Below are 57,671 nucleotides of genomic sequence, written 5' to 3' on the forward strand. Positions count from 1 at the left end.
TTGTTGGGAATTTTTTACACGCACCGAATGTCGATGCAGTGCTGCAGTTACGATCGTTGTGGAAACTAATAAGGAAGCAGCTTCCGGAAGCAGAGCTACATATTTACGGTGCGTATCCTACACAACAAATACAAGAATGTCACAAGCCCACAATGGGACTTTTTGTAAAGGGCTATGTGGAAGATGCAGAAATCCCCGTTAAAGAGGCAAGAGTGGTGTTGGCACCCATTCGATTTGGTGCTGGAATTAAAGGTAAGTTAACCGAAGCAATGCGCATGTTAACGCCTAGTGTTACTACTAAAATTGGAGCAGAAGGTATGCATGATGGACTACCTTGGAATGGAGTGGTGGTAGATTCTGAACTCGACTTTGTAACCGCGGCAGTTGATTTGTATCGAAATCGAGAAGCATGGGAGCAGGCTAGGGAGCACGGTATTCAATTGATTAATAAGCACTACGAACAGGAACTGCTGAGTGCGCGTTTATTGGCGCAGATAGAACAGCGACTCGACAACTTAAGTCAAGATAGACGGGCGAATTTTATCGGGTCCATGTTACAGTACAAAACGCTACAAGCTACTAAGTACATGAGTAAATGGATTACCGAGAAAAATCGGAACTGAGATCAAAATTAAAGAGAATCCCTTTTGAATACGAGTATTCAAAAGGGATTTTTTATTATTCTATTTTAATATCAATAGAGGTTCTGCGTTGCCATCCAGTTACGTCAACGACGGAAATTTGGCAGTGGTAATCACCACTGTCAATGTTGGAGGGTATACTTAGCTCTTGTTGAATTTCATAGCTTTTTGGCGCCCCATCTATGTTGTAGTTTTGCATAAAAATAAAAGGGGTAATCGGAGTCTTTACCGGTGACAAGGTGCATTGAGCGCCTTGGTCATCATGTGTGTGATGATCAAAGTTATGATGAATGTCAATGGCATAGGTAGCGAGACCTATATTGTCAGAGGTCTGTACTTTTACCGTGTATTTTTGTCCTTTTTTAAGTACAGTACACGATTTAGGGAAGCCCTCTTGGTAATTTACCGAGATGGTTGGTTTTTCCTTATCTGGCGCTTCCGATTCGCTGCTACAACTCGCAAGTATCATAAGCAGGAATAGAGCGGAAAGTTTTGAACGTAGTTTCATTGGATACTGAGATTATTCAATTACAAAAGGAACAGAGAGTTTTACCGGACTGTTGCTTCCCGTTTCTTTTACTAAGATGTTTAACCAATAATTTCCTTTTGGAGAATCTTTCAATAGATCCATGTGATAGTGGATATGTGGATTTTTAACCCCGTCGTAAAGGTTCTTTGGAATTACCTTGGTCATGCTATTCCACTTTCCTACAGCAACGCTTTGTCCCGTTCTCCATTCTTTGAAATAGAGTTGTAAGGTGATGTCACTAACGGTAGCAGGATCTGAAAGGTACTCGAATTCTATGTGTAATTCATCAGATCCGAAAGTTACTTTTTGATCTTTACCTACTTCTAATTCTTTGAATTTTTTAACGATGTTTAGGTCTTTAGTAATTACGGCCTTTGTTCCGTCTTCATGCATCACAGTAATTTTAAACTTGTACACTCCGGCAGCAGGCTTAAATTTAGGTTGGTATTTGTTGGTTTCATCAAAGTACACGTGATAGTGAATGTGTGGATTTAATTGACCCGCGTAATTGGCAGTCGGTACTAAGTGATCTTTTAATTCCCAAGCAACTTCTCCACTTCCTACACTCGGTACATTACTAGGCTGCACATTGAAGTAGATTTTGGTTACTTTACTGGTTCCTTTGTATTCAAATTCAGTATGCACGTCTATGTTTGACTGTGGAAGAATAAAGTTGGAGTTACCTAATTCCATGTCTTTAAAACGTTCGCTATGAATGTTTTCTTCAAAGCTAGGGGTAGGTTGCTCATCATCACTACAAGAAACGATAAGCGTACTTATAAAAAGTAAAAAGAGAGGTTTTAAAATGGTTTTCATAATTTAAATATTAAGTTAAAATGATTGAATGATTCGAATGGAGTAATTTCTTCCCGGCTCAGGTACTTCGATGAGACGGTAAAAACTAGTGTGATTAAAGACTTTGGCGTCAAACACATTGTTGACATTGAGTTGGACCCGAGTGGGGTGCTTTTTTGAAAATATTTTAAGTGCTGCACTGGCTCCTAAATGAACCAGTTGGTATCCAGGTGTCGGCTTTTCTGGAGGTACAATTTCGTTCTGATCAGCGGTAAAGACAGTGTTGGCAAACAGCGTTAATCGCTGTTGAGTAGCGAAATGCTGCGGTTGATATTGTATTCCCAACCTCGCTGTAAATGGAGGTGTAAACGGCAGTGAAAAGTTCTTCTTAGGGCCGTTGAGCTGTCGTGCTTTTACGTATTCGGCACTGGCGTTTACTGTGAGTGAAGGATGAATGTCATAGCGCACAGTAAACTCTCCTCCATAGCGGAATACACTACTTTGCGTATACTGGTAGCGCTGCAACGTTTCGTAATAACTAGTTGTAGGCGTCAGATAGATGAAATTGTCAAAATAGGTGAGAAACGGACTTAGTTCCCAACGTAGTTTAGAGGTTTTCCATTGGATGTTAGCGTCTAACTGATACGAACTTTCTGGACGGAGTTGAAGATTTCCTACTTCAAATCGATACATGTGGTAATTCACTCCATTTGAAGCCAATTCATGTGCCAGGGGAATTCTAAAACTCTTTCCTAGTTGCAGGTTAATTTTCCATGAGCGAATGTGGTATTGTGCCCCTAAAGCTGCACTGAAGCTGCTAAAGTTTAGTGTTTTGTCGTCGGAACGCTTTCGGTAACTCACTCCTGAATTTCCGTTTCCTAATGGAGAAGGGAACCATTCTCTGTAGGCTTCCGTTTTAACTCTTCCGTAGTCATAGCGAATTCCACCGTCAAATTGCCAGGTTTTTGAAGGTTTGTAAACGTCAAATAAATAGGCGCCGAGTACCGTTCGTTGGTAATTGGGAATAAGAAAGCCCCAGCCTCCAATTTGATTGTCTTGATATTCACCATCGATTCCATAGGTGATGCGGTGGCCTGCGATGTTGTGAAACTTGTGTTTAAAAGTAGCGTTGTAAGTGTTTTTTTTGAATTTTCGTTCCAAGGAATTAGGAGGTGTAGGCATATACCCATGTGGTACGGGCTCTGAATGTTCTTCCCGATCATTGCGCTGAAAACCAAGATTGATTTCAAGAGTGCTGTTGTCGAAGAAAAAACTATTTTGGTGATTGATTTTAAAGTGATTTACCTTGTGGAAAGGCAAGGATATATCATTGTTGCTCTTGTCGTAGTCAATTTTTGAGGTTCTTACTTCTAGCCCGTGTGCGTTCGCGAAAAAACCATTTTTTTCATTGACGTTACTCAAGGTGGTTATCGAATTAAAAGAGTCACTGCTATACCCGAGTACTGCGATTGCATTATGACTAAAGCCCGCGGTATTCCGAAGTTGTTGTCGATACAGGTTAAAGACGTAATTATCGTAGTTAATTTTATCGGTAGGAACGCGATAATCTCTGTAGTCCTGATGCGTAATTCTGGTCTTAAAAAACCACTTGGTATAGCGTTGAGTAATTCCTGCTGAGATCCCGAGTAGGTGATTGTTACTCTGGTAGTTTAATTGTAAATCGTTTTTTCGTTCTCCGACAGCCGGGATTTTGTTGTTTTTGACCTGAATTACTCCAGCGATGGCATCAGATCCAAAAGATAAGGAGGCAGCTCCTTTTACAACTTCAATCTGATCAACAGCGTATTGATCCATTTCTAAACCGTGATCAGCCCCCCACTGTTGCGCTTCGTGTTTGATTCCGTTTTCCGAAACTACCAACCTGTTAAACCCCAGTCCACGAATGCTGGGTTTCGCCTGTGTTGCTCCGATGGTCATCACATTCACGCCAGCGATGGATGCGAGTGACTGTGCCAGTGAATTACCTCTGTTTCGAGCCATAAACGCGCTGTCTACACGGATAGTTGTCGCTCCGATACGCTGTGACAATTTAGAGGTTCTTTTATTGATTTGAACTTCGTCCAAAACGTTCCTAATGGGCGTGAGTAACAGCGTTTGTGTAGCGTGTTTAAACTGATAGGCAGGGTAGTGTAAAGTTTGATAGTTTAGATGGCTAATGCTGATGTTGCATTGGCTGCCTAAGCTCGCGTTAACCTGACAATATCCTCGGTTGTCTGTCGTAGTGAGCTTTGCGTTAATCCGCACGTGTGCGTTGGCAACTGGCTGTTCAGATACCTGATCAAGAATGCGGAGCGCTATGGATGAGTCGCTTTGTGAATACAGGCTAAGTGCGCATATCCAACAAGCAAAGAACAATGCTTTTGAATTCATTGGGGTTTAATTTTAAGTGGTAACAAATGGGTTTGTCCTCAGTTATACGACCGCTCGCTGAGTAGCATACAGTGAAGGCCTTAAACGTTAAGGTGTGGTGTGTTAAATACGAGGAGGAGCTCGTAGACTTTTGTATTCGTTAGAAAAGTGATCCCATTGCGTGTTTGTATAGGTATCAACAGCCGTGGTCATCACATAATCTCGTGGCTCCAAACTGTAATTTGGCAGCGTTAGCTGACTGGGAAAGGTGGCGAAATCACAAAGCTCACAAGGAAGATCTCCATGTTCACTTTTAAAGGAACGCTTTTGTGTTAGCTCTGGGCCTTCCTGATGGCAGTCGGTGTGCAAAACTTTGGTAACTGCAGGAATCGTCCATACAATCAGTAGTAGGATACTGGCAAGTATGGTTCGTTTTTTTATAGCTAAATACATCCTGTAGTCTTGTTAATGCAATCAGGTTGCAAAAGTATAAAGCTAGGATAGAATAGCTATGTTAAAAAGTGTTAACGTTTTCTAAAAAAATGGAGCTTATTAAAAAGCCCCCTCACAACTCAAAGTGCAAGGGGGCGTGTTTTATTATTGGGCTTCGATAAGTCCCGCTCTTTTGAGTAGGGCATCAGAGTTCGGTTCTTGACCTCTGAATCGTTTATAGAGTTCCATAGGTTTTTCCGTACCTCCTTTAGAAAGTACGTTGTCTTTAAACTTGGTGGCGACTTCGCGATTGAAAATTCCGACTTCCTTAAAATATTCAAAGGCATCGGCGTCCAATACTTCCGCCCATTTATACGAGTAGTACCCGGCTGAATAGCCTCCTTGGAAGATATGTGAAAAAGCGGTACTCATACAGTTTTCCGCTACGGATGGGTACAGTTGCGTACTTGAAAAGGCTTGGGTTTCAAAAGCTTTGACGTCCTCAATACTTTCGGGGTTTTGATGACCGTGCCAGTTCATGTCTAATAGTCCAAAACTCAATTGACGCAGTGTTTGCATTCCTTCGTGGAAGTTGGCCGATTTTTTGATCTTCGCAACGTATTCCATTGGGATGGCTTCGCCTGTTTCATAGTGTTTTGCGAATAAGGCAAGTGCCTCCTCTTCATAGCACCAATTTTCGAGTACTTGTGAGGGAAGTTCAACAAAATCCCACGAAACAGAAGTTCCCGATAAGCTTTTGTACGTGGTGTTTGCGAGAATTCCGTGCAGGGCGTGACCGAATTCGTGAAACAGGGTGGTAACCTCATTAAAAGTCAGTAAGGAAGGCTTGGTAGCCGTTGGCTTGGTAAAATTACAAACGATCGATATATGAGGTCTTTCATTGACTCCTGCGATAATTTGTTGTGATTTATACGAAGTCATCCAAGCTCCGTTTCTCTTTCCTGGTCTTGGATGAAAATCGGCATACAGATAGGCGACAAAGTTTTCTTGTTCGTCCAATACCTTATAAGCTGTTACTTCTTCGTGGTAGGTGTCGATATCTTCGGTAACTTCAAAACGTAATTGATACAGTTTCCCAGCGATGTCAAAAGCTCCTTGTAGTACATTTTCTAACTTAAAATAGGGTTTTAATAACTCCTGATCGAGGCTGTACAATTCTTTTTTAAGTTTTTCACCGTAGTAAGCACCGTCCCATTTTTCGAGTTGTGTGATACCGTCTAATTTTTGAGCATAGTCAGAGAGGTGGTCAAATTCACGTTGGGCAGCAGGCTTGGCCTTAACCAAAAGATCGTTTAGAAAGCTCAAAACTTTTTCTGGAGTTTCGGCCATTCTGTCTTCCAATACAAAATGGGCGTGGGTTTTATAACCTAATAAGTTCGCTCTTTGATGACGTAGTTTAACGATGTTAAGAACGGTTTCTTCATTGTTGTTCTCATTGGACTGGAATCCTTTTCTCCCAAAGGCAAGTGCCATTTTTTTTCGTAAGTCACGGTTGGCTGCGTAGGTCATAAACGGCACGTAGCTCGGGTAGTCAAGTGTAAATACCCAACCGTCTAACTCGCGTTGTTGCGCGAGCATTTTAGCTGCTTCTTTGGTCCCTTCTGGCAAGCCTTCTAAGTCTTTTTCGTCCGTTATGTGTAAGGAGAAAGCATTGGTTTCGGCAAGTACGTGTTCTCCGAATTCTAAACTTAATTTGGCCAACTGTGCATCAATATTTCTCAGGGTTGTTTTTGCCGACTCTTCTAAATTAGCACCGTTTCTCGTAAAGCTTTTGTATTGCTTTTCAAGGAGCATTGCTTGTTCAGTATTGAGGTTTAGTTGCTCTTTTTGATCGTAAACACTGCGTATTCTAGAGAACAAGGCAGCATTTAAGGTGATGTCGTTTTTAAATTCGCTCAACCAAGGAGAAATTTCCCTGGCAATTGACTGAATTTCTTCATTGGTCTCGGCAGAGTTTAGATTGAAGAATATCGATGTAATTCGGTCGAGTTGTTCTCCTGCATTGTCAAGGGCAACCACAGTATTTTCAAAGGTAGGTGTATCACTTGCCTTGCTAATCGCTTCAATTTCCTCGAGTGCTTGGTCAATGGCTTCTTTAATAGCGGGTTTATAGTTAGCTACTTCTATTTTTTGAAAAGGAGCAGCATTAAATTTCTCTAAAAGTGGATTCATAAATCAATCTTATTTTAACTAGATAAACCTCATAAAGTGACTTTATGAGGTTTTATAATATTTTGTGTTCCTAAGGTACTTATTTTTTTACTCTCTCGGAAGCTTTTTCTACCTTGAGTTTTAAGCCTTCTTTGTAGGCGATGATTTTATCGAGTACACATTTGTCAGAAGCACCGATGATTTGCGCTGCCAGGATACCTGCATTTTTAGCACCGTCTAAAGCGACAGTGGCTACAGGGACTCCTCCAGGCATTTGTAGTATAGAGAGTACCGAATCCCAACCGTCAATTGAGTTTCTGCTCTTTACAGGGACGCCAATTACAGGTAGCGGACTCATACTGGCCACCATTCCCGGTAGGTGAGCCGCCCCACCTGCACCAGCTACAATAACTTGGACCCCACGTTGGTGAGCCTGTGTGGCATAGCTTACTAATTTTTCAGGTGTTCTGTGTGCTGATACGATATCTACTTCAACAGGAATGTCAAAGCTTTCTAAAATATCAATTGCGTCTTGCATTACGGGAAGATCAGAGTCGCTTCCCATGATAATTCCAACCATAAGTATATATTTTGTCTGTACTTGTTCGTTCCGTGCAAAAGGAACAACAGTTACGATTATTTATTTGCTGATTACCTTAATTGTTTCCTTTACTTCCTGTGCTATTTTACGGGCTTCATTCACATCTTCATGAACGATGGTTACATGGCCCATTTTACGAAAGGGCTTGGTGTGTTTTTTACCGTAAATATGTGGGCTTACGCCATCGATTTCAAGTATCGATTCCAGGTTTTCGTAATAGACGTCACCGCTATGTCCTTCAGCGCCTACTAAGTTTACCATGATACCGGCAAGTTTGCTATCGGTTTTCCCCAAAGGAAGATCAAGGATACTTCTCAAATGCTGTTCAAATTGACTCGTATAACTCGCTTCAATAGAATAATGGCCTGAATTGTGCGTGCGTGGTGCTACTTCATTCACCAATATTTCGTCGTTTTCTGTTTGGAACATTTCAACGGCTAAGAGTCCGACAAAGTCAAAGGCATTCGCTACTTGTAAGGCTATGTTACGCGCCTTTTCAGCCACCTTAGTGTCAATGCGAGCCGGACAAATTACGTATTCAACCTGATTGGCTTCTGGGTGAAATTCCATTTCAACGACAGGGTAGGTAGTAAGAGCTCCTGACGCATTGCGTGCTACTATGACCGCGAGTTCGTTTTTAAAAGGAACCAAGTTTTCGGCAATACATGCATCGGGTGTAAGGTTGTTTAAATCACTGGCCTGACGAATTATTTTTACACCATTTCCATCATAGCCAAAACGCGCGGCTTTCCAAACAAAAGGTAAGGTAACTTCAGCGTTTTCAACGGCAGTTTGCAACGCCTGTAGGGTGTCAAAACGTTTAAATGGAGCTGTCGGGATGTCGTTTTTTTCGTAAAAGCTTTTTTGATCGGCCTTGCTCTGAATAATGCGAAGATTTTCTGGTTTCGGATAAATAGGCAATCCTTCAGCTGCCAAGGCATCTAAGGCATCGATGTTGACATTTTCTATTTCGATGGTCAGCAAGTCTACCTGTTTTCCAAATTGGTATACCGTGTCGTAGTCTAACAGGTCACCACAGTGAAACTCATTACATATTTTCGCACAGGGTGCTGCTTCATTCGGATCGAGTATGGCGGTATAGATGTCTAGTTTTTTGGTTTCGCTCAATAACATCCTTCCCAATTGTCCGCCGCCAAGTACGCCCAATTTGAAAGATGAAGAAAAATAATTTTTCACGATGTATGTGTTAGTGTGTTGTTGTGCTGCAAAAATAACAATCTAATTAAATACTAAACTGATTTAATTGGTTATTTGTAAAGAACTTCCATTTTGAACAACATTATACACACGTGCACCTCCATCACAGTTTGAGGTTCCAGAGATCAAGCTACCGTTTAACATACTGTATTTACTTTTATCACAACTGCATTCCAATACGGGTGGGCTAATGGTCATTGGTGTATTACAATCTTTGTTAGGACACTGTCGGTCAAGAGCTATATAAGGGCTAAAAGAGCCTCCCGTCCCTTTGTTGAAAAGGACAATACCGTTGAGTCCTCCAGCTACTTGTGCTGTTCCATTGGGGGTGAGTAAGCCGTTAAGTTGTGGTGTGTTCAGGTCAACTTGTATGGGTTGAATGGAGTTTCGAAAACAACTGTTAACAGCTGGACTACTGCTGCATGCAGTGAGTAAAAATAAAATAAATACGTAAAAAATGTTTTTCATTCGTGTAAGGTTCAATAGGAATAGAACGTTACGAATTTACGAAAATTTTGTACATTTGTAAGACAATCTCATCGCTGACCGCATGAGATTTTTAAATTTATTGAAGTTATGAGCAACGTATCTTATTATACAGAAGAAGGATTAAAAAAGCTAAAAGATGAATTGTTTCATTTAGAGCAAGTTGAAAGACCTAGAGTGTCTCAAGAAATTGCTGATGCTCGTGATAAAGGAGATCTTAGTGAAAATGCAGAGTACCATGCTGCTAAAGAAGAACAGTCGCTTTTAGAAACCAAAATAGCAAAATTAAAAAACGTCGTGGCTAGCGCTCGTATCATTGATGAAAGTCAATTAGATACTTCAAAAGTCTTGATCCACTCAATCGTTAAAATAAAGAATACTCAAAACGGGATGGCCTTTACCTATACTTTGGTCGCAGATAGTGAAAGTGATGTTCGAAACGGAAAACTTTCAGTAAACTCGCCTATTGGAAAAGGACTTTTAGGAAAGAAAGTGGGAGAATTGGCAGAAATTAAAGTGCCAAATGGGATTATGAATTTCGAAATTGTCGATATCTCTCGTTAAGCAATATTGTGAGTAAAAGTATTCGAACTCCAACAGCATTGGAATTCGAATACTTTTTTACCTTTATACCAAAAACTACCAATTATGGCCAGCATATTTTCAAAGATCATCGCAGGAGAATTGCCTTCTTATAAAATTGCAGAAAACGAAGAATTCTTCGCTTTCTTAGATATCAATCCCAACGCGAAAGGACACGCTTTGGTAATCCCTAAACGCGAAGAGAATAAATTATTTGATTTGTCACAATCTGAGTACGACGGGTTGATGCGCTTTTCATACCAAGTGGCCAAAGCACTGGAAAAAACGGTGCCCTGTGAACGTATCGGGATGAGTGTGATCGGGTTAGAAGTACCTCATGTTCACGTGCATTTGATTCCGATAAATACCATGGATGATATGCGTTTTGTAAACAAAGTAAGCTTGACAGCTGATGAGTTTACGTCCTTGGCAGCAGCCATTGCAGCGAATATGGAATAGTATTCGCAGGCGATTGCCCTTAGCTTTGAGCAGGGGCTTTAAGTTGTCTCGATGTGTTTTAAATAATCGTCTAAAAGATATCGAATCCGAAAAAGAGCGAAGTACCTGTTCAGTGGTACGATGTAAATTGTATACTTGCTAGTCTGATGAGTTGGCTACTTATGTCAGTGTTTTCGATAGCTGTATTTCAAAAGTAGTGCCTTTGCCAATTTCTGATTTGAGCACGGCAATCTTACCTTTGTGATAATCGTTAATTATGCGCTTTGAGAGCGATAGGCCTAAGCCCCAACCTCTTTTTTTGGTGGTAAATCCCGGTTTAAATACCTGTTTAAATTGCGATTTAGGAATCCCTTTACCAGTATCTGTTACCCGGATTTTAAGGAATTTCGCCTTGTCGTCTATCTCGAGTTTTAGTTCACCTTTACCTTGCATGGCATCGATAGCGTTTTTAAGTAAATTCTCAATCACCCAACCAAAGAGTTCTTTATTTAAAGGCAACTCCGTAGCATCAGTATTTGAGCTAAACTCAAAGTGCAATTGCTTGGAACTTCTCGAAGCTAGGTAGTTGAAAACATTGCGGCTAATAGCCACTACGTCTTGTGGCAATAGTTCGGGCAAGGAACCTATTTTCGAAAATCTGTTTGCAATAATATTTAATCTGTTGACGTCTTTTTCTATTTCATCTACATAACTCGGATCAATATCTTCTGTCCGCAATATCGCAATCCATCCGAGTAAAGAAGATAGCGGTGTTCCAATTTGATGAGCGGTTTCCTTGGCCATCCCCGTCCATAATTTGTTTTGTTCTGCTATTTTTCCAGACTTAAAAACCATATAAATGATACTTAAGAAGAGTCCTAAAATTAGCAATAGGGCAAGAGGGTAGTATTTTAGCTTGTATAGCAAATCAGAATTCCGATAATACACGTATTGTTTAGGAGTATTTTTATAGCTAATTTCAATGGGAGTATTTTGGGCTCTCATGAGCTCTAATTGCTCTTGAAGGTAGCCATTTCGAAGTACTTTAAGGCTGTCGAGATTTTGACTTTCAATGATATTTCCGTCAACATCGGTTAAGATAAGCGGAATGTTTTGGATGCTTTCAATAACTTTACCTTCTACATTAAACTCATCATTCAAATTTTCGTTAGCGTCGAATTCTTTTAGAGCCGTGGCAAACAACTCCATTTTTAATCGTTCTTCTTCTTTAAATTTTTGGAAAAAAATATAGGTATTCCACAGGATAAAGGAAACGATTAGCACGGAAATAAAAATGGCGATACGCTTTAGCCAAAAGGTGTTTTGAAAAAAACTCATAGGTCAAATATAAACTATTCTAAACTATAACAGGTTATGTAATTCTGTAGTATATTTACAGTAAAATAAAATTAGAAATGTTATCTATAAATCCCAATGATATTCCAGTAGGTAAACTACACAGTTACCTCTTAGGTGCCATAGCGCCAAGACCCATCGCTTTTGCGAGTACTATCGATGAGGAGGGGAGACCTAATTTATCACCATTTAGTTTTTTTAATGTATTTGGAGCCAATCCTCCAATCATGATTTTTTCGCCAGCGAGAAGCGTACGTGCCAATACCACTAAACACACATTGGACAATGCAGAAGCGACCAAAGAAGTCGTAATTAATGTTGTCAACTACGACATAGTGCAGCAGATGTCATTGAGCAGTACGATGTACCCGAAAGGAACGAATGAATTTGAAAAGGCGGGATTAACAATGCTAGCTTCTGAAAAAGTAGCTCCCTTTCGCGTTGCAGAATCGCCAGTACAATTTGAATGTATCGTAAAAGAGGTCATTCATACCGGAACTGAGGGAGGTGCCGGAAACCTAATCGTTTGTGAAGTGGTGAAAATGCATATCAATGAAGAGGTGTTGGCAGCAGATGGAAGTATAGATCAACATAAAATAGATTTAGTTGCCCGAGCTGGTGGAAGTTATTACACCAGAGCTAAAGATGGTTTTTTTGAAATTCCTAAACCGATAGCAACCTTAGGTATCGGTGTCGATCAAATTCCAGAACCTATACGGTTTAGTAAGGTGTTGACGGGGAATAACCTCGGGATGTTGGGGAACGTTGAGCAATTACCTTCTGAGGTGGCTGTTGATAACTTTAAGCAAGAACATCCAGAATTTGTGGGGCTCACTGAGGAAAAAAAACATACTTTTGCACAAGAGTATTTAGAAAATAATGATGTAGAAAGTGCTTGGAAAGTACTTTTAATTAAATAGCATAGTAATGGAAGTAATAGGTAAAATTAAATTGATTCACGCAACGCAAACTTTTGGAAGCAACGGATTCCGTAAGCGTGAGATGGTCGTGACTACAGATGAGCAATATCCTCAAATGATTTTGATTGAATTTATTCAAGATAAATGTGATATTTTAGATAGCTACCAAGTAGGACAAGATGTTAAGGTATCTATCAATTTACGTGGAAGAGAGTGGATCAATCCACAAGGGGAAGCAAAGTACTTCAACTCTATCCAAGGTTGGAGAATTGAGAACTTAGCGCAAGCAGCAGCTCAAAATATTCCTCCTGCAGACAGCTTTGCTCCAGCTCCTGATTTATCAGATAATGAGCCAGACGATTTACCTTTCTAATACGTTAGGAAAGAAAAATATAGAGAAAGAGCGGGTTTCCGCTCTTTTTTTTTGCATAATTTATGATTTATAACGGAAAATTGCATTTTTTTTAACGGAAAACCCGTTTTTAAAATCGAGAATGCGTAGTACCTTTGTACCATCATCACTCAGTATGTACTGAGAGAGGAATTTAAGGGGAAAACAAACCTTCTAGCCAGGTCTAGAAGGTTTTTTAAAAAAATCATTATATGAGTATAGTTAGAAGGGTACTGATATAAAAAAACACCTTAATCGCTTGCGTTCGATTAAGGTGTTTACTTTTTATTGAAAGTGTCAGTTTTTTTGTTAGCTAACCATACTAAATATTGCCCATGCATAAATAGCAAATCTCAAAAAGCGGAACAAGCCAAAAACAACGACTCCTTTAAATGGATATTTAATCATTCCCGCCGTCATACAACTTATAGAGAAAGGTAGGGGCAATAAGGCACCTACTAAAATCAAGAAACCACCCCACTTGCTCGTGTTTTTAAGGTGTTTCGCCATTTTTACTTCGAGGTACTGTTTTACAGCATTAATTTTTAAGGCTGCTCGCCCTATAAAATACGATATAATTCCTCCTGAGTAAGAAAGTGTTGCTAAGAGTGATAAATTGAGTATCGGATCGGCAGTTTTCTTTGACCAAGCGATAAAGATCTCTGGCGGTATTAGCCCCAATAAGGTTTCTGAAACAAAAAAGGTTGTCAATACTCCGACGCGAGAAAAGGTCTCGGTCATCGCTTGCAATCCATCGTTGATATTGTACACGTATTTGTTAAAGAGTATAAGTCCTATTACCACACCGGCAATTGGCCAAAAGGCCTTCTTCAAGCTCTCCCAGATAAACATGTAAAAACCAGTTCGCTGGTAGTAAACATGAAGTCTTTTTGCTTTAGGAGTTGGATTTTTTTTCTTTCTTTTTTTAGAATCTTTCATTACTTCGTTTCCTCGTATTTTGAAGCCGCAAAAATACGAGGTAATCTGGCATATATCAAAGAAATATTGTTAATTCTATGCACATTTTCAAAGAAATGGAATAGGAATCCTAAAGTCGTTAAATTTTGAGTCTTTAACTAATTTCAATTGCTTGCTTTTTGGGAGTGTTGTGAATTGATTATTTTAGCAAAAACCGACCTTATTTATGAAGTTGACCAAACTGATAGAACAGATTTTTAAAAAGTACTTACCTTCACCGTTTACCATTGCCGTATTGTTGACTTTGACCACCATGCTGCTTGCACTCCTCTTTACAAAACCGGATGCGGTGTCGACCGTGGCCTATGGCGAGCAAATACTGTTGAGTTGGAAAGACGGAGTTTGGACAAAAGGCTTGATCGAGTTTGCTTTTCAAATGATGCTCATCTTAATATTGGGGCATGTATTGGTGTTGAGCAAGCCCGTGAGTCAAATCATCGTAAAAATTACACGCTATGCAACGTCGACAGCCACCAGTGCTGCTTTGGTGGCAAGTACTACGATGTTAGTGGCATTTTTTAACTGGGGACTCGGTTTGATCTTTGGGGCATTGATGGCACGCAAAGTAGCAGAACACGCACAAAAAAGAGGTGTGGATATAAACTATCCGATCATCGGAGCTGCCGGGTATACGGGGTTGATGGTGTGGCACGGAGGAATTTCGGGCTCTGCTCCAATAAAGATTAATGAAAGTGGCCATATTAAAGGACTGATGGAGTCCGTTTCATCACCAGAGCTACTCGACCAAATTCCTGATACCATTAACTACGGAGCCACGGTGTTGAGCTGGTGGAATTTGCTTATATTTTTCGCGGTACTGCTTACCGTGTCTGGACTTTTCTATTTTTTGGGGAAACGATCAAAACCGACAAAATTTCACTTACCCGAGTACGAAATGTACAGGGAAGTAAAAGCGAAAGACTTTTCTGAAAAACTCGATCAATCGAGGTGGTTGGCCTATGGCTTTGGAGGAATTATTTTGTTGAGTTTCTGGTTGAGTTACGGTGGGCAAGTAGCACGTTTAAAAATAACTCCCAATCTCATTAATTTCTTTATGTTAGGCTTGGCAATAGTATTGCACGGTAGCTTTAAGAGCTTTACCAAAGCCGTTGGAGATTCTATTGGAGATATCTCGGGGATACTCATTCAATTTCCTTTGTATTTTGGGATTATGGGAATCATGAAGGGAACGGGAATGGTCGCTTTGATTTCTGGATATTTTGCCGCTATTTCCACAGAAGTTACCATGCCAATTTTAACTTTCTTTAGTGCTGGTTTGGTCAATATTTTTGTGCCGAGTGGAGGTGGGCAATGGATTGTTCAAGGCCCTATAGTGGTAGAAAGTGCGTTACAACTCGGAGTTCCTTTACCCAAAGCGATAATGGCCTTGGCCTATGGTGATCAGATTACAAACATGTTGCAACCTTTTTGGGCATTGCCGCTTTTGGGAATTACTAAATTGAAAGCGAAAGAAATTTTACCCTATACCTTACTCGCAATGTTAGTTGGAACCGCCGTATACTTATTGGGATTACTATTGTTATGCTAGTGATTAGTTGTATTTTTGCACCTATAAGTACTACAGATGATTTGGCTCGGAGAAAATATTGAATTTCCACCTTATGAATATACTACTGAAGACGGAATCTTAGCTCTCGGAGGAGATTTGTCTACAGAACGATTGATACACGCATACCAACGTGGTATTTTTCCTTGGTTTAATGAAGGAGAGCCCATAGTTTGGTACTGCCCCTTAGAGCGTATGGTATTGTATCCGGAAGAAGTGAAGGTGAGTAAATCTATGAGAAAGATTTTGCGAACTTCTGATTTTACAATCACGGAAAACAAAGCCTTTGCCGAGGTTATCTTTAATTGTAAGTACATTCAAAGAGAAGGACAAGACGGTACGTGGATCACTGATGCCATGCTTTCCGCGTATTTGCAGTTACACAAATTAGGAATTGCAAAGTCCATAGAAGTATGGCGAAACCAAAAATTGGTGGGAGGCTTGTACGGGATTGATTTGGGGAACGGTGTTTTTTGTGGAGAAAGCATGTTCAGCAAAGAATCCAACATGAGCAAGGTGGCTTTTATTCACCTCGCTCAAAATTGTGGATATAAACTTATAGATTGCCAAGTGTACAACGATCACCTAGCGAGTTTGGGGGCCATAGAAATTCCAAGAAAGTTATTTTTAAGCTATTTACTTTCTTAACTAAGACCAAAGGTGTTTTTTAATAAATCTGGACTGATTAGCTGCACTATAAGTGTCACGATAAGTGCAATAATGAATATAAATAAGGCCGCAAGGATACAGCAAATGATTAGCACTACAATAAACCTGAGTAATTTCCCAAGTGTTTGCTTCCACGAGTGTTTTAAAAGTTTTGTGAAGGTATACAAGTAGTACACCACCGTCATGAGTAAGCTGTATGCGTAGATATTGGGAGAAATAAAGTAGCCCAAAAAGAAGGTAAGTATGGTAAAGTACATAACCGTTCCTTGCATATAAGCATTGATGACCAAATGCTCTCCAAAGTTATACGGTTTACGGTAGGTGAGCCAACTGATTAGGGCATAAAAAGGGAGGAATAAAAAAGTCATGATATTGTAGTACTTCAAGAAAAACTGCCACCATGCATTTTGAAATTTAATCTGGGCTTTCGCGCTATTTTGTTGTCGCAATCTCTTTTTGTATTCTTTTTCACTCAAGTTAAGGGCAGACAGGTCTTCCGTCGCTTGCTTTTCGAGTTCCATCATCTGCTCTGAAATCAGACTCTTCTGTATCGTTTGGTATTCGTCGGCGAATAGGTTGAACATAAGTAGTGTTAATGCAGCTCCAAGAGCTAGGTAGCCAAAGGGATTAACATAGCGCTTTCTGACCCCCATCAAATATTCTTTCAGTAATACATGTGGGCGGGTAAACATCGTTTTAAAGGTTCGGAAAAATAGGCTGTCAAAGCCCAACATAGCTAGGAGTTCTCCGATTAAAAAACGAAAGGTAATTCTATTTGTGATTACTTTAGCCCCACAGTGATCACAAAACAAAGCCTCGGCTTCGAGTTTTTCGTGGCAATTTTTACAGTGCATAGTATTTTGTTAGGTTGTTGATTTGAGGGCTAATATAAAAATATTTTAAAAACTGCTACGAATAAAAAAAACCGCTCGAAAGCGGTTTTTGAAATTATTGAAGTACTTTAAATTCGATGGTGGAATCTGTAAATACAGTATGGGTTTGTGTTTTGAAGTCCTTTTCATCGGCCTTGTAAATGTTATCCACGTAGGTTTGTGGGTTGAGGTCTATGAGAGGAAACCAGGTACTCTGCACTTGAATTTGCAATTTATGTCCTTTTTTAACGGTGTGAAAAACATCCTGCAGAGTTATCGAAACTTTTGTTTTTTTGTTCGGAACAAAGGGTTCTGGTTTTGAAAAACTATTTCTAAAACGTCCGCGCATTACCTCGCTGCGTACCATCATGTGATAGTTGCTTAATTTTTGATGCGTTTGCATATTTTTGTTATCGTTTTCCATATCGGCTGGATGTACGTCTATTACTTTAACCACCCAATCTGCTGCTGTTCCTGTGGTAGCGACATTGAGCTTTGCTACGATATCCCCAGCCAATTGTAAATCTTGTTCTAAAACAGGAGTTTCAAAAACTAAAACATCTGGACGACGTGCAGCAAAACGCTGATCATCGGTCATGTACTTTCTAGGAGTGAAGACAGTCTTAATATCTTCAGAATAAGGTACAGGGTGTTTGATGTCACTTACGAAATTCACTTTGTCTACCGCCGGAGCTTTACGTGTTAGCGATTGCTCTGGAGCCAAATAAAAAGATTGACTGACAACCTCTTTTGGTGGCCAAGTGTCAAATGATTTCCAATCTCTTTTTCCTGTGTCGTATACATAGGCTTCCGGTAAACCGCTGTTTTTTGAACCGTCACCCTTTAGAAAGTGATTGAAAAATTTACTTTCTATATTTTTTTGAAATTTTAAAGAAATTGAGTCTCCAAAATAGTAATTTCCTACGGCGTTGGTCGCGCTACTACTTGCCCATCCACCGTGATCCCAAGGCCCAAATACCATGGTGTTGTAATTGTTGGGTTGGTGGCGTTCGATACCTTTGTAAGTTTCCAAAGGACCGTAAAGGTCTTCTGCGTCAAACCAACCTCCCACGACCATAGTAGCTACCGTTGAAGGAACTTTGTCTAAGTGTTGGATCAGTCCTTTGCGCTGCCATACTGAATCGTAATTCGGGTGTTCTATGATTTCTTTCCAAAAAAAGTCGTCTACTTGTTCGGTGTGTGCTACTTTGGTATCTAAATGATCGTATTTGAAATAGCTATTGAGGTTTTTTAAAGGGCCTTTATCTAAAAAGAACTGGTATTGATCTTTGGTTTTCATATCCGGAAAAGCGTACCAAGCAGAGTCTGTTGGTTGATCTTTATACGTTCCGAAAAGTGAGATTGCTCTGAAATAACTCAACATAAAAGCCCCGTTATGGTGAAAGTCGTCGAAAAAGAAATCGCCAATACAGGCCTGAGGAGAGGCCGCTTTTAATGCTGGGTGGGCATCAATAGTCGAAACCGTAGTATAGTGACCTGGGTAAGAAATTCCCCAAGTTCCCACATTACCATTATTGTTAGCCACGTTGTTTACAAGCCAGTCAATAGTATCGTAAGTATCACTGGTTTCGTCAGTTTGTTTCCCTGTTTTATTAGGAATGTACGCACGCATATTATCGTAAACACCTTCACTCATCCAGCGTCCGCGAACGTCTTGGTAAACAACGATGTTTCCTTCTTTCATTAAGGTACTATTCGGCCCAATGCGCTTTCTAAACGTATCCGCTCCGTAAGGTCTACAGCTATAAGGGGTTCGTTGTAATAATATTGGGTATTTCTTACTCGTGTCTTTTGGACTGTAAATGGTGGTGTGAAGTAGTGTTCCATCACGCATAGGAATTTTTACCTCCTGTTTGCTGTAGTGTTGGGCCACGTAATTTTCTTCAGTGACTTTTTTTGGGGCAGTTTTCGTTTTCGAACAGCTCGATAAGAAAGCAACTGCCATACATAGACTAAGTCTAACCAGTAGTTTCATAAGTAGTATCTTTAAATAAGTTGGTTTGATTGGTATATCACACCACTATGAACAAATATTTAAGGTTGGTTTTAGCGCTCCGAGGAGTGGAAGCAAAACCGTAATTCTGGCACCTAATGTACAGATAAGATTTTGATATCTTCTTAATTAAATGTTAAAGACGTTAATAGTGTGTTAAAGAATTAGAGGAAAGCACGTATCTTGTGAAGCATGAAATGCATTAAAATTTTAGGGTGGATTTTTGTGAGTCTTTTGATAGGTTGTACTCCAAAACCCGCCGAAAATAAGTTTGTTAATAGCTCGGTGAAGCGCGAGAAAAAACGAGAAAAACCTCAATTGAATCCGGAATTTTACAATGTCGGATTCGTCATTATGGAGGGAACTTTTAATACTGAACTGACCGCTCCCTTTGATATTTTTCAGCATACGAAGTACCGAAAAGCGATAAAGGGAATGAATGTATTTACCCTAGCGAAAACTACCCAACCCATTCGTACTTTTGAAGGTTTGTTAGTGCAGCCCGATTTTAACTATGTAACCGACAGCTTACCCAAAATTGATATTTTGGTAGTACCCAGCGCCGAACACCATTTGGATTCTGATTTGGAAGATGTTGAACTGATTAACTTTGTTAAAAAAGTGGGCGCGGAGGCTACTTGGGTAACTTCTCATTGTGATGGTGCTTTTGTATTGGCAGAAGCCGGTTTACTGACGGGGAAAGCAGCTACCACGTTTCCTTCAGATATCGAAAAAATGAAAAATCGATATCCAAACATCGATGTGAAACAAGATGTGTTATTTGTGCGTGATGGAAAGTATATTACTTCCGTTGGCGGTGCAAAATCTTTTGAGGCAGCCCTGTATTTGTGTCAGCTTCTTTACGGAGAAGCCATAGCTAAAGACTTGGCCAAAGGTCTAGTTATCGATTGGAACCTCAAGCAACTCCAATTCATTGAAACCAAGTAAAAGGAGGACAAACTTGACAAATTATGTAACAATTGTTACATAAATAAGTAGGTTTTTTAACAGAAATAGGTACTTTAATCCTATCATAATTAATAATATTGCATACTTTGAACTCCTAATACGTCAATGTATTGTAAAGATAAGAATTTATGAATATTCGAAAACAAGTTAGATTAAGCATTTGGATGGTTTGTTTGTTCAGTTTTCTCAGCTGGACAGCTCCCGTGAATGCACAGATTTTTGATCCAGTAAAGTGGACGACCGCAGTTGAAAAAGTATCTGATACAGAGTACCATTTAATTGCGACAGCACTCATAGAAAAAGATTGGCATATTTATTCACAAAACGTCGATAAAGGCGGACCTATTCCTACTACTTTTTTCTTTACAGAGAGCGCTGATTTTAAGAGATTAGGAAAGGTCATCGAAGAAAAGGGGCATACAATTCAAGATGCTACTTTTAACATGCAGGTAAAATCGTTCAGTGATAAAGCCAAGTTTGTCCAAAAAATAAAATTGGAAAATCCTGTGAAAACGGTGAAAGCCTCCGTAGAATTTATGGTGTGTATGGACACGCGTTGTTTACCTCCGAAAGAAGTGGATTTAGTTTTTGACTTGAACAAAGCAAAACTGACCAAAGGAAACACCGTTGCTGGTGGGAGTGCTAAAAAGGATAAGGGAACCAAAGGATTGTGGTCTATATTTATCATTGCATTTTTATCAGGGTTTACCGCTTTACTAACCCCCTGTGTATTTCCAATGATTCCGATGACAGTGAGTTACTTTACCAAGCAGAGTAAAAATAAGGCGAAAGGAATTAGCAATGCTATTCTTTACGGAGTGTTTATCATTGTTATTTACGTGTTATTAGGAACCGTTGTTACCAAAGTTTTTGGTTCAGAATCATTGAACGAGCTGTCTACAAATGTGTATTTTAACTTGGTGTTTTTTGTGATTTTGGTGGTCTTTGCAGCTTCTTTCTTAGGAGCTTTTGAGTTGAGCTTACCGAGTTCATGGAGTACCAAAGTAGATGCGCAGGCCGACAGAGGTGGGTTTTTAGGTATTTTCTTTATGGCTTTAGCACTTGCTATTGTGTCGTTTTCTTGTACCGGACCTATTGTAGGTACTTTGTTAGTAGAATCGGCAACACAAGGTGGGCTTGCTCCGATGATTGGAATGTTTGGTTTTTCATTAGCCATTGCCTTGCCATTTACCTTATTCGCTATTTTCCCAGGATGGATGAATTCACTTCCAAAATCTGGAGGGTGGCTCAATACAGTGAAAGTGGTATTAGGATTTTTAGAATTGGCCTTTGCATTCAAATTTTTATCGAATGCTGATTTGGTACTGCAGTTACATTGGTTAGAACGCGAGGTGTTCTTGGCAATATGGATCGCTATTTTTGGAGCATTAGCACTGTATTTGTTTGGGAAGATTACCCTTCCACACGATAGCCCACAAGATCGAATTTCTGTAGGAAGGCTCATGTTAGGCTTATTATCATTGACCTTTACCATCTATATGTTACCGGGAATGTGGGGAGCGCCATTGAACCTAATCAGTGCCTTTCCACCAGCGCAACACTACAGTGAATCGCCATATGGAGTAGGCTATCAAAAATTGGCTAAGATTCCAGCGCAGCCGTCTTTTGGTGATTTTGGAGTAGGTAGCGAGAAAACCGAACATGAAGCAGGAGTGCCCGAGGGAGCGCACTTGATGCCTCCACATGATATTTTGGCCTTTAACGACTACGATAAAGGACTGGCTTATGCAAGGAAGGTGAACAAACCGGTATTGATTGACTTTACAGGACAGGCTTGCGTAAATTGCAGAAAAATGGAACAGAACGTATGGCCTCAAGACAAAGTGTTGAGCGTCTTAAAAAACGATGTTGTTTTGATCTCTTTATATGTCGATGACAGGAGAATGCTCGCAGAGGAAGATCAGGTGGAATCGAAGTTGCGTCCAGGGAAAAAATTAAAGCGCATCGGTGAAAAATGGACCGAATTTCAAACTATTAAATACAAAACCAACTCCCAACCGTATTACGTACTTATAGATGCTGACGAAAACTCATTGGTAGCTCCTGTTGCGTATACTCCTGATGCTGAGGAATACTACAATTGGCTTCAGTCGGGAATCAAAGAATACAAGTAACAAGTTAATAGCTTGTTTCATAGAGGGTTGCTTTTTTGAGTAGCCCTCTTTTTTTTGAGGTACTTTTTAGTAGGTTCTCCGGTAGTATATGTAGAATTCAAGGAAAACGTTGTACCTTTGCAGCGGCATGAGAATAAGACAACTTTCAGATTGGTTACCTACTACGAACAAGGAGGTGAAGTTACGAGGATGGGATGAATTAGATGTAATCCTTTTTAGTGGAGATGCGTATGTAGATCATCCGGCATTTGGACCTGCAGTTATTGGACGTATTTTAGAGAGCTATGGTTTAAAGGTAGCGATAGTACCACAACCGAGTGTACATGATAACTTGCAAGATTTTACTAAGCTAGGAACACCTCGTTTGTTCTTTGCCGTGACTGCGGGTTGTATGGACTCTATGGTGAGTAATTATACCGCGAGTAAGCGCAGGAGAGACAAGGATGCCTATACTCCGAATGGAGACAAAGGATTTCGTCCTGATTATGCGACTACCGTATACACCAAAATTCTAAAAGAGAAGTTTCCAGAGGTTCCCGTGCTTATTGGAGGTATTGAAGCTTCGTTGCGAAGAGTAACACATTACGATTATTGGTCAAATAAACTGATGCCTTCTATTTTAGAAAGTTCAGGAGCCGATATGTTGGTATACGGAATGGGAGAACAACCATTACGTGAATTGGTAAGCCTTTTACAGAAAGGAGTTCCTTTTGATAGTTTAAAAACCATCAAACAGACGGCAGTGCTCTTGGAAGCAGGTGATAAAGTTCCTAAAAATAAGAACTGGCAAGATGTAGAAATTGCTTCACACGATACTTGTTTACAGGATAAAAAAGCCTATGCGGCGAATTTTAAAGTAATTGAACAAGAATCGAACAAGCTGTATGCTAGGAGGATTTTTCAAGAAATCGGAAGTAAAAAGTTAATGATCAACCCTCCGTATCCGACTATGACGGAGAAGGAAATTGACGGTTCTTTTGACCTGCCGTATACGCGTATGCCGCATCCGAAATACAACAAGAGAGGCCCAATTCCAGCTTATGAAATGATTAAGTTTTCGGTGAATATTCACCGTGGATGTTTTGGAGGTTGTAGCTTCTGTACCATTTCGGCACACCAAGGAAAATTTATCGCTAGTAGAAGTAAAGAATCTGTTTTAAAGGAAGTTGATGAACTTACCAAAATGGATGATTTTAAAGGATATTTATCAGATATCGGTGGTCCATCGGCCAATATGTATCAGATGAAAGGAAAAGTACAGGCTATCTGTGATAAATGTGTAGCTCCTTCGTGTATTTCTCCGGTTATTTGTAGTAATCTAGACACTTCTCATAAACCGTTAACGGAACTCTATCAGGCTGTTGATAAGCATCCGAAAGTAAAAAAGTCGTTTATTGGAAGTGGTATTCGTCACGATATGCTCGTTCCGGAGTTCAATAAAAATGCAGATCCGAAAGAACTCGATGCCTATACGGAAGAGGTGATGACAAAGCACGTTTCAGGACGTTTAAAAGTGGCTCCTGAGCATACTTCTGATCCCGTATTGAAACTCATGCGAAAGCCGTCGTTCCATTACTTTCACAAGTTTAAAGACCGCTTCGATCGCATCAATAAAAAACGAAAACTCAATTTACAATTGATTCCGTACTTTATATCTAGCCACCCAGCCTGTGAACCTGAAGACATGGCTAATTTGGCGGCAGAGACTAAAGATATGGGATTCCAATTAGAACAAGTACAAGATTTCACCCCTACGCCTATGACAGTGGCTACGGTAATCTATTACAGTGGGTATCACCCGTATACACTTAAGGAAGTAAATACTCCGAAAACGAAGCAAGAAAAGTTAGATCAACACAAATTTTTCTTCTGGTATAAGAAGGAGAATAGAAAGTGGATTAAAGACAAACTAACGAAAGTTGGGAGGACTGATTTATTGAAAAAATTACTTCCAGAAGATGCTTCATGGCGAAAAAATAAGCCAGGGAAGGCCAAAAATACTTTTGATGACGCCGTAACTTTTAAAGGAGCGACAAAGTCGCCGCGTAACAAATCGAGAAGATTTAAAAAGAAACGCAGGTAATTTTTGTAGTTAAATAAGCTGATATTAAACTTCTTAGCGATGCTTCTGAGAAGTGGATTAGCGTACTATTATAGATTGTATTCATCTCTTAAAGAGGTGTTTATGCTGCGTTTTATGAATTTATTTGAAGGGTGCTGCACCATTACTTTTGATTATTTGCGACGTGTTGTGTGATCTTGTGATGGTTTTTAGCCACGGTTGCTGCATATACCTTGTGTTGGTCAATTGTTCCTTTGTAAATTGAAGAAGAGAACACGCTTTTTTGTCTGTAATGGCCTCCGATGAAATACCTTGACATATTTTTTTTGAAGTGAATAAGTGATCTTTGTTATAGCTGTTAGAAGCATGATGCAAAGCTTCGAAAGCTCGTATTTATTAACTTAAAAAAGAGGATCATGGAAAATAATACAGACCAACGAATGGTAGAGTTACTCTGTTTTGGCATTGGCTTTTTAACCGTAGCATTTATTACCTTTATCTTCATCTACGCTGGTAGAGTAGGGCTATTTCTGGCACCGCTTTCAGCATTTTTATCCGTACTGATGGGCTACTATCTGTGCAAAGATATCCTAGAGTTTTTTAAACCAAAGGTCAGGTAAAGTAAGCAGTATTCTAAATACAGCCAGGTCTAATATAGTTGATTTAAAGCGCACATTTTTATTAGTGTATCTTCTAGATTTGACGTTTTGTCAATTTTGGGGTTATTTATTCGTAACTATAAAGTCTTATAATATTGTTTTACTCCTTTTTTTTTAGGAGTCAAAATGTTAAAGTTTGACTTTTTTTACTGTTTTTTTTCTTGTTTTTACCAGGCTGTTTTTATCGATTGACTTTATTCATTCATGTAATATTATTCTTGTTAGCTTTTATAGTTTTTTAGTTCCATTAAATAGACGGATATTTTATGGTAATATCTTCTATCTTATTTTTGTCGAATAGCGCTGTATTACTGGGGGCTATGGAGCCTTCACCCCACAAACTTCCTTGCTTTTAGTGTTTTGGTTTTTGAAATTGCTACTACGATTTCTAAATCAATTTTCTATGACACAATTATGTAAAAATATCTCCATCCTTATAACAATGATCCTGTCATGGAGCATGTCAGGACAAACCAAAGAGGTAACGGGGACAATTACGAATAAGAAAGATCCTTTGATGGGAGTAACTGTTTTAATCAAAGGGACAACAAAAGGTACTACTACAGATGTACAAGGATTCTATAAAATAGAAGTCACGGAGGGTACTGTGTTGACTTTTCATTTTCTCGGGATGAAAACGGTAGAGAAAAAAGTACTATCCACGACAACTGTAATGGATGTGGAAATGGTAGAAAATGCTATCTTGGATGAGGTGGTGATTACTGCGCTGGGGATAAAGAAGCAAAAAAAGAGCTTGGGATATGCCCAGCAATCAATTCGGGCAGAAAAGCTTGTTTCAAGCAAACAAACGGATGTCTCCAATGCCTTGTCAGGAAAAATAGCAGGGGTTCAGGTGGTCGGTGCACCTTCGTCAGGATTTAAAACGTCCACCATTCGACTGCGTGGTGATGTGAATGTCTTGTACGTAGTAGATGGTGTCCGATTACAAAACATCAACGATGTAAATCCCGAAAATATAGTGAACATGTCCGTATTAAAAGGATCTGCGGCGAGTGCCTTATACGGTCCGGAAGGCGCACACGGGGTCGTAATTATCAATACGGTAAATTCCGTCAATCCTGGGGAAACTCAAATCATCTATGATGGAGCTGTTGAATTGGGGAACTCGGATTATTTTATGCCAAAATTACAAACCGAATACGGAGGTGGGTATAGTCAAAAATTTGATGTGTTTCACTTTGATGCGACTAAAGACCCAGCGTCATGGGCAGTTTTTGAAGGAGACCTGATGCCCCAGTACTACGCAGACGAATCGTGGGGGCCTAAGCTCGATGGAACCCTTGTAAGACAGTGGTATAGCTGGGTGCCTAGTAATGCGAAGTTCGGACAAAAAACACCTTGGAAATACTATGGAGGATCCGCAGGTTTTTTTCAAACAGCAGTAAGTACCAAACACAATTTGACGTTTAACAAAACTGGCGAAAGCTATAATCTCAAGGTTAATCTATTGAGAAATGATAGAACGCTTACCTTGCCGAATACCAAAAGAGTTACCAATCGTTTAACTGTCAATTTGAACATGAAGGCAACACCGAAGTTCAGTGTTGCAGCGAACATTTCATATAATGATCGCAGTACCTTAAACAATCCTCGAGAAGGCTATGGTTCTCTAGGAGCTAACTTTTATCAGTGGTGGCAGCAACAGTTGGATATTGATAATCTAAAAGACTACACGCAAGGAGGGAACAAGGTGAGTTGGAACATTCGAGGACCTCGAAATCCGCGTCCGAAGTATTGGAACTCTGTATATGCAGAGTTGTATGAGAATCTGAAGCACGATGATTACAAATCGGTTTTTGGAAATGTTGATTTTATCTATACCATTTCGAATGCGTTAAAAGCGAAACTCTCTCTGAAAAAAACCTACAACCAACTTACAGGGGATTCCAGAACTGGATTCGGTTTGTTACAACGTCCTTCCTACAAAGAATACACAATAATGAGGGATAGGAATCTTTTGGTAGGACAGCTGTTTTATAACAAAACGTTGGGCGATTTTAGTTTGGCAGCTATTGGAGGTTTTGAATATAGTGACTACAGTAATAAATTCTTTTCAGGAGCGACTGTTAACGGATTGAGCATTCCTGATTTCTTTAGCGTCGCTTCGTCTGTTGATAGACCTTCTTATACTTCGAGAACAACAATTATTAAAAACAGAGCATTGTACATAACGGGTTCGATAGGTTTTAGGAAAGACCTTTTTTTAGAAGGAAGTTATCGTCGTGACTGGAATTCGTCGGCAAGTGTTCAGCGAAATGCAGTTGATACAAAGCGTTTGTCTTTGAGTTGGATAGCAAGTGAGTTACTACCTAAAAACGATGTGTTGACTTATGTGAAATTTAGAACGAGTTTTGCTCAAGCACCCAATTTTCCGGGGGCCTATGATACTCAAGAAACCTACAGTGTATTGAAGGCTTTTGATGGTCATCCTCTTCTCGATATAAAGTCTAAAAAACCCAATCCATTTTTAAGAGGAGCGGAGCGAACGGAGTTTGAAGTGGGGTCTGAATTTCAGTTGTTTAAAGGGAGAGTTTCTGTAGATGCTACGTACTTCAAAAAAATAGATGAAGGATTGCCTGTAAGTGTAAACATCGACCCGACAAAGGGAGTTTCAGCACTGTTCCAAAATGAAGGAAAGCAAACCTATCAAGGTTTAGAGCTGGGACTGAGTTTTATTCCTGTAAAAAATGAAAACTTTTCGTGGGAATCCAACGTAAATATCGCTCAATTGAAACGGAGGGTAGACAAAGTGAGTAATACAACCACCCGAAGTGACTATCAATTTTTAAGTTCGAGATGGGGCGGGCTCATATTGCGCAATCAGGAAGGTCATCAATGGGGAGAAGTTTACGGAAGAAAGGTAAAAGAAATTGGAGGTAAAAAAGTAATTAATGATTTAGGTACGGGATACGTAACTGAAGATACTAAGTATTTAGGAAATTACTTGCCTTCCTTTACCGGTGGGTTTATCAACTCGTTTAAATACAAAAATTTTTCATTGGCCATTGATATGGATTTTCAGATGGGGGGAAAGTATTTTTCGATCACGCGTATGTTCGTGAATTCATCTGGATTAGGTGCTGATACCGTAGGTAATAATGCACTGGGGAACCCGAAGAGAGATGATTTGACTGGTAGTAGCGGCGCTGTATTGGTCAATAGAAGTGGTGTAGGCTTAAGTGTTCCTTTTGAAAAAGCGAAAAGCAACTCAGGAGGGATTAAAATTAATGGTGTCAACCGAAATGGAGAACCGGTTTCCTATTTGGTGAATCCGCGAACCTGGTGGGGAAATCAGTTTGGGAATATGAGCGAGTTTACTTATGATGCCAGTTATCTGGCTGTCAGAAATATTAAGCTAGGGTATCAATTGCCAAATCAATTAACCCACCAACTGGGGTTTGATCAAATCAATTGCTACGCTTATGTAAACAACGCCTTTCTATTATTCAATGCGATCCCCAATATAGATCCTTCACGACTTGAACAGCCCTATGGCGATAGTGCCGTCGGAACTGTCAGTTTTATGGAAGGCGGGCAACTACCAGGGATAAGGACCTTTGGATTCAATATTCGCTTAAAGTTTTAACCTATCAAAAACGAATTACCATGAGAAAAATAATAAAAATGACGGTGATGTTACTGTCTTTGGCAGCTTGTGAAAACGCAGATTTTGGCGATGCTGTGATCAATCCGAACGAACCTAGTGTGGCCATTGCCTCTGCCTTTTTGGGTTCAGGACAACTGGCTTTAGGGAACATATATTCTGAGGCCAGACCTTCGTTATACGTCCAATATTTGGCGAATGAACAATACAATTCGATGTCGCTTTACAGAACCCAACGATTTGATTATGTAAACTACTATCACGCTATTACAAATTTACTCAAGGTGATTGCGTTGAATACAAATCCCAAAACAAAGGAGAAAAGTAGTTTGTACGGTTCTAATAATAATCAAATTGCCGTAGCGCGATTGGTAAGGGCTTTCTATTTTCAGTTTATGACGGATAATTGGGGAATGCTTCCTTACAGCACTGCGAATGATTTATCCGTTGAGTTCAATAAGTTTGATACACAAGAGACCATATATCGGTCTTTATTTAAGGAAATTGAGGAGGCAATTTTACAGATTGATCATGGAGCTGGTCCTACAGGGGACATCATCTTAAAGGGCGATATGAGGAAATGGAGGCTATTTGGGTATTCATTGATGATGAATATGGCAGTTCGACTTTCTCATAAAGCACCGAGTTTGGGGAAAATGTATTACCAAAAAGCACTCAATGGCGGCGTGATATTTTCAAATAATGACAATTTTTATTTCCCGTATTTAGAGGATGAAAATCATGACAATCCATGGCAAGATAGATTTCAAACCCGTTCCGATTATTTGCTCAGTGATACCTTTGTAAACGCCCTGATAGGCAAGGGAACCAATGTAGCACCAGAAGATCCGCGCCTAGAAAAATTCGGTGAAAAAGCCGTGAGCACTCATGTGTACAACGGCGCTCCATATGGCGCTATTAATTCAAGAACCAATACTTTTTCATTTATCACGAAATCTGTGATTTATAATCAACGAGCAAAAGGATATCTCCTGACAGCAGCGCAAATGTATTTCAATGCGGCAGAAGCTGCGCATTACGGTTGGGATCAAAGGCATACAGCAGCGTATTATTACGAGCAAGGTATTCGAGCTTCTATGGAACAGTGGGGAGTTTCACAGGCCGATATAGTTCGATATTTGCAAAAGCGACCAGCCTTTATAGGGATGAGGTCTATTGCCTACGAAAAATGGGTAGCCCTGTTTTTACAAGGTTATGAGGCTTGGTTTGATTGGAGAAAGCAAGGAGAATTTCAAGTGCCCTTGAAAAAACCAGTGGCAGCAATTACCAAAGGAATTCCCAACAGACAAGCCTATCCGCTCAGTGCCATAAGTGCCAATGAAGCAAACTACAGAAAAGCACTCGCTTTACAAGGTCCCGACAATTTAGATACCAAAGTGTGGTGGGCTAAGTAATTCATGAAAATTTTAAGATGCCAGTACTAGCTCGTAGCCGTATCAATTAAGAGGAATTTTTTGTGAAAAAAATGGTTCGAATCACAAGGTAATGAGCGTCCCTGAACCTAGGATTTAGTAGTAATAAAGAGTAAAAATTTAAAAATAGATGAAGACATTTCGTAAGATACTGTGCTCCATTGTAAGCTGTTTCTTTACAATGCTAACGGTCTATGCACAACAAATAGAGATTGAGGGTAAAGTGACCGACGGTGTCATGCCCTTATACGGCGTTTCGATATTGAATAAAAGAACCACCCAAGGAACCACTACGGATAGCTCTGGGAAATTTAAAATCCGAGCGTCCATAGGGGCTACATTGCTAATCAGTTATGTAGGATTTCGACCAAAGGAAGTGCAAATTGTCAATCAATCTCTAGTAGTAATCCAATTAGAGCCGAATGTTTTGGAAGAGGTAGTAGTTGTCGGGTTTGGTACCCAATCAAAAAGAAGGTTGACTGACAATATTGTCACCATTCAAGGAAAACAACTCCAAGAAATTCCTACGCCTAGTGTCTTTAATAGCTTGACAAGTAAAGCTACCGGAGTTCAGATAAGGAGGATGAACGGGAAAGTAGAAGGAGGTTTGAACGTTCGTATTCGAGGTCAATCGAGTTTAGGTGCAGGGAACCAACCATTGTATGTCATTGATGGTATGCCTTTGATTAACGATAATGAATCGACCAACGGGTCACCATTAAATCCCTTATTAACACTCAATCAAAATGAAATCGAATCGATAGATATTTTAAAAGATGCTTCGTCTGCGGCAATTTATGGTGCCCGAGGAGCCAATGGAGTAGTGCTTATTAGTACTAAAAAAGGGAAGTCGGGAGCAATGCAATACGACTTGAATTTTTCATCCGGCATAAGTAGCCCCAGCCATACTCGAAAATGGCTGAATGCTAAAGAATACGTCACCTTGTTTTTAGAGGCGGGAAGAAATTCTTCCTGGTCGAGTGAAGCTTTTGTGAAAAATCGCTTTGATCGTTATGCAAATCATACGGATTGGGAAAATGGAGCGGTAGATACGGATTGGCAGGGGATGGCTCTTCAACGAGGGAACACTCGGAATTTTGATTTTTCAGCGAAGGGAGGAACTAAGCATACCCAGTATTTTTTTAGTACTAATTTTAATAATACTCAAGGAATAGTTGTGGGAAATGCCATGGAGCGACTTGGAGGTCGGTTACGGGTAAATCACAAGGTTAAGAACAAGTTTGCTTTGGGGGCCAGTTTGAGCTATAGTAGGGTTGGAATTTACCGTGTGGCCAATGACGGTTCTTTTTTAACACCCCTTCAAGCAGTGGCACAGGCACCCATATCTCCTGCATTTGATGCCTCAGGAGAACCCTTTAGAAACACGGTATACGCTAATTTCTTATTAGAAAAGAAATACGCGAGAAACAAAACAACCATAAGGAGAATAATTGCAAATGTGATAGGTGCCTATGAGCTGGGAAATGGACTTGCTTTTAATAGTAATTTCGGATTGGATACCTATGCGCAGGCAACCGATGCATTCCGAGGGAAAAAAACGCCCTTTATGGCCACGAATGGAAGAGCGTATGCGTCAAGTGTAACGACGGAATCGTATAACTGGGCAAATTATTTGGAATTTAAGAAACACGACGATATTCACAGTTTTACAGGGGTGTTGGGGATGGAATACAATGAAAAAAATCGAAGGTTTATCAGTGTTACGGGGATCGAATTTCCAGAAGAAGGCTTTCACAATGTGAGTAGCGCTGCAAAAATTACGAAAGGAGATGGGGCCATTCGTAAAAATTCGTTCCTTTCGTATTTTACTCGGCTGAATTACAGTTATAAGAATAAGCTTTTAGTGAAAGCTTCGTTTCGACGTGATGGGGCCTCCAGATTTGGTAAACAACATCGATTCGGAAATTTTGCATCCCTATCCGCAGGTTGGGTACTCAGTGAGGAGTCATTTTTTAATTTTTGGAAGGAACTGTCGTTCTTAAAAGTGAGAGGAAGCTATGGATTGTTAGGAAATGCTAATATCGGGGATTTTCGCTTTTTAAATCTTTATACGGCAAACTCATATAATAAGCTGCCGGGAATTGAAAGCTCCCAAGCGGGAAACAAGCATTTGAAATGGGAGTCTTCACGACAGTTAGATATCGGCTTGGAATTTGGGTTATTTGAAAATGATCTCAGTGGTAGTATTGTGTATTACGATAAGAGAACCGATGGCTTACTTTTTGCGAAGGCATTGCCCTATTCATCGGGTGAGTCGAAGATATACGAAAATATAGGAGGGCTTAAATCATCTGGACTTGAGTTCGAGTTAACGGGGAAATTGTTGGATAGTAAGGATTGGTACTGGAGTATAAGTGCCAATGCAGCTCAAAATAAAAATCAGTTTACCTCTTTGCCAAATGACAATGCGGATCAAATCAAAGGTCAAAATATTCTTCGCGTTAATCAGCCTGTGAATTCCTTTTATTTAATCGAGTACGCCGGAGTAGATCCTGCTAATGGAGACGCCTTGTATTATACTAATAACTTGATAAACGGTAAGCGCTCGAAGGCGGTTACCAATGATGTTTCAAAAGCCCAGCGAGTCGTAACTGGAAATCCCAATCCATTGTGGATTGGTGGTTTGACTTCCAATGTTAGGTATAAAAATGTGGACCTTTCCTGTACGATAGGCGGTGAATGGGGCGCTAAAATATACAATGGTGGAGGCCGTTACCAGTCGGCAAATGCCGATTGGTTTGACAATCAAACTCACGACCAATTAAATCGATGGCAAAAACCCGGTGACCAAACGAAAGTACCTCAACCGCGATTAGGCGATGCTAACGGAACAGCCAATTCTACACGTTGGTTAGAAAGTGGTGATTTTATCCGATTGCGGAATGTGATTGTAGGCTATAATTTTTCGCGCCGGTTTACTCAAAAAATACACCTTTCCAAGCTGCGTCTGTATATGTCTGCATTGAACTTATGGACATTGACAAATTATTCTGGTTATGATCCAGAAGCCCGATATGACGGTTCTCTACAGTCACGTGGAACCGCTTTTTATTCAGCACCCGCACCTACGACAATAGCGTTCGGAGTACAAGTTAAATTTTAAGTTGAAACTGATGAAAATAGTACAAAAAATAATTGTGTTAGTCCTGGCAGCTATTGTGATGTCTTGCGTCGATCGTTTAAATATTGCACCGCAGCAGAGTATAAGTCAGGAGCAAGCTGTTTCGAGCGAGGCTAATATTAGAGCTTTGTTGTTAGGTAGTTATACTACGTTAAGCGTAACCGGGAATAGCTTCGTAATGGCTGATTTATTAGGAAGTACCGGTCAAGTATCATGGACAGGGACCTTTGTGGGGCCTCGTCAAATTTTTAACAAAAAGATACTTAGCTATAACGGTATGATAGCGCGAAATTGGCGGTTGAATTACAAGTTAATTAATGCGGTAAACCTCGTTCTGGATAATGCGTATCAGGTCAGTGCAAAAGACAGGAATTCGTTAAAAGGACAAGCTTATTTTTTAAGAGCTTATGCGTATTTTGACTTGGTAAGAAACTTTGCGCCAAGCTACAGTGCTCGGACTGCTCATACTGATCTGGGTGTTCCATTGCGTTTAAAAGGAATTGTCGATTATACTACTGACCAATCAATTGCTAGAAGTACAGTGAGCGAGGTATACGAGCAGATTATAGAAGATTTAAAAGCAGCGGTACTTGCCCTTCCGGAATACAATGGGGTATTTGCCGATAAATATGCCGCAAAAGGACTGCTCGCGCGCGTGTACTTGCAAAAAGGTGATTTCGAAGCGGCACGAGAGCAAGCAGATGCTGTTATTCGCTACAGTGGACGTCAATTACTTTCGGACTATTCTTTGGTTTTTAATAATGACAACAACACTAATGAAGATATACTTTCTTATCAGGTAACAGATCAAACGGGAGTCAATTTGCTTATTACCTATTACGCTTCTCAAAAACACGGGGGAAGAGGTGGAGATATTTGGATTAATAGCAGTTATTATGCGGGCTTTGATTCTAATCAGGATGTCAGAGCTTCTTTCGTTACTGACGAATACGATTTGATAAAAGATCGAGGGGGCTTGACAGCGAAGTTTATGTCGAAATACGCAAATATTACGTTGATACGTTTGGCTGAAATGTACTTAATACGGGCAGAGACTAACTTTAGACTAGGACAATCAGTAGGGGCGAGTCCAGTGTCGGATATTAATGCAATACGAAATCGAGCTGGGGCTAAAACTTTAAAGATATTGAGTTTGGCGACTATCTTACGAGAACGTCAGTATGAATTGGCTTTTGAAGGATTTTTGATTCACGATTTAAAGCGAACACATCAGTCCGTAGGTCATTTACCTTGGGATGCTGATGCATTAGTTATGCCGATCCCACAATCGGAAATGGATACCAATAAATTAATGGAGCAGAATAAAGGATATTAACAAAGGCCCTGAAAAGGGCCTTGATTTTTAGAAACATTGATAGTCGTCTAACAGCGTTTTCGAATATTGCTTAAACTGTCATCAATAAGTAACTGACCATCTCTGAATACTTCGCGCAGTTCTCCTTGCTGCTCTTCATCCCATGAAACTTGGTCGTGTAACTGATAGTTACCGTTGTCTAGTGTTATTTTTAACAAGCCTTTAGCCGATTTTTTTGTTCCATCATCGGTGATGGGGTCCTTGTAAATTTCACGTCCCTCTCCTGCAACTTCTCCGTAGGTAGCTTTCATCGCAAATCCGAAGGTGTCTCGAGTATTGTATTGATAGGTAAATGAACCAATACCTAAAACGACATTGGTACTGGCAAAGCCTTTTTGAGCCAAGCCTTTGCAAATGCGTTCGGCGCGTTCTAGGGTGATACTATCGCCGTAAATAGCTCCGATATGCGCATCTAGTTCTTTGTATCCTTTGGTATTGGTAGTACCGCCAAAAATATCCCAAAGCAGTTGAACAACTCCTTTCTGTGCAGCTGGATGTTCGGCATCTGGATCGCCACAGATAATTGCTACAGGATCTCCGCTGTCAGGTCGTATTACAACTTTACCATCACGGTTTAGGACCTCCTTTTTTAGCGTAGGCAGGTACTCCGTAAGTACTTTCCATAAATCCCAAGTATCAGAAACTATAGAGACGATTCCGCTCGGATAGATTTCTGTAATCAATCGCTTAAAAGTTGCGAGTTCACCACTATTTGTACCCATGCACATTACAGAGTGTTCTGTGGCTGCTACCGATCCTCCAATTAATTCTTTGTCCTCGTCAGCATTGTAATAGTGCTCTAAAAAGTCAATTGCTGGAATGGTATCTGTTCCGGTAAAGTGTAATAAATGTCCGGTAGCACTTAATACAGCTGCTTCCAATCCTGCCATGCCTCGCATTGAAAAATCATGTCCTTGCCAAGCTACCATTTCAGGGGTAGAAGCTGTTTGTTCAGCATAGGTATCCAATAATTGTCGGTATTGTTTGGCAATAGTTGCCGAATTACAAGGTAGCCATATCGTTGTTGAGAGCAAGGTCTCGAAATAATTGGTCAACCAAAAGAATTCTGGTAAGGTATTATACATGGTAAACATCGGTACGCGAATAGGTACTTCCACTCCTTCAGGGAGGGCTTTAATGACCATGGGTATATACCCCAAATCATGCAAAGCGGCAATGTGTTCGATTCCTACTTGGTTTGCCCCTAAGTAGTTGTTGATTCTTTTACTGTAGCTTGCACAAACTTCTTCTTTAGGTCTGTTAAAAAAATGGTGACGAAATTCTTCGAGGATGTATTTTTTGATGAAGTATTGTAGTCCAAAAAATACTACCTTGTCAACTCCTTGAATTCTACTTTTTCTCGGCGTCCAATTAGAATATACCAAGCTGGTGTTTTCTGGGTATTGTCGTCGATGATCTACCTTGTATCCGTCTGTATATAATAATGGGTTCATAGTGTTAATTTTTTAATTTGTGTCAAAAATACGCAAAGTGAAAATAATCTCACAATAAAACTCAGGATTTTTTTAAGAGATCACGAACTTCCATCAGTGCATACCCTAGTAGATTTTCACCTTCCCAATGGTTTGGATTTAATGCCTTCGGATCGTTTTCGGCAAGACCAATCCCCCAAATGGCATCCACAGGACTGGCTTCTACGATAATGCGGTCACCAGTATTTAGTAAATACGTTTTTAGTGCTTTATTTTGTGCAAATTTCTCGAGGTTGGCGGTTTTAACGATGTCAAAGCGATGCTGATTCCAAACAACACTATCAAAATTTTTAACACTCCTTCCGAGCTTTTTTACAGCATGGGGATGTTTTGCTTTGAGCATAGGTTCGATCAAATCTAAATTCTTAAAGAGTCTGGCTTTTTCAACCATCATATAGTGCTCCGCCGTAGGGTAGGAAATGCCGGCTATTTCGAAAGAAGCTTCCCACCATTGGCTAAAACAACTTTTGGTGATACTACCATCTTTTGAAGGCTGATGTCCCCAGAAAAAAATGAATTTTTGTTGTGGGTTTTGTTCGTATTGTAATCGGGTGGTTTTATGGGTGTATTTCATGATTTTTTTGTTTTGATGAGTTTGTAGGGGCTTTTGTTTCTTCCCGTTTCAGTGGGGTACAATTGGTATACTGGGTCGCTTTGCCAGAACGATTTATTTTCGATGTCTAGCATGCTTAACCTTCCTTTGAAGGCTGCGCCTGTATCGATATTCCAAACGTTGGTAGCGCGCATAGGTGTCGATTGCTTGTAACGTGTAGTAGGGGTATGGCCTATGTATATTTCCTTGTAATGTCGTAAGCGTTCTGGATAGTAGTCGTCGATTTCATGGATTTGATGAGCAGCCAAAGCGGTTTCCCAAAGCGTTCGATCAAAGTGAAAATTCTTTGTAAAGGTCTCCTTGTGTACACCGTGCATAGAAGTAAATCCAGCATGTATAAACAGTCGCTGTTCGGAATCTATATAGTACGGAAGCATGCTCCTGAAAAAAGCCAGGTGAGCTGTTCGTTCCTTGTCGCTGAGTGCTGCATAACTTGTTACGGTTGCGCTACCGCCATGTGCAAGCCAAAGTTCATTGTTTGCAGTACCTTCCAGCCATTCTTGGCACCATATATCGTGATTTCCTTTGATAAAGATGCATGTGTATTGTTTGGCTAAGTTGATGAGGTAGTCAATGGTAGCGGCAGCGTCACTCCAGCCGTCTACGTAATCGCCGAGAAAAATTAGATGATCAGTAGGACGAAGTGTCACTTTTTGTATGAGCTGTTGCAGTGCCTTAAGGCCACCGTGGATGTCTCCGATAACATATGTTTTCATTTTTCTATTTAGTATTGTTTGGGAATTCGATAAATGCTGCCGGAACAAAATCCGTCAGCCAAACGCCGTTGTCTGAAAGGTAAAAATCATAACCTTCTCTTTGCATACGACGGGCATTAACTTTTAAAATGACAGGCTTACCTCGTCTACTACCTACCTGGTTGGCAGTACTGCGTTCGGTACTGAGATGGACGTGATTTCTCGACATTTTACTGAGACCTTCTTTTCGGATAGCGTCCAAAAAGTCGACCACAGTTCCGTGATAAAGAAATTCTGGTGCCTGTGTTTTTTCTAGCCCCAACTCGATGCGACGAATAGAATGTCCTTGATTAGCGCGAATTTTTGTTTGATTAGTTGAAAAGGAAAACCTTTTCTTAGAATTGCTAGCTACAATTTCTTTGAGTTCGTTAAAACTAAGACTAAAGGATGTTCGATTTATTTTTAGTAAGAGCTCTTCAACAGAAGCCCAGCCTTCATTGTCTAAAACCAGCCCGATTGCTTCGGGCTGATGTCTTAGTAAAAGACTTAAATATTTACTTTTTTTAGCGGTATTTTTCATTTTCAATTTAATTAAAATTAATGAGCATGTTATCAGCTGTTAGTACGCTAATGCATGCTCAGGGTGCTTAGGAGAATTTTGACTGCAACATGCGGTTAAAATTGGTACAGAGGTTTTGAATGTCGTCAAGTCTGGCCAGTTGTAAGAGCCAGCTTTTAGGAAGGGTATCAATCCCGAAATACAAACCTGCCAATCCACCGGTAACCGCTCCCGTAGTGTCCGTATCATCCCCCAGATTAATGGCTTTTAGTACGGCTTCCTCGTAGCTGGTGCTGGTGAGCAAGCACCACAAACTAGCTTCCAGCGTGTGGATAACATAGCCGCTTGAAGCAATGGCATTCGGTTTGAGTTGCCAAAAATCTTTTTTTAGTATTCTTTCGAATACAGCACGTTCTCTTGAAACGATGCCCTTAACTTCTAAAAGTACTCGTAAGGCTTCTTGTGTTTTGTAAAACGCTTCGAACTTGTCGAGGTCCTGCAATAGAAACTGACTGCACTGTACATAGAACCAGCAGGCAATTGCTGCGCGAATATGTGGATGCGTCAATGAAGAGACTTTCCAAAGGTACTCAAATTGAAGGCTGGGTTCCATGTGTTGTGTGGTAAAAACGAAGGGTAAAATGCGCATCAATGAACCGTTACCGTTGGTATATTCATCTTCGTTAGACCTCAAGTAGTTCAGTGCGTCGTAGTCCTTTCGTTCAACCAGTAAATGCAAGTGATCAAGAGCTTTTGTCGTTTGAATACCGATGTCGAAAACCGTACCGTGAGGGGTCCAATGCGCATGGTTTTTCCACAGGCAAAAACTATTCGCTAATCGATGGAGTTCCGTGCCCGAACAGATGCTTTCTGCAGTGCAAAAGGTCATTGAACTATCGTCAGACCAAGTTCCTGGAGGTTGATGATGTGTCCCGAATCCTCTTAGATCTGTTACAGGGTTTCGATGGAGTTCTGACCTGCTTTTGAATTCTACAGGGACCCCAAGAGCATCTCCCATAGCAAAGCCTATAAATGAGGGGTAACAATTAAATGAGTTCTTCATAACAATTTATTGTTTTAGTTACTGTTTTGCATCGCACTCACGAGTGCTAGTTGTGCCAACTCCCTAGTATTTTTTAAGAGGAGCAGTGCTTTGTATTCCAACGACAGTTCGTATAAGTTCAGAAATTACTAGTGTGCTGAGAAAGCAATTACGATTCCAGTAGTAAAGGCTTTTAGCAACAGCTTTGTAAGCTCTTTCCACAACCTTAGTATTACAATAGTGTATTAAGGCGTATTTGTGTAAGAGATTCAGATTGATAGTTCTGAAAGCTGTCAGTTACGTATATACGTTCGAATGTATTTTCTAAGGCAGTGAGCCCTTTACTGAAGATGCCATGGCTGATTGCGAGGTATAGTTTTCCTGCATTTTTGGCCTTCAATTCCTGGGCTAATCCTAAAAAGGTTCCTCCGCCATCACATATATCGTCGATAAGCAAGCAGTCTTTTCCTGCCAGATCATCGGTGTATACCTTGAATCCTGAGAGCGCTCCTGTACGTACGTCACGAGTTTTTGAAGCTTCAATAACCGGGTAGTGCTCTAGCTGTTGGGCGAGCTTGTATATTTTTTTTAAAGCACCACCATCGGGAGAAATCAAGCAAAGATCTTTAGGTAACTCACTACATACCTGTTTTATAAATCCGAGGTTAGAAATCACTTTACAACGATTGATTAAGGCCGGACTCACATCGGAATGCGGGTCAAAAATGCGAACTGTCTTATAGTTTTGTGCATTTAAAAGTTCGGCGTAGACTTTTGCGGTCAGCGCTTCGCCATCGGTCATTAAGCGATCTTGTCGAGCCCCAGGGAAATAGGGAAGCACGAGATGAATTTTTTCAACGCCCATATTTCGTAAGGCATTCGTCGCAATGAGTAAAACACCAACATCGTTAAACTCTTTGATGCGATGTGTTATGGTCACCTCTTCAGAAGTGATTTCTGATACGATGCGAATGTGTGGCTCACCACCTGGAAAGGTGCTGGTTTCGAAAACAAGATCGCATTCACTGGTAAAGGGTATAAAATTGGGATCAAGGTGTAAATACATATTGCGTTTTTTTTACGCAAATGTATAAAACATTTTGGGTTGAAAAAATATTTTTGTGTTTTTTTTACGCAAACTTAATTTCGAAATGGAATCCCTCGTTTAGGAGTTCGCTGTATTTTTCAGCATTGAATTGATATAATTTAGCGGGACGTCCACTTGTAGGTTGGTGCATTTTATCGGTTTCCGTAAGGATACCAAAACTCATGATTTTTTTTCGAAAGTTTCTGCGATCGAGACTTTTATTTAGGATTGTTTGGTAGAGTTGTTCTAGATCTGAAAACGGAAACTCGGAGTTCAACAATTCAAATCCAATAGGCTGGTAATTGATTTTGTTTCGAAGTCTATCGAGTGCTGCGTCAATTATTTTTTTGTGGTCAAAGGCGAGTTCAGGCAGTGCATCCATCGGAAACCACTGGACATCAGCAGCGTCTGTACTTGCGTCAATTTTAAAATTTTGTGGACTGACCAAGGCAAAATAAGAAACGCTAATGACTCTGTTTCTCGGATCGCGATTAGGGGTGCCAAAAGTATACAGTTGTTCGAGATAGTCAATAGTCACATTGGTTTCTTCCATCAGCTCCCTGCGAACGGCATTTTCCAAAGATTCTTCGTCGTGTACCAATCCTCCTGGCAATGCCCAAGATCCTAGATACGGAGCTATACCGCGTTTGATGAGTAGTACAGATAGTTTTTTTTGTTCGTAACCAAATACGACGGCATCTACGGCAACTTTGATGTTTTGTGGCATAGGATTATAAGCGTTTATTCGACGCAAAGTTACAAAACATTCTAGCAGTGTAAAAGCCCGCACGGTGGCGGGCTTCTTTTTTTGAGGGTACATAGCTCGGCAAATTTTCAAAACGAAATCGCTTTTAGGAGCATCGTTTTGTTGCAGATATTTGTATTAATTCTTTTTTTTCCAACTTTTTAAAGCGCGAACAGCCTCATCGGTATAGTCGGTAAAAACACCGTCAACTCCTGCGTCAAAAAAGAGGTGGTATTCTTTTTCAGCAGTTCCTGAACTCCATTGGGTATTTTCGTTTCTAAAGGTGTAGGGATGTACTTTTAAACCGTACTGGTGGGCTAGCTTTATAAAATTACTGGGTTTGTTCAATGTAATTTTGCCGTCCTCTGCTGTTTTATAGGAAATGATAAAAGGTTTCCAAGGTCCGATACCGTCTGCGTATTGAGCGGTGTATTTCATTCCTTCAGGCGTGCTGAAATAAGCATAGGTTCTCGTGTCACCGCGCTGATGAAAATCGTAGGGAGCTACATAGGAGATAAAATCACCTTCGGGAAGGTCAAAGTTTAAACGACCATCCTTTTTAACTCCATAAGTAGATATGAGTTGCACGAGTCGGACATCGATTTGCTGATTGATGTATTGCAGTGGGGCAACTTCGAAGCACTGCACAAAAATAGGAGCTTCGTACTCGTGTAGTTGGTGCTTTTTTAGGACAGAAATAAGTGTCTTTTCCATAAAATAGGCACCGAACTTTTGATTGTGAAAATAGGGGTGTTTAATTTCAGGATAAATACCAATTTCTTTGCTGCGAGTACTCGTGTTTTTTTTAGCGATTTCGATCACTTCTTCAAAAGTGGGAATGTCGAATTGGTTGTCGTAGTTTTTAGGTCGGCCTGGATAGGCTTGTTTAGCTTTCAATTGTTTGATTTCGGCCAAGCTAAAGTCAATGGCGAACCAATCGGTAACCATTTTTCCATCGAGGTTTTTGGTGGTTTTTAAGTGAGCGAACTGAGGTAAATCAGCGACATTAGTAGTTCCAGAAAGCATGGGCTCATGACGGACTACTAGGTGCCCATCTTTGGTTAATACAAGATCGGGTTCTATAAAGTCGGCGCCTAGTTCAATGCCCTTGCGATACGCTTCTAGGGTGTGCTCGGGCAATACCGATTGCGCTCCTCTATGGGCGATGATAAGTGGAGTGTTTTTTTGGGGATGATCATCGTTGTCTTGACAAGCGAGGAATGAGGAAAGGGCACAGCAGGCCCACAACGTAATAAGTATTCGTTTCATGAAGGGTACATTTTGATTTTGTGAAAACAAAAAAACAAAATCAAGATGATGGAATGGTAAAGGGAATATTATCTAATAGCTAGTTTATGAAGCGCAAACTTTACAGTCGTCTTTGTCTTTTACCTCACCGATGAGTTTTCCTTTTTCATTGATGGCAAAACCACAGCAATCGATAAAGCCTTGGGCAACCAATTTTCGGGCTCTTTGGATTTGAGATTTGGTCGTGGTCAAATTCTGGTTTAGCGTTTTTGCTACCTCTGTTTGTTTCATTCCTTTGATGTCTGATAAAAACAATGGAACGCGGTATTTTTCTGGCAGATTTTTGATGATTCCATAAAGACAGTCTTTCTCCGTATGTACTAGGGGATACTCTTCCTCACAAGTATCGAGGATATCGCTGGTAACTTCGATTTTTTGCGATTTAAAGTAATCCATAATCACATTGCGAGTGATGGTGAATACCCATGACTTTAGTTTATCATGGTTCTTTAGGGAATCTAACTTGGTATGTATTTTAATAAAAGCATTGTGGAGCAGATCTTCTGTTATTACAGGATCCTTTACTTTACTGCGTATAAAGTAACGTAAATCATCGGCGTGTTGATTCCAAACAGCTTGTGTATTCATAGTATAAATTTACAAAAAAGAGCGAAATAAGGAGGAGGACTTCAAAAATAGAGATCCTCCTTTTGATTTAACATTGGCAATTGTGACAGGTACAGTTCTCACAAGTACAAGCTTGACAAGAACCTGATTTACATCCTTCACATTGACAGCTACATTGATTTTTATGATTCATGATTATTTAATTTTAATATTTCGTCGTTAAGTAGACGTTGTAAATAGTAAATAGATGCAAAGAATTAAAAAAACTTTTGCAGTTCGCTTCGTATAGGTAAGGGTTGCGTTGCCGAGATGTTGCTCCCACCGGTATTGCCTTTAGGGACCCAAATTGGGGTAATGAGTAGGGCGGCAAGTATGCGTAAGATTTGCCCTTTGATTTCTTTGTAGTTAGCAGTACGAATGCCAAAGTGAAGCATGTAGCAATGAGATAGCGTATGGCGGTACCAATGTTTTTGACCTAGGATATGAGCGTTTTCTAAATGATAAAAAGACACTTCGTAAGCTGCGTTACGAAGTGCCTTTTTTGCGAGTTGTAGTTCTTGATAAAAAGCTTTTTTTCGGTACATGGTAGTTTTTTATAAAGTGACTGCCCTACCGAGAAAAAGATGCAGTTTTATACAGTGAATTAATTTACTCTTTCACCATTAACATAGGTGTGATTGACTTTAGTATGTGGAATTTTATTTCCTTCAACGGTCATAATATCGTTTTCTAGTATGATGAAGTCAGCGAGTTTTCCGACTTCAATACTTCCTTTTTCCGTTTCTTCAAAATTGCCATATGCGTTCCATATGGTCATTCCTTTGAGGGCGTTTTCTCGACTGAGTGCATTGTTTGTTTGATACCCTTCTGCAGGATATCCCTTTAAATCTTTACGGATCGTCGCTGCGTAAAACGTATACAATGGACTTACGTTTTCAATAGGGAAGTCCGTTCCAAGGGCCACTTTTCCGTATTCCTTTAGTAAGTCGTTGTACGCATAGGCTCCGTGAATTCTTTCCGATCCAACGCGATCTTCTGCCCAATACATATCAGAGGTGGCATGGGTAGGTTGAATGGATGGCAAAACGTTTTTAAACAGTTTGAAATCTTTTACATCTACAATTTGTGCATGCTCAATTCTCCAGCGTCTGTCATTTTCTGTAGGCAGTACTTGATGGTAGGTTTTTAGCATAACGTAATTCGCAGAGTCGCCAATAGCGTGCGTATTCATTTGGTATTCCGAAGCAGCAATGCGTTTTGCCAAGCTTTGTAAATTGTCATACGAATTAACGAGTGCACCAAAATGTCCTTTTTTATCGGCGTATGCGTCTTTTAAGGCAGCACCTCTTGACCCGAGCGCTCCATCGGCATATACTTTTACCGAACGCACATGCAAGCGGTCTGTTTTGATGATGCCTTTGTTGAGGTAGTAATCGAGATTTTTCTCGGTATTGGAAATCATGGCGTAGATACGCATTTTTAAGCTTCCCGCATGTTGTAAACTGTCTACAAGCTCAATAACTTCTCTGTCTAACCCAGCATCATCAACCGTCGTTAAGCCTAAGTCAAAACATATTTTTTGAGCGTCGAGTAGGGCCTGAATTTGTTCTTTTTTACTCGGTTTGGGTACCTTGATGAAATTCATGGCATTATCGATTAACACTCCGGTAAGTGCACCGTCTTTTATGAGAAATTCTCCTCCGTCAATACGGGTGTTTATATCGATACCGGCAAGATTGATGGCCGCTTGATTGACGAGCATGGCGTGCCCGTCGATGCGTCTGATAGCTACAGGAGTTTCAGGAAACAGTTCGTCTAACTTTGTTTTCGTAGGGAATTCTTTCACTTCCCAATCGTTTTGGTCCCATCCGCGTCCCGTAATAAAGGGAACTTGTTTTTCTTTTTGAAAAGCAACCAAGCGATCTAGCACTTCCTGGTAGCTTTGCGTACCTACTAAATCTACTTTTTGTTGTTGTAATCCGAGTCCGTAAAAATGACAATGTCCATCTATAAACCCTGGATAAACCGCTGCATTTTTTGCGTCGATAACCTCGTTTGCACGGTAACTTTTTTGAAGTTCCTCATTGGTACCTACGGCGATAAATTTACCGTCTTTAACAGCAAAACTCTCTTGGGTACTAAAGGATTTATCTACAGTATAAACTTTAGCATTGATGACCAATAGGTCAGCTTCTTTTTGGGTTTCACAGGCACCGAGGGCTAAAAAGAGGCCTGTACTTAGTAGTGTGTAAAGTGTTTTTTTCATGCTGATTTGCGCAAAATTAGGGTTTTAAAGTATCTGAAGTATACAAGTATTTGTCCATCAAATAAAGGATACTTGCCATGGATGCACTTCCGAGTTCGAGTTCTCTTTTATTGACTTTGTCAAAAGTATCTGTCACTGCGTGGTGATAGTCAAAATAGCGTTGCGAGTCTGGTCGGTAACCTACTAGGGTTACATGCTCGTCTTTAAGCGGTGAAATATCGGCACCACCACCGCCTTTAACCAAGTCGTGCAGACCGTAGGGAGCTAGTAATTTTTTCCAACTCTGCACGAGCTGAAGGTTTTTTGGATTGGCATCGATTGAGAATCCACGTGGGGTATGGCCTCCGGCGTCCGATTCTAACGCACCGATGTGTACTTCGTTGTTTTCTTTGGCTAAGCGATGGTATTCTTTGGCTCCTCGTAAACCGTTTTCTTCATTCATAAAGAATACGACGCGCAAGGTGTTTTTAGGGCGAATACCGTTCTTTTTAAATAAATAGGCCACTTCTAATGATTGGACTATTCCCGTACCGTCGTCATGAGCCCCATCACCGAGATCCCAAGAGTCCAAATGTCCTCCAACAACCATAATTTTATCTGGGTGCTCGCTACCTTTTAGTTCACCGACCACATTAAAAGATGGGGCGTCAGGAAGGGTTTGACAGCTTTGCTTAAAATAGAATTTTAAGTTCGGGTTTTCCTTCAGGTGCGTACTTAGATTTTCAGCAGCTCTTGAGCTAATGGCTGCTGCTGGGATGTAATTTTCTTCAGGGATCTCTCCATAACCCATAGATCCCGTGTGTGGATAATCGTCAATTCCATTGGTCATAGAACGAACAATAACTCCTACAGCTCCAAGCTTTCCTACGGTGGCAGCACCTGCAAAACGCTGTCCAACGCAACCGCCATAAGCTTGGAAAGTATTGATCAGTTTATTATCAAAAGCACCGTTGTAAAAAACGATTTTTCCTTTGGCCTTTTCACCGAGTTGTTTGGCTTCGTCAAGGCTGTTTACTTCTATTACTTCTGCTGTGATTCCTTCCTTTGGAGTGGCAATAGAGAATCCCAGTGCACAAATCGGAACGTCAATTGTACTGCCTTTAAATTCGTAATGAGCAGTTTCTTTTGCTCCGCGAACCCAATGCGGTACCATTACTGGTTGTAGCCACACAGAGTCAAGACCAACCTCTTTCATGAGTTGTTCACCCCATACTACTGCCTTGGCAGCTTCTGGAGACCCTGATAAACGACCTCCGATGTTACTGGTTAAGTCACGCAACCATTCGTAGGATTTTCCTTCGGTAAGTGCAGTATTAAAAAAGTGTTTTATGTTGGTTGAATCTATTTTTTCTTCTGCAGTACTTTTTTTAGCAGTGGCTGCATCCTGCGTTGTGGGACGTTGACAAGCGCCCAAACTTGCTAGCGTAGCAAGGGCTAGTAGTGTTATTTTTTTCATGAATTTGAGTAGTTTTAAGCACCTAAAGCTACGTAAAAATGCTGGGAAATGACGTTAAAATTTCGAATCTGTGAATGCGGTGTAGGTGAAAGAGGGGATGTGCTTATAATTGTACGTGCAGGTGATCGTCATGGCGCACCGCTTTGCAACCGTGAAAGCGCAGTTTCGAATGTTGTATGCCCATGCGCTGTATCAAGTGAGGCTCTAAAAAGATTTTTTTTACAGCGGATTGTCGAAGTAGCAGTTGTACTAGTTTTTTGGTGTGTTTCGATGAATAGCGGAGCTCATCGGTACTCCCAAAGGTGAGGTACTTAGTAAAGCTGTATTGCCAATATCCCTTTTGGTGGCAGTAAGCTGGCTTGTTTTGTTCGCCTGGTTTGGGTGCTTGAAAAACACCGTATCCGGAAACAGAAGGACCTTGTGAGGTAGGCTGCCCGGAAGGAAGCAGATACATAAAGTTTAAATCAATTTTTTTACCGTCCTTATGGCTGAGGTGAGGAAGTAATGGAAAGCCATCGAAAAAAGGAAAACAAGCGTCGAGATAACTTATTTTTACTCCGGGATAATACGTTTGCAGTTGTTTTCCCGTTTTTTGCAATACTTTGTGCAGTGTAGGTCGTACGTAATTTCTATTACACAGCACAGTAAATAAGGAGTGCTGTGTTAGGTATGGCGTGTTAGCTATTTTGACACGTCCAAATAAGGGGGCTATTTTCGGAACGATAAAGAATGTTGCTAGGAGGTAAAGGCTGGTAAATACCATTAGTTTGATTCGCCTAGTATACTTATAAAACAACAAAATCGACAGTAGATACAGTATACCGCCGATTTGTGTTATTATTGTTAATACCAATATAATACTACTGTGTATTAAGAATTTTATCATTAAAACAAGGTGTCAAATTTCCAAGTTAGCCCCGCCATGGCTTGAAAGCCTTGTACTCTAAAATTAGTATAGCGTTGATAATCGTTGCTCAGTACGTTTTTTAAATTGACAAACAACGAAAAGTCATCGTGAAATTGATACCCTCCGTGTAGGTTTACATCTATATAACTCTTCAAGGTAACTGTGCTAAAAGGAGATGGGTTGGTACCGGCATAAGAAACACCTTTACGCTCTCCGACAAAGAAGATGTTTGCACCAGCATACCATTTTTCAAGCTTGTATTCCCCAAATACTTCTGCTTTTAAGTTAGGAGTATTCCATGGGTGTAATTGATTGTTTAAGGTATATTGATTGTATTCAACAGAGGTTCCTAAGTTTAAGTTTTGAATGCCTTCAAAAGCTATTTCTCCAAATATACTGAGGATTTTTACATCGTTGTACACCACTCTAAACGAGTTACCGAATTCGTAACCTGATAAGAAGAAACCGTTATTTCCTGTAGTTTTACTACCGTCCGATTTCGAGTAATTTAAGGTGTAGAAGGGTTGGTCTTCCACATCGCTATAGCTCACTTTGGTATTGTAGCTAAATTGCTGCCCTAGCTTTCCTCGGATACCTCCAAAACCACTGTATTTCGTGTTGGTTTGCGTGAGGTATAAAGAAGGAGAAACAAAAGGGTTTTCAGTGGCGAAATTTTGATACGAATTAACGGCTAAATCTCCATCTGCACCTAGGTATACATCGACAAAGTCTTTTACTACCGGATAGGATACTTCAACATCTGGATAGGCTAAGAAATTGTTAACGCTATTTTGTAAGTCCATCGAAAAATAGGCCTTAGCACCGAGTTTAATTTTTAAATCACGGAGCTGAAAATGATAGGTAGGGTGCAGTCCTAGCGTTAAAAAACTGTATTGGATACTCTGTTGACTCTCGTAGGCATTGGCAAATTTACCACCGATAAAATTAATAGAACCGTTGAGTTTTAAATCGTTCAGTTCTCTGTGAATATTATCGAGCGGAAATAAAAAATCTGCGTCCGTACTGATATCGAATTCGCTGCTGCTGAATGAATCGGCGAAAAGCGATACACTAGCTTTGGCTTTGTCGATATACGAATCATCAAAGTCTATCGATCCGAAAATTTTGTACTTTCCATAAATCTGTTCGGGTTCAATGGCATCAATAACGCGATCTCTAAACGTAATGGCACCGGGTAAACCGTACCAATTGTATTTATTGCGTTCTAAATCCATTCCAGCTTGCCAGGTAAAATAGCGTTCCGTTTGTTGGTAGTACACATCTAAATCCATGTTGTAATAGGTGCTACTCAATCGGGTATTGGCTACGGGGTCGAGCGACATTAAAAAGTTAGCATGTACTCCTAATTCACTGTCATAGCTCAAATCTCTGCGGAAAAAACCTTCTACGGAAGGAGTCACATTATTTCCGAAACCGATGGATAAATAGTTTGGGTAGAGGCGTTCTCTTTTTCCCAAATCAATTTTTTTCATTGCTCCACTTTTAGGTATAAAGGTAGAGGCAACCGGAACAGAGAAGATTTGATACTCCAGCTTTTTCTTTTCCGTGTCTTTGGTGTGATTCACGGCAGGTTTTTGCTTTATTTTAAAAGCGTCTGTGATTTTAGGTACATAGGAAGTAACAACTTTTACAACCTCTGTTTTTATAATGGTGTCCTTTGCGGTCTCTTTTTTTTCTTGGGCGTGCAAATTGCACGTGGTAAACAAAACCAAGGCCCCTACAAATTTTTTCATTGCTTTCAAATCGTTAACGGTTGTGAGTATTGACATGTTAGTTTTGTTTGGTAATTGATTCATTCGTTTTCGCTTCTTTGTTTTTGATGCTAATGAGTTCATTTTTAGCTTCTTCAACGAGGTCTTTGTACTGACTGAAGTTTTTGACGATATTTTCAAGTATATAGGTCGCTTGGTAGGCATCTTTTAAGGCGTAGTAATTTTTAGCCATGATGATATAACTCTTTACTCCCCAATATTTATAGGTAGAATAGTTGGCAATCAAGTCTTGGATTGCTTCATTGGAACCCTGATAATCTTTGTGATCGTTCAAGAAAAAGGCATTGTAGTACAGGCACTCTGCTTTCAATTCTCCTGTAGCTTTTGTACTCACTTCGTTGAAGTATTCCTCGGCAGTAGGAAAGTCGTTGTTTTTTAGAGATGCTCTGGCAATGATGATTTCAGCGTCCTCTTGGATGTCTTTGTCTACCTTGACGTTGGCCAATACTTTTTCGGCGTATTTAATCGCTTTGCTATAGTCTTCACTGTCGTAATACCCTTTCATGAGGTTACTTTGAGCAAAAACGATGTTCTGCGGATAATTAGCTTCTTTCTCTAAGGCTAATAATAACGCGATTCCTTGTTTCCATTCATTGCGATCTAGGTGAATTTGAGCTAATTTGGCAAGAGACTCCTCTGTAAATTCGTTTTTAGCTTGTTCCGTCACGTACTTGTAATGCGGAATGGCCTCTGCGGGTTTCCCGCTCGTGTTTAACGATTTTGCCAGGTAAAAATTAGCAGCCAATGCATGCAGACCTTCCGGATAGGTTTGTAGGTATTTTCGGAAGCCGTTGATGGCTCTAGCCGTGTTGTTTTCTAAGAACTGGTTTTCTGCTGATTCGTATGCCGCATTGTCTAAATCGGCATTGGAAACATTGACGAATTTTACATTCTTAACCCAAGCAGCATAGGTGTCCACCTGTCCGAGATCGATGTATACATTTTTCACATTGGTTACCGCTTGTCTTGCTTCACTTGATTTTGGGAATCTAGCCACCACTGACTTGTATTTTTCGAGTGCTTTTTTGTTGTTGTTATTGTTGTAATAAAGCAGTCCTTGACGCAATAACACGTTTGGAATATAACTACTTTTAGGATGTTTTTTTAGGATGCGCTCGTAAGCAGCTTGTGCGTGATCAACCGAGTTGTTAGCGGTATAAGTAGATCCCAATTGAAACAAGGCATCGTCTTTGAGTTGAGATCCCTCATACTCGTTCACTACGGCTTGTAAGTTTGAAATTTTCTCATCGCTTTTTCCTAAAAACCCATAACTCATTCCCGTTTGGTATCGCGCGTAATCGGCACCTGTACCTCCTTCGTCAATTACTTTTTTATAGGCATTAATGGCTGACTGATATTTTTTGGTCGCGTAGAAAGCGTCACCCAAACGATTCGAAGCATCGTCGTTGAAATCGTTGTCTTCTAGGTTCTTTTCTAGATAGCGAATAAAGTGTTTCGAGGCTTTGTCGTAATTTTTGAGTTTAAATTCCGTATATCCTAAGTTGTAGTGTAATTGGTTAAACTCAGGTGTGGCTTCGTCTTTAACTTGTGAAAAATGAGTGCGTGCTTTGTCGAAATCACCGAGTAAGTAAGCGGTTTCTGCCAACCAAAAGTTTCCGCGATCACTGGTAATTAAGTTTTCAGCTTTTGTGGCACTTTCAAAAAACGGCAGTGCTTCTTTTAATTTTTCCTGGTTAAACAATTGGATTCCTCTATACAACGAAACTTCGTTGGCCAATTTGATGTTTTCAGGAGTTTTGTTTTTGTTGAGGTATGCCAAAGCCCCCACATAGTCTTGCTGGTGCAGGTACGAAGTGATGAGTAATTGGCGAATTTGATCGGCATCGGGACCTACAGGGTATTTAGATAGATAGGCCTGTAAAACCTCCGGTACACTCTGGTAAGGATTCCCTTGCTCATAACTTAATTTGGCGTAATTGAGCCAGGCACCTTCGGTGATTTTCGCATCAAAGTCCATTTCACTCGCATTTTTGAAAGCGTTCAGGGCTTCCACTTTTTTATCGAGTTCTAAATAGCATTCACCGAGGTGGTAGTAGGCATTTTGAGCAACTTTATTGGTACCTCCAATAATTTTATTGAAGTTGCTAATAGCGCGTTCATAGTCTTTTTGCTGGTAATAGGCATATCCCAAATAATAATAATCCGTATTGGTCCAACGTCCTTTTTTACCTTTGTAAGCCGTGAGAAATGGAATGGCTTTGTCGTATTTTTTCAGATTGAAGTAACTCTCTCCGATAATTTTTGAGATTTGCGAAGCTTCTTTTTTGTCTTTACTCGTTTCCAATAGTTTTTCACCAATTTGAACTGATTTGTCAAAACGTCCTGCTTTAAAACTAATATCAAGAATGTAGTAATTGGCTTTTGATTGATAGGTAGCATCATCGGCAAGTTGACTCAAGTTATCTTCGGCTTCACCGAAGTTTTCTTGCTTGTACGCTACATAACCGTAATAGTAACGAGCATCGTTACCGTAAATAGGGTTTCCTAAGAGAGATTTAAATCGCGCTTTGGCATCCTTTAGGTAGTTTGAAACGAGCAAGCAATAGCCCATTTTGTAGTTGAGTTCGTCCTTCTCTGCTTGGTTGAGCAGTTTATCGTTTACTTTCTGATACCAACGGAGGGCGTGTGAGGCTTTTCTGTTCGCAAAATAGTAGTTTCCAACATTTAAAAAAGCTTTTTCTTTTTTGTTGTTATAGGGGTAGGTGTTGACAAAGTCAATCACCTTATCATTGGCGTCGTCTTGATTGAGTTTGATAGCACACATGGCATCAAAATATGCCGCATTGGCTTTTCGGGTTTTGTGTGTGCCCGTTTCTTGGCCAACTTCAATAAATAGTTTTTGTGCAGCCGCGTACGATTTGTTGTTGTACAATTCAGTAGCCTTTATGAATGTAGCACTGCTCCCTTCGTTAAAGGATGATTTTTGTGCAACTATTCCCGTGGTGCTCGCTAAAAAAAGTAAGGTATAGAGCTGTTTTTTAAAACAATTAATTCTCATAATTTTTAGTTATCTAGAAACTATAACGTTCGTTTTTGTTTTTTGTTGGAAGGATTGAGATCAAAAGTAATAAATGTTGTAGAAATACCAGATAAAATTTTAGATTTGTAAAAAACATTTTTATTTATGAGTACACCTGTTTTACACCTAGAAAACGCCGATATCTATCAACGTGATAACCTCGTCTTGTCGAAAGTGAATTTTACGTTGGAAAAAGGTGATTTTTATTACCTCATTGGTAAAACAGGGAGTGGAAAAAGTAGTTTGTTAAAAACCCTATACGGTGATTTGCGTTTGCAGCGAGGCCTCGGGTCGATCGTAGGTTTTGACTTGAAGAAGATGAAGGAAAAAGACATCCCTTTCTTAAGGAGGAAATTAGGAATCGTTTTTCAGGATTTCAAGTTGCTAAATGATCGAAATGTTTTTGAAAATCTAGAATTTGTACTGAAAGCTACTGGCTGGAAGAACAAGACAGATATGAAAGACAAAATCTACGAAGTACTCGATAAAGTTGGGATGAAGGAGAAGTACTACAAGCAAACTTTTGAACTTTCAGGAGGAGAGCAACAACGCGTCGCTATTGCACGTGCCTTGCTAAACGATCCTGAATTGATTTTGGCAGATGAGCCTACAGGAAACCTTGACCCTAAAACTTCATTGGAAGTGATGGAACTTTTAAACACCATTCATCAAAGTGGTAAAACGATCTTAATGGCTACCCACGACTACCAATTAATTGTAAAGTTCCGACAAAAGACCGTAAAATGTGAAGGCGGAGAGTTGTTTGAGGTACAGCAGACTATGCCGGAAAAACAATAGCTAACATTTTTTTACAGCTGCTTGCCGGAGAAAATTCTCGAAGTACTTTTTTACGAGCCTCTTGCTGTTCATGATGAAAAGGCTGCGATAGTAATTTTTCCGTAGCACTCAAAAATTCCGCTTTGGTATCAGCGGTAGTAGTTAGTGCCGTTAGGCCAGTGTCAGCTGTCATCATCGTATTGCAAATAAGGTGTTTGCCTTTGTACAAAGTATTCAAAAGTTTGAGTTTGATACCCGTGTGTTGAAAAGTCAGTAGGGTATTGATATGTGCACTTTGTAAGAGGGTATCGAGCGCTGCTTGCGTTGGAATGGGATTGTGCTGGATGTTCGGATAATGACCTATAGTTTTTATAAGTTTTTCGTCGGCAGCACTACCGGCAATAACAAGTTGGTGAGGCGTGTTTTTATAGACTTCAATTAAAAAGTAGGCCGCCTTGATATTGTCGGCGATCCTCAGGTCTCCATGGTAGAGTATAAAAGGATTTTCGGGAGTTTTGAAATCCCTATTGAAGTTTGCTTCGTGAAAAGCGGGAATGTAATGCGCGTTTTTATAGTGGCTTTGAAAATATCGTTGTTCGTGAGGAGCTATGGTAAAAACTCCTGCTGCGTGGGCTAATTTGTTTTCAAAGGTTTTTAGTTTCTTAGCTTCGCGATAGTAGAGTGTTTTTTTTAACCAGTTCGATTCACTTTGTGCCAATTTGTAAAAATACGTGTGTTCGATATTGTGTGCCCGAACAAATACCTTGTGATGTTTTAACTTATCTATGGAAGCACAACTCTGCAATCCCTCAAGGAGCACAGGAGCTTCAGTGGCAATCAATCGTTGAGTGAGCAATTTGTGTTTACGTGTGGCAATGCGAAAGGGGTCGCTCGAAAAGAGGCCCCTAAAAAAAGATCCTCTCGGATAGTAATAAATGGCGTCACAGTATTTTTCTAGTTCTTGATGACTGGCTGCTGTACGAGTTCCATAAAGGTGTAGGTCAATAGAAATTCCTTGCTCGTAGAGGGCAATGATTTTATAATAGACATCGATAACCCCCCCGTAATTGGCGGGAAAAGGATTGTCGAAGGATACTAATTGTATTTTTTTCTTCATGTGCTCAGACAAAAATAGGTTTTAATAGGAAAATAATATCTTTACTCAGTAAATTAATCTAGAATGACCCGTAAAGATCTCGCTCAATACATCACTGCTCAATTGCAAAAACACCAAGAACGACTCGCCAGTCAATATGCTCAAACGAAATCTGGAATCGGATATTTTGTTTTGGATGATTTATTGCCTGAATCTTTGGTGCTGGAGGTATACAAAGCATTTCCTGTAGAGGGGGAAACAGTGATTAGGAAAAAGAATTTTAGAGAGTTTAAGCACGTGGCGTATCAAATGGACGCCTACGAGAACCTATTAGAAGAATTGATCTATGCTTTTCAAGAGCCAGCTGTGGTACAGTGTATTGGAGCTATTTGTGAAAAGTTAGATTGCTTACCTGATCAGTATTTGTACGCCGGTGGTTTATCGGTGATGAAAGAAGGTAACTACTTACATCCTCATCTCGATAATTCACATGATAAGGATAGGAATCGTTGGCGGGTATTTAATTTATTGTATTATGTAAGTCCGGATTGGGCATTAGAAAATGGAGGAAATTTGGAACTTTGGCCAGCAGGGGTGCAAGGAGATCCGATTACCTTAGTGAGTCGTTTTAATCGGCTCGTTGTCATGGCAACGCACGACACTTCGTGGCATTCGGTGAGTAAAGTAGCGGTACGTGCACCCAGGTGCTGTGTATCGAATTACTATTTCAGCGAAGTTCCTATCCATGCATCCGATCGCTTTCATATCACTACGTTTAGGGCGCGACCTGGAGCCACTGGACTGGATTTTCTAATGCGTTTAGACAATGGATTGCGCAACGGTTTACGCAGTTTGTTTAAGAAAGGAGTCCGAGAAAATCCCCATCAATACAAACGCGATCAGGAAGATTAGAGCTGTTTAAAAATGTCACCTAATACTGCTGCTTCGCGTTGCCAGCTAAACTGTTTTTTTGCGCGTAGTAAATTTGTAGCGTAGTCAGTGTTTACCATCCTTCTTAACTGCAATGCGAGCTGTTCGGGAGTTCGTTGTTGCAGTACTTCGCCGATACCGTGATTGGCTACTACTTTTTTCATCTCTGGTAGGTCAGAGACAATAACGGGAATTTCAGCGTGGAGGTAATCAAAAATCTTATTCGGAAGTGCGTACCTGTAGTTTAAACCTAAATCTTCTTCAAGACTCATCCCAACACAAGCTTGTGGGGTTATACTTCGCAAGATTGTTGGAGCTAGTTTTCCTGTAAAAACAACCTGATGTGTTAACTCGGATGCACGTACGTGTTCCTGCAAATCGGTATAGATATCTCCGGTTCCAACAATAACGAACTTAAATTCTGGTAATAAGGGGAGGGCAGCAAGCATTAATTCTAGTCCCCTTCCTATGTTTACGGCGCCTTGGTATATAATGAATTTCGAAGTGGGCAGTATTCCTGCAGTATAAGGGGCTACTTCGGCTTCTGGAATAGGTATATTTCGGACGAGTTGAAACTTACGATGGTATTTTTCTTGATAGTGATCAACGATGCTTTGACTTACGGTATAACCAAATTGGATTTTAGGAAGCAAAAAGTTTTCTAAAGATTCCCATACAGCTTTCACCTTGGGTCTATGTACTAGCTCAGGAATTTCCGGAAAGAGCTCATGACTGTCAAAAACGAGTTTGCTATTGGTGAATTTACAACTCAGATATGCTGGGAGCAGGGTATCCAAATCATTGGCTAGTACGATGTCTTTTTTCTTCGACAAAAGCAAAAGAAATAACCGAAGATTGTATTCGGCATAAAAGAGAAAACCTCGATTAAAAAAGAGCTGAAATCGCTTTGTTTGGTAGGGACGGTTAAGAGGAGCACTTGCAGGTAGTTCTCTACCAACTAGGAGCAGCTCGTACCCTAACTCAAACAGAGTTTGGCATACTTTGTACACGCGTTGATCTGTTTGAAGATCATTGGTGACGCAAACAATGACTTTTTTCACTCGGGAACATTTTAACGGAGGGAAAGATACTAAAAGAAAACCCACTTCTAGACAGAAGTGGGAAAATTGCTATGAAAAACTATGAAAAAGAAACATAATGGTATGCTTCTCTTCAAAGTAGACGTAGAACTTTCCTCAGGCTTACAAGGGGGAGAGTATTTTAACACATTTTAAGAAAAAAGCCCGCATGTACACATGCGAGCTTTTATTAAAAAAACTGTATATTTCTTAGAATTCTAAAGAAGCGTTGTTGTTTTTAACTGCTTCCGCTGAACTTTGTAAGTGCGCTTTTTCTTCATCGCTTAAGTTGATTTCAACGATGCTTTCGATACCGTTTTTACCTAATACTACAGGTACTCCGATACATAAGTCAGACAATCCGTACTCTCCTTCTAACAAAGCAGAACAAGGGTAGATTTTTTTCTGATCACAAGCGATTGCTTGAACCAAACCAGATACAGCTGCTCCTGGTGCATACCAAGCAGAAGTTCCTAATAATTTTGTCAAGGTAGCACCTCCAACCTTCGTGTCTTCTTTAACCTGAGTTAAACGCTCTTCTGATAAAAATTCAGATACAGGTACAGAATTACGAGTCGCTAAACGCGTTAATGGAACCATACCTTTGTCAGAGTGTCCTCCGATAACCATACCGTCAACATCAGAAATAGGAGCTTCTAAAGCTTCTGCTAAGCGGTACTTGAAACGAGCTGAATCTAAAGCTCCTCCCATACCGATGATTCTGTTTTTCGGTAATCCAGTTGTTTTGTGCACTAAATAAGTCATTGTATCCATTGGGTTCGATACAACGATGATAATAGTATTTGGTGAATGCTCAATTAAGCTAGCAGATACTGATTTTACAATACCAGCGTTGATTCCTAATAACTCATCACGAGACATTCCTGGTTTACGAGCAATTCCTGAAGTAATAACACAGATGTCTGATCCAGCAGTTTTGCTGTAATCTCCAGTAGTACCAACTACTTTTGTGTCAAAACCATTTAATGAAGCCGTTTGCATTAAATCCATCGCTTTACCTTCAGCGAAACCTTCTTTAATGTCAACTAAAACTACTTCTGAAGCGAAATTTTTAATAGCAATGTACTCAGCACAACTCGCACCTACAGCACCTGCTCCTACAACCGTTACTTTCATGTTATATATTTTTAGTAAATATTAGTAAATTATTAATAAGATGCACAAAAATAGCGATTTGAACAGGGATAAAAAAACAAAACTCCATCGAAATTAACGAGGAGTTTTGATTGTAAATATTTTTGTTGGTTTTTATCTAAAACTGAAAGAAATACCCGCATTAACTGCGTTGTATTCCTGAAGGGTGTAACTACCAAAGAGTTTGAAGAAACCTAGGCTTACGCGAGCTCCAACAGTAGCGGTTACACCTCCTGCGTCTTGTGTTAAAGCCAGGGGGTTGGTGATACTTTCACTGACGGTAGGCACCGTAGGATTATTGGTTTGGTAGGTGAGGGTATAGGTTCCGTCAACACTGAGTTTGGTGCTCCCTCCGGTATATCCAAATCCTCCGTATACGTTAATAATTGGGAAGTTTAAGGATGCAATGGCCTGTATGGTATAGGAGTTGAGCTTAAAATTGGCAGTCCCGTCTTGAGTACTTACCGAGCCTGTAGTATTTCCGAAATCGTGGTTCACCGAAAAGTTGGTATAAGCTCCTAACAAGGACACGTGAAGTGGCGTTTTGTCTAACGGACCAAACCAGTCGGTGATTTCTTTTTTCAATCCTAGGCCAAACAATCCGAGTTTCGTGTCATCCGGACCTAATTTTG

The 57,671-nt window shown here is 40.2% G+C and carries 49 protein-coding genes (2 of these 49 cut by a window edge); 17 read left to right on the forward strand and 32 right to left on the reverse strand.

The window, feature by feature from the left end; translation table 11 throughout:
* Positions 1-623, forward strand: partial view of a glycosyltransferase family 4 protein gene (locus ACKTS5_RS05825; RefSeq protein ID WP_408042907.1) — the 3' portion only. The gene continues 607 nt to the left of window position 1, outside the view; the window shows 623 of its 1,230 coding nt (coding positions 608-1,230); its start codon lies beyond the left edge, outside the window; the stop codon is at positions 621-623.
* Between the two features lie 55 nt (positions 624-678).
* On the opposite strand, the gene ACKTS5_RS05830 is transcribed toward ACKTS5_RS05825, so the two are convergent.
* The 8 genes from ACKTS5_RS05830 to ACKTS5_RS05865 all read right to left on the reverse strand — a co-directional run bounded on the left by ACKTS5_RS05830 (position 679) and on the right by ACKTS5_RS05865 (position 9,226).
* Positions 679-1,149 carry a DUF4625 domain-containing protein gene (locus ACKTS5_RS05830; RefSeq protein WP_408042908.1) on the reverse strand — a complete coding sequence of 157 codons (471 nt, stop codon included), beginning with the start codon at positions 1,147-1,149 and terminating at the stop codon, positions 679-681.
* A gap of 12 nt (positions 1,150-1,161) precedes the next feature.
* A complete protein-coding gene (locus ACKTS5_RS05835; RefSeq protein ID WP_408042909.1) occupies positions 1,162-1,986 on the reverse strand; it encodes a hypothetical protein in 825 nt (274 codons plus the stop codon).
* A 15-nt stretch (positions 1,987-2,001) separates the two neighbouring features.
* The gene (locus ACKTS5_RS05840) at positions 2,002-4,356 is read right to left on the reverse strand and encodes a TonB-dependent receptor (RefSeq protein WP_408042910.1); all 2,355 of its coding nucleotides are present in this window, start codon (positions 4,354-4,356) and stop codon (positions 2,002-2,004) included.
* 102 nt (positions 4,357-4,458) lie between these two features.
* Positions 4,459-4,788, reverse strand: coding sequence for a hypothetical protein (locus tag ACKTS5_RS05845; protein WP_408042911.1), 330 nt, complete (start codon positions 4,786-4,788; stop codon positions 4,459-4,461).
* A gap of 144 nt (positions 4,789-4,932) precedes the next feature.
* Complete coding sequence (locus ACKTS5_RS05850; protein ID WP_408042912.1) at positions 4,933-6,960, reverse strand: M3 family metallopeptidase; 2,028 nt, start codon at positions 6,958-6,960, stop codon at positions 4,933-4,935.
* 79 nt (positions 6,961-7,039) lie between these two features.
* On the reverse strand, positions 7,040-7,519 hold the full coding sequence (purE, locus tag ACKTS5_RS05855; protein ID WP_408042913.1) for a 5-(carboxyamino)imidazole ribonucleotide mutase: 480 nt from the start codon (positions 7,517-7,519) through the stop codon (positions 7,040-7,042).
* 60 nt (positions 7,520-7,579) lie between these two features.
* On the reverse strand, positions 7,580-8,737 hold the full coding sequence (locus ACKTS5_RS05860; RefSeq protein WP_408042914.1) for a 5-(carboxyamino)imidazole ribonucleotide synthase: 1,158 nt from the start codon (positions 8,735-8,737) through the stop codon (positions 7,580-7,582).
* Positions 8,738-8,800: 63 nt separating this feature from the next.
* A complete protein-coding gene (locus ACKTS5_RS05865) occupies positions 8,801-9,226 on the reverse strand; it encodes a putative periplasmic lipoprotein (RefSeq protein WP_408042915.1) in 426 nt (141 codons plus the stop codon).
* A gap of 108 nt (positions 9,227-9,334) precedes the next feature.
* Between ACKTS5_RS05865 and greA the strand changes: the two genes are divergently transcribed.
* Both greA and ACKTS5_RS05875 read left to right on the forward strand, forming a co-directional pair.
* Positions 9,335-9,808 carry a transcription elongation factor GreA gene (gene greA, locus ACKTS5_RS05870; protein WP_408042916.1) on the forward strand — a complete coding sequence of 158 codons (474 nt, stop codon included), beginning with the start codon at positions 9,335-9,337 and terminating at the stop codon, positions 9,806-9,808.
* Positions 9,809-9,892: 84 nt separating this feature from the next.
* Positions 9,893-10,285 (forward strand): HIT family protein, encoded by a 393-nt coding sequence (locus tag ACKTS5_RS05875; RefSeq protein ID WP_408042917.1) that lies wholly within the window; start codon positions 9,893-9,895, stop codon positions 10,283-10,285.
* 159 nt (positions 10,286-10,444) lie between these two features.
* Here the strand turns inward: ACKTS5_RS05875 and ACKTS5_RS05880 are convergent, their stop codons facing one another.
* Positions 10,445-11,602, reverse strand: a complete 1,158-nt coding sequence (locus tag ACKTS5_RS05880; protein ID WP_408042918.1) for a sensor histidine kinase — start codon at positions 11,600-11,602, stop codon at positions 10,445-10,447.
* A 77-nt stretch (positions 11,603-11,679) separates the two neighbouring features.
* Here ACKTS5_RS05880 and ACKTS5_RS05885 point away from each other — a divergent pair, with 77 nt between their 5' ends.
* Both ACKTS5_RS05885 and ACKTS5_RS05890 read left to right on the forward strand, forming a co-directional pair.
* Positions 11,680-12,540: a flavin reductase family protein gene (locus ACKTS5_RS05885; RefSeq protein WP_408042919.1), complete on the forward strand. Its 861-nt coding sequence runs from the start codon at positions 11,680-11,682 to the stop codon at positions 12,538-12,540.
* A 7-nt stretch (positions 12,541-12,547) separates the two neighbouring features.
* Positions 12,548-12,913, forward strand: a complete 366-nt coding sequence (locus tag ACKTS5_RS05890; RefSeq protein ID WP_408042920.1) for a DUF3127 domain-containing protein — start codon at positions 12,548-12,550, stop codon at positions 12,911-12,913.
* Positions 12,914-13,240: 327 nt separating this feature from the next.
* Here the strand turns inward: ACKTS5_RS05890 and ACKTS5_RS05895 are convergent, their stop codons facing one another.
* The gene (locus ACKTS5_RS05895; RefSeq protein ID WP_408042921.1) at positions 13,241-13,870 is read right to left on the reverse strand and encodes a YqaA family protein; all 630 of its coding nucleotides are present in this window, start codon (positions 13,868-13,870) and stop codon (positions 13,241-13,243) included.
* Between the two features lie 205 nt (positions 13,871-14,075).
* Between ACKTS5_RS05895 and ACKTS5_RS05900 the strand changes: the two genes are divergently transcribed.
* Together ACKTS5_RS05900 and aat are read left to right on the forward strand one after the other, a co-directional pair.
* Positions 14,076-15,458: a short-chain fatty acid transporter gene (locus ACKTS5_RS05900; protein ID WP_408042922.1), complete on the forward strand. Its 1,383-nt coding sequence runs from the start codon at positions 14,076-14,078 to the stop codon at positions 15,456-15,458.
* A 36-nt stretch (positions 15,459-15,494) separates the two neighbouring features.
* Positions 15,495-16,124: a leucyl/phenylalanyl-tRNA--protein transferase gene (gene aat / locus ACKTS5_RS05905; protein ID WP_408042923.1), complete on the forward strand. Its 630-nt coding sequence runs from the start codon at positions 15,495-15,497 to the stop codon at positions 16,122-16,124.
* Here aat and ACKTS5_RS05910 read toward each other — a convergent pair.
* On the reverse strand, positions 16,121-16,999 hold the full coding sequence (locus ACKTS5_RS05910; protein ID WP_408042924.1) for a DUF3667 domain-containing protein: 879 nt from the start codon (positions 16,997-16,999) through the stop codon (positions 16,121-16,123). The two genes, aat and ACKTS5_RS05910, sit on opposite strands and share 4 nt — an antisense overlap.
* A 94-nt stretch (positions 17,000-17,093) precedes the next feature.
* Positions 17,094-18,983, reverse strand: a complete 1,890-nt coding sequence (locus ACKTS5_RS05915; protein WP_408042925.1) for a CocE/NonD family hydrolase — start codon at positions 18,981-18,983, stop codon at positions 17,094-17,096.
* 240 nt (positions 18,984-19,223) lie between these two features.
* On the opposite strand from ACKTS5_RS05915, the gene ACKTS5_RS05920 reads away from it, so the two are divergent.
* From ACKTS5_RS05920 to ACKTS5_RS05930, 3 genes are all read left to right on the forward strand, one after another.
* A complete protein-coding gene (locus tag ACKTS5_RS05920) occupies positions 19,224-19,979 on the forward strand; it encodes a DJ-1/PfpI family protein (protein WP_408042926.1) in 756 nt (251 codons plus the stop codon).
* A gap of 185 nt (positions 19,980-20,164) precedes the next feature.
* On the forward strand, positions 20,165-22,135 hold the full coding sequence (locus ACKTS5_RS05925) for a protein-disulfide reductase DsbD family protein (protein ID WP_408043125.1): 1,971 nt from the start codon (positions 20,165-20,167) through the stop codon (positions 22,133-22,135).
* A 127-nt stretch (positions 22,136-22,262) separates the two neighbouring features.
* Positions 22,263-24,218: a YgiQ family radical SAM protein gene (locus tag ACKTS5_RS05930; RefSeq protein ID WP_408042927.1), complete on the forward strand. Its 1,956-nt coding sequence runs from the start codon at positions 22,263-22,265 to the stop codon at positions 24,216-24,218.
* Between the two features lie 142 nt (positions 24,219-24,360).
* Here ACKTS5_RS05930 and ACKTS5_RS05935 read toward each other — a convergent pair whose 3' ends face one another.
* Positions 24,361-24,516: a hypothetical protein gene (locus tag ACKTS5_RS05935; protein WP_408042928.1), complete on the reverse strand. Its 156-nt coding sequence runs from the start codon at positions 24,514-24,516 to the stop codon at positions 24,361-24,363.
* Between the two features lie 97 nt (positions 24,517-24,613).
* Between ACKTS5_RS05935 and ACKTS5_RS05940 the strand changes: the two genes are divergently transcribed.
* From ACKTS5_RS05940 to ACKTS5_RS05960, 5 genes are all read left to right on the forward strand, one after another.
* A complete protein-coding gene (locus tag ACKTS5_RS05940) occupies positions 24,614-24,817 on the forward strand; it encodes a hypothetical protein (protein WP_408042929.1) in 204 nt (67 codons plus the stop codon).
* A 442-nt stretch (positions 24,818-25,259) separates the two neighbouring features.
* The gene (locus ACKTS5_RS05945) at positions 25,260-28,463 is read left to right on the forward strand and encodes a SusC/RagA family TonB-linked outer membrane protein (RefSeq protein WP_408042930.1); all 3,204 of its coding nucleotides are present in this window, start codon (positions 25,260-25,262) and stop codon (positions 28,461-28,463) included.
* Between the two features lie 20 nt (positions 28,464-28,483).
* The gene (locus ACKTS5_RS05950) at positions 28,484-29,896 is read left to right on the forward strand and encodes a SusD/RagB family nutrient-binding outer membrane lipoprotein (protein ID WP_408042931.1); all 1,413 of its coding nucleotides are present in this window, start codon (positions 28,484-28,486) and stop codon (positions 29,894-29,896) included.
* Between the two features lie 148 nt (positions 29,897-30,044).
* Positions 30,045-33,038, forward strand: coding sequence for a SusC/RagA family TonB-linked outer membrane protein (locus ACKTS5_RS05955; protein WP_408042932.1), 2,994 nt, complete (start codon positions 30,045-30,047; stop codon positions 33,036-33,038).
* Positions 33,039-33,048: 10 nt separating this feature from the next.
* The gene (locus tag ACKTS5_RS05960) at positions 33,049-34,392 is read left to right on the forward strand and encodes a RagB/SusD family nutrient uptake outer membrane protein (RefSeq protein WP_408042933.1); all 1,344 of its coding nucleotides are present in this window, start codon (positions 33,049-33,051) and stop codon (positions 34,390-34,392) included.
* A 47-nt stretch (positions 34,393-34,439) separates the two neighbouring features.
* Here the strand turns inward: ACKTS5_RS05960 and ACKTS5_RS05965 are convergent, their stop codons facing one another.
* The 15 genes from ACKTS5_RS05965 to ACKTS5_RS06035 all read right to left on the reverse strand — a co-directional run bounded on the left by ACKTS5_RS05965 (position 34,440) and on the right by ACKTS5_RS06035 (position 51,981).
* Complete coding sequence (locus ACKTS5_RS05965; RefSeq protein ID WP_408042934.1) at positions 34,440-35,885, reverse strand: nicotinate phosphoribosyltransferase; 1,446 nt, start codon at positions 35,883-35,885, stop codon at positions 34,440-34,442.
* Positions 35,886-35,946: 61 nt separating this feature from the next.
* Entirely contained in the window at positions 35,947-36,498 is a 552-nt protein-coding gene (locus ACKTS5_RS05970) for an NADAR family protein (RefSeq protein WP_408042935.1), read from the reverse strand.
* Positions 36,495-37,253: a metallophosphoesterase family protein gene (locus tag ACKTS5_RS05975; protein ID WP_408042936.1), complete on the reverse strand. Its 759-nt coding sequence runs from the start codon at positions 37,251-37,253 to the stop codon at positions 36,495-36,497. The genes ACKTS5_RS05970 and ACKTS5_RS05975 overlap by 4 nt, the downstream gene beginning before the upstream one ends.
* A 4-nt stretch (positions 37,254-37,257) precedes the next feature.
* Positions 37,258-37,812: an RNA 2'-phosphotransferase gene (locus ACKTS5_RS05980; protein ID WP_408042937.1), complete on the reverse strand. Its 555-nt coding sequence runs from the start codon at positions 37,810-37,812 to the stop codon at positions 37,258-37,260.
* A 67-nt stretch (positions 37,813-37,879) separates the two neighbouring features.
* Positions 37,880-38,854, reverse strand: a complete 975-nt coding sequence (locus ACKTS5_RS05985; RefSeq protein WP_408042938.1) for an ADP-ribosylglycohydrolase family protein — start codon at positions 38,852-38,854, stop codon at positions 37,880-37,882.
* A gap of 211 nt (positions 38,855-39,065) precedes the next feature.
* Entirely contained in the window at positions 39,066-39,899 is an 834-nt protein-coding gene (gene prs, locus ACKTS5_RS05990) for a ribose-phosphate diphosphokinase (RefSeq protein WP_408042939.1), read from the reverse strand.
* 64 nt (positions 39,900-39,963) lie between these two features.
* A complete protein-coding gene (locus ACKTS5_RS05995; protein WP_408042940.1) occupies positions 39,964-40,647 on the reverse strand; it encodes an NUDIX hydrolase in 684 nt (227 codons plus the stop codon).
* 156 nt (positions 40,648-40,803) lie between these two features.
* Positions 40,804-41,934: a glycerophosphodiester phosphodiesterase gene (locus tag ACKTS5_RS06000; protein ID WP_408042941.1), complete on the reverse strand. Its 1,131-nt coding sequence runs from the start codon at positions 41,932-41,934 to the stop codon at positions 40,804-40,806.
* Between the two features lie 84 nt (positions 41,935-42,018).
* Complete coding sequence (locus ACKTS5_RS06005) at positions 42,019-42,561, reverse strand: sigma-70 family RNA polymerase sigma factor (protein WP_408042942.1); 543 nt, start codon at positions 42,559-42,561, stop codon at positions 42,019-42,021.
* A gap of 236 nt (positions 42,562-42,797) precedes the next feature.
* On the reverse strand, positions 42,798-43,124 hold the full coding sequence (locus ACKTS5_RS06010; protein ID WP_408042943.1) for a DUF3703 domain-containing protein: 327 nt from the start codon (positions 43,122-43,124) through the stop codon (positions 42,798-42,800).
* Between the two features lie 59 nt (positions 43,125-43,183).
* Positions 43,184-44,806: an amidohydrolase gene (locus tag ACKTS5_RS06015; RefSeq protein ID WP_408042944.1), complete on the reverse strand. Its 1,623-nt coding sequence runs from the start codon at positions 44,804-44,806 to the stop codon at positions 43,184-43,186.
* A gap of 16 nt (positions 44,807-44,822) precedes the next feature.
* On the reverse strand, positions 44,823-46,262 hold the full coding sequence (locus ACKTS5_RS06020) for a M20/M25/M40 family metallo-hydrolase (RefSeq protein WP_408042945.1): 1,440 nt from the start codon (positions 46,260-46,262) through the stop codon (positions 44,823-44,825).
* Positions 46,263-46,365: 103 nt separating this feature from the next.
* Positions 46,366-47,025, reverse strand: coding sequence for a hypothetical protein (locus ACKTS5_RS06025; protein ID WP_408042946.1), 660 nt, complete (start codon positions 47,023-47,025; stop codon positions 46,366-46,368).
* 122 nt (positions 47,026-47,147) lie between these two features.
* Complete coding sequence (locus ACKTS5_RS06030; RefSeq protein ID WP_408042947.1) at positions 47,148-48,959, reverse strand: TonB-dependent receptor; 1,812 nt, start codon at positions 48,957-48,959, stop codon at positions 47,148-47,150.
* Between the two features lies 1 nt (position 48,960).
* A complete protein-coding gene (locus tag ACKTS5_RS06035) occupies positions 48,961-51,981 on the reverse strand; it encodes a tetratricopeptide repeat protein (protein WP_408042948.1) in 3,021 nt (1,006 codons plus the stop codon).
* A 126-nt stretch (positions 51,982-52,107) separates the two neighbouring features.
* Between ACKTS5_RS06035 and ACKTS5_RS06040 the strand changes: the two genes are divergently transcribed.
* Positions 52,108-52,800 carry a cell division ATP-binding protein FtsE gene (locus ACKTS5_RS06040; protein WP_408042949.1) on the forward strand — a complete coding sequence of 231 codons (693 nt, stop codon included), beginning with the start codon at positions 52,108-52,110 and terminating at the stop codon, positions 52,798-52,800.
* Here the strand turns inward: ACKTS5_RS06040 and ACKTS5_RS06045 are convergent.
* Entirely contained in the window at positions 52,781-53,896 is a 1,116-nt protein-coding gene (locus ACKTS5_RS06045) for a hypothetical protein (RefSeq protein ID WP_408042950.1), read from the reverse strand. The genes ACKTS5_RS06040 and ACKTS5_RS06045 overlap by 20 nt on opposite strands.
* A 63-nt stretch (positions 53,897-53,959) precedes the next feature.
* On the opposite strand from ACKTS5_RS06045, the gene ACKTS5_RS06050 reads away from it, so the two are divergent.
* Positions 53,960-54,787, forward strand: a complete 828-nt coding sequence (locus tag ACKTS5_RS06050; RefSeq protein ID WP_408042951.1) for a 2OG-Fe(II) oxygenase — start codon at positions 53,960-53,962, stop codon at positions 54,785-54,787.
* Here the strand turns inward: ACKTS5_RS06050 and ACKTS5_RS06055 are convergent.
* The 3 genes from ACKTS5_RS06055 to ACKTS5_RS06065 form a co-directional block, all read right to left on the reverse strand.
* Entirely contained in the window at positions 54,784-55,866 is a 1,083-nt protein-coding gene (locus ACKTS5_RS06055; protein WP_408042952.1) for a glycosyltransferase, read from the reverse strand. The genes ACKTS5_RS06050 and ACKTS5_RS06055 overlap by 4 nt on opposite strands.
* A gap of 228 nt (positions 55,867-56,094) precedes the next feature.
* The gene (gene mdh, locus ACKTS5_RS06060; protein ID WP_408042953.1) at positions 56,095-57,021 is read right to left on the reverse strand and encodes a malate dehydrogenase; all 927 of its coding nucleotides are present in this window, start codon (positions 57,019-57,021) and stop codon (positions 56,095-56,097) included.
* Between the two features lie 132 nt (positions 57,022-57,153).
* On the reverse strand, positions 57,154-57,671 hold the 3' portion of the coding sequence (locus tag ACKTS5_RS06065) for a DUF6588 family protein (protein ID WP_408042954.1). Its footprint extends 520 nt past the window's final position; 518 of the gene's 1,038 nt are visible here — the last part of the coding sequence; the start codon falls outside the window, past its right edge; the stop codon is at positions 57,154-57,156.

It is taken from the genome of Tenacibaculum litopenaei, assembly GCF_964514025.1.
In the GTDB taxonomy this organism is placed as follows: domain Bacteria; phylum Bacteroidota; class Bacteroidia; order Flavobacteriales; family Flavobacteriaceae; genus Polaribacter; species Polaribacter litopenaei.

Bases quoted from the DNA above. Each gene is read 5' to 3' on its own strand.
- ACKTS5_RS06010 (WP_408042943.1), bottom strand. From the start codon at position 43,124: ATGTACCGAAAAAAAGCTTTTTATCAAGAACTACAACTCGCAAAAAAG.
- ACKTS5_RS05960 (WP_408042933.1), top strand. From the start codon at position 33,049: ATGAAAATAGTACAAAAAATAATTGTGTTAGTCCTGGCAGCTATTGTG.
- ACKTS5_RS05875 (WP_408042917.1), top strand. From the start codon at position 9,893: ATGGCCAGCATATTTTCAAAGATCATCGCAGGAGAATTGCCTTCTTAT.
- ACKTS5_RS05925 (WP_408043125.1), top strand. From the start codon at position 20,165: ATGGTTTGTTTGTTCAGTTTTCTCAGCTGGACAGCTCCCGTGAATGCA.
- ACKTS5_RS05970 (WP_408042935.1), bottom strand. From the start codon at position 36,498: ATGAAATACACCCATAAAACCACCCGATTACAATACGAACAAAACCCA.
- ACKTS5_RS06050 (WP_408042951.1), top strand. From the start codon at position 53,960: ATGACCCGTAAAGATCTCGCTCAATACATCACTGCTCAATTGCAAAAA.
- ACKTS5_RS06025 (WP_408042946.1), bottom strand. From the start codon at position 47,025: ATGGTATTTACCAGCCTTTACCTCCTAGCAACATTCTTTATCGTTCCG.
- ACKTS5_RS06030 (WP_408042947.1), bottom strand. From the start codon at position 48,959: ATGTCAATACTCACAACCGTTAACGATTTGAAAGCAATGAAAAAATTT.
- ACKTS5_RS05895 (WP_408042921.1), bottom strand. From the start codon at position 13,870: ATGAAAGATTCTAAAAAAAGAAAGAAAAAAAATCCAACTCCTAAAGCA.
- ACKTS5_RS06035 (WP_408042948.1), bottom strand. From the start codon at position 51,981: ATGAGAATTAATTGTTTTAAAAAACAGCTCTATACCTTACTTTTTTTA.
- ACKTS5_RS05915 (WP_408042925.1), bottom strand. From the start codon at position 18,983: ATGGCAGTTGCTTTCTTATCGAGCTGTTCGAAAACGAAAACTGCCCCA.
- ACKTS5_RS05840 (WP_408042910.1), bottom strand. From the start codon at position 4,356: ATGAATTCAAAAGCATTGTTCTTTGCTTGTTGGATATGCGCACTTAGC.
- ACKTS5_RS05890 (WP_408042920.1), top strand. From the start codon at position 12,548: ATGGAAGTAATAGGTAAAATTAAATTGATTCACGCAACGCAAACTTTT.
- ACKTS5_RS05910 (WP_408042924.1), bottom strand. From the start codon at position 16,999: ATGCACTGTAAAAATTGCCACGAAAAACTCGAAGCCGAGGCTTTGTTT.
- purE (WP_408042913.1), bottom strand. From the start codon at position 7,519: ATGGTTGGAATTATCATGGGAAGCGACTCTGATCTTCCCGTAATGCAA.
- ACKTS5_RS05945 (WP_408042930.1), top strand. From the start codon at position 25,260: ATGACACAATTATGTAAAAATATCTCCATCCTTATAACAATGATCCTG.
- ACKTS5_RS05980 (WP_408042937.1), bottom strand. From the start codon at position 37,812: ATGAAAAATACCGCTAAAAAAAGTAAATATTTAAGTCTTTTACTAAGA.
- ACKTS5_RS06000 (WP_408042941.1), bottom strand. From the start codon at position 41,934: ATGAAACGAATACTTATTACGTTGTGGGCCTGCTGTGCCCTTTCCTCA.
- ACKTS5_RS05975 (WP_408042936.1), bottom strand. From the start codon at position 37,253: ATGAAAACATATGTTATCGGAGACATCCACGGTGGCCTTAAGGCACTG.
- ACKTS5_RS05885 (WP_408042919.1), top strand. From the start codon at position 11,680: ATGTTATCTATAAATCCCAATGATATTCCAGTAGGTAAACTACACAGT.
- ACKTS5_RS05835 (WP_408042909.1), bottom strand. From the start codon at position 1,986: ATGAAAACCATTTTAAAACCTCTCTTTTTACTTTTTATAAGTACGCTT.
- ACKTS5_RS05985 (WP_408042938.1), bottom strand. From the start codon at position 38,854: ATGAAGAACTCATTTAATTGTTACCCCTCATTTATAGGCTTTGCTATG.
- ACKTS5_RS06005 (WP_408042942.1), bottom strand. From the start codon at position 42,561: ATGAATACACAAGCTGTTTGGAATCAACACGCCGATGATTTACGTTAC.
- mdh (WP_408042953.1), bottom strand. From the start codon at position 57,021: ATGAAAGTAACGGTTGTAGGAGCAGGTGCTGTAGGTGCGAGTTGTGCT.
- ACKTS5_RS05850 (WP_408042912.1), bottom strand. From the start codon at position 6,960: ATGAATCCACTTTTAGAGAAATTTAATGCTGCTCCTTTTCAAAAAATA.
- ACKTS5_RS05845 (WP_408042911.1), bottom strand. From the start codon at position 4,788: ATGTATTTAGCTATAAAAAAACGAACCATACTTGCCAGTATCCTACTA.
- aat (WP_408042923.1), top strand. From the start codon at position 15,495: ATGATTTGGCTCGGAGAAAATATTGAATTTCCACCTTATGAATATACT.
- ACKTS5_RS05965 (WP_408042934.1), bottom strand. From the start codon at position 35,885: ATGAACCCATTATTATATACAGACGGATACAAGGTAGATCATCGACGA.
- ACKTS5_RS05940 (WP_408042929.1), top strand. From the start codon at position 24,614: ATGGAAAATAATACAGACCAACGAATGGTAGAGTTACTCTGTTTTGGC.
- ACKTS5_RS05900 (WP_408042922.1), top strand. From the start codon at position 14,076: ATGAAGTTGACCAAACTGATAGAACAGATTTTTAAAAAGTACTTACCT.
- prs (WP_408042939.1), bottom strand. From the start codon at position 39,899: ATGTATTTACACCTTGATCCCAATTTTATACCCTTTACCAGTGAATGC.
- ACKTS5_RS05930 (WP_408042927.1), top strand. From the start codon at position 22,263: ATGAGAATAAGACAACTTTCAGATTGGTTACCTACTACGAACAAGGAG.
- ACKTS5_RS05865 (WP_408042915.1), bottom strand. From the start codon at position 9,226: ATGAAAAACATTTTTTACGTATTTATTTTATTTTTACTCACTGCATGC.
- greA (WP_408042916.1), top strand. From the start codon at position 9,335: ATGAGCAACGTATCTTATTATACAGAAGAAGGATTAAAAAAGCTAAAA.
- ACKTS5_RS05955 (WP_408042932.1), top strand. From the start codon at position 30,045: ATGAAGACATTTCGTAAGATACTGTGCTCCATTGTAAGCTGTTTCTTT.
- ACKTS5_RS06020 (WP_408042945.1), bottom strand. From the start codon at position 46,262: ATGAAAAAAATAACACTACTAGCCCTTGCTACGCTAGCAAGTTTGGGC.
- ACKTS5_RS06015 (WP_408042944.1), bottom strand. From the start codon at position 44,806: ATGAAAAAAACACTTTACACACTACTAAGTACAGGCCTCTTTTTAGCC.
- ACKTS5_RS05830 (WP_408042908.1), bottom strand. From the start codon at position 1,149: ATGAAACTACGTTCAAAACTTTCCGCTCTATTCCTGCTTATGATACTT.
- ACKTS5_RS05950 (WP_408042931.1), top strand. From the start codon at position 28,484: ATGAGAAAAATAATAAAAATGACGGTGATGTTACTGTCTTTGGCAGCT.
- ACKTS5_RS05935 (WP_408042928.1), bottom strand. From the start codon at position 24,516: ATGTCAAGGTATTTCATCGGAGGCCATTACAGACAAAAAAGCGTGTTC.
- ACKTS5_RS05880 (WP_408042918.1), bottom strand. From the start codon at position 11,602: ATGAGTTTTTTTCAAAACACCTTTTGGCTAAAGCGTATCGCCATTTTT.
- ACKTS5_RS06040 (WP_408042949.1), top strand. From the start codon at position 52,108: ATGAGTACACCTGTTTTACACCTAGAAAACGCCGATATCTATCAACGT.
- ACKTS5_RS05920 (WP_408042926.1), top strand. From the start codon at position 19,224: ATGAAATGCATTAAAATTTTAGGGTGGATTTTTGTGAGTCTTTTGATA.
- ACKTS5_RS05995 (WP_408042940.1), bottom strand. From the start codon at position 40,647: ATGCCACAAAACATCAAAGTTGCCGTAGATGCCGTCGTATTTGGTTAC.
- ACKTS5_RS06045 (WP_408042950.1), bottom strand. From the start codon at position 53,896: ATGAAGAAAAAAATACAATTAGTATCCTTCGACAATCCTTTTCCCGCC.